We start from the raw sequence: 57,671 nt of genomic DNA, 5'->3' as shown, positions 1-57,671 counted from the left end.
GGCTAAATTGTAAGTAAAATCTCTTAATTGGGTAGTTGGAAAAAGGGATTATGATTTTTTTCTTCAGCAATTGTTGTCTCCCCCATATGACCTGGGAATACCCGTGTATTTTCGGGGAGGGCGAAGAGTTTTTGGATGATGCTTTTAAGAATAGTTGCTGTATCCCCACCGATTAAGTCTGTCCGACCAATAGAATGACGAAAGAGGGTATCTCCAGAGAAAAGGACGCCCTCTTCTTCAAAATAAAGGGAGACCCCGCCCGGCGTATGGCCTGGGGTATGGAAGACTTCAAAGCTAAAGTCCGCTAAATGGTAGGTCTTGCCTTCTTGATAAGTCTCTTCAGCTGGCCGGCAGGTCAGGACTTGGGAAGCAAAACCGAGACCTGATAAGTTCTTCTCAGGAGAAAGCAAGTAGTCCTGGTCAGCAGGATGGATATAGACAGACGCCTGGCTATAGTCTCTAATGGCCTCCAAAGCCCCAATATGGTCACAGTGGCCATGGGTGAGTAAGATGGCTTCTACTTCTAAGCCTTGATCTTCTAAATAAGCGATAATCCGATCAGGCTCAGCTCCCGGGTCTAATAAAAGGGCCTTGGTCGAGTCTTCCTGGTTGATGATATAACAATTTGCCTGGAGTGCCCCAACTGTTAACGTTTTGATTTGCATATGACAACCTCTTTTCTATCTTTTAGCTTATTCTAACACAGGAGAAATTTGACATAAAATTAACAAAGAGAGTGTGACAAAAGTCGATCAGGCCTGAACCAGCTAACGCATACTATATCTGTAACTCGCTGCGCTTCGAACAGCTATAGCAACTGTCCACAAACTATGGGAAATCGTTGGTAAACGATTGGACATAGTTCGTGAAGTGGATGTCATGCCTGACTTTTGGAACACGTTTTTGAAAAATGTTCGCTTTTTAAAAAGAGGCCGGAACTTTTGTCCCAGCCTCCAAGTCGACAAGACTTAGGCATCGTCATCCATATTGAGAATGGCAAGGAAGGCTTCTTGTGGCACTTCCACTGAACCAATGGCCTTCATGCGCTTCTTCCCTTCCTTTTGTTTTTCCAGCAGTTTGCGTTTCCGAGAAACATCCCCACCATAGCATTTCGAGAGCACGTTCTTGCGGAGGGCCTTGATATTGGTCCGCGAAATGATCTTGTTGCCAATGGCGGCTTGGATGGGAATTTCAAATTGTTGACGCGGAATAACTTCTTTCAACTTGCTGACGAGCTGGCGACCACGCTCATAGGCAAAGTCTTTGTGGACAATAATCGAAAGCGCATCGACCACTTCGCCGTTTAAGAGGACGTCTAATTTAACCAATTGACTTGGCCGGTAGCCTGTAATTTCATAGTCAAGGGAAGCATAGCCCTTGGTATTCGATTTTAATTTATCGAAGAAGTCATAGATGACTTCGGCTAGGGGCATGTCATAGATCACCGTAACCCGGATATCATCAAGATAGTTCATGGTCACAAATTCACCCCGCTTGCGCTGGCAGAGTTCCATGACTGCGCCAACGAAGGATTGAGGAACCATAATTTCAGCCCGGACATAGGGTTCTTCAACATGGTCCACTTCCGTATTATCTGGCATTTCCGATGGATTGGACACTTGAACGACCTCGCCATCCGTCTTATAGGCCTGGTAGATAACGGAGGGTGCCGTCATAATCAAGTCCAGGCCAAAGTCGCGTTCTAAACGCTCCTGGGTAACATCCATATGCAGGAGGCCGAGGAAGCCACACCGGTAACCAAAACCGAGCGCGGTCGAACTTTCTGCTTCAAACTCCAGGGAGGCGTCGTTTAAGTGAAGTTTCTCTAGTGCTTCCCGCAAGTCAACATATTCCGAAGAATCGACAGGATAGAGTCCACAATACACCATGGGTTGCATCTCCCGGTAGCCTGGTAAGGGTTCAGAAGCTGGATTAGAAGCCAAAGTAACTGTGTCCCCCACCTGGGTATCTTGGATGGTCTTGATGCTGGCGGCTAGGTAACCCACATCGCCGGCCATTAAATAATCTCTTGGAATCGGTTGAGGGGACATAATCCCTAGTTCCGTCACATCGAATTCTTTACCATTGCTCATCAGTTGGATGGTATCGCCCTTTTGGATAATCCCATTTTGGACGCGGATACTTAAAATAACGCCTTTATAGGCATCATAAACTGAGTCAAAGATTAAAGCTTGAACAGGTCCCTCCAAGTCGCCTTGCGGGGCTGGGATATCATGGACGATCTGTTCAAGAATTTCTGGAATCCCAATTCCTGCCTTGGCACTGGCCAAGACTGCTTCACTAGCATCCAGCCCGATCACATCTTCGATTTCTGTGCGGACCCGCTCTGGATCGGCAGCTGGTAGGTCAATTTTATTAATCACAGGCAATAATTCCAAGTCATTCTCTAAGGCCAGATAGACATTGGCCAAGGTCTGCGCCTCAATCCCTTGGGCTGCATCAACCACCAGGATAGCCCCTTCACAAGCTGCTAGACTCCGTGAAACCTCATAGGAGAAATCGACGTGTCCTGGCGTATCAATCAGGTGGAAGATATATGTCTCCCCATCATTGGCCTGGTATTCTAACTCCACCGCATTTAATTTAATGGTAATGCCCCGCTCCTGTTCTAGGTCCATGGAGTCGAGGAGCTGGTCGTGCATTTCACGGTCGGAAACAGTCCCCGTCTGCTGGAGAATACGGTCAGCCAAGGTCGACTTGCCGTGGTCAATATGGGCCACGATTGAGAAGTTTCGAATCCGCTCTTGCCTTTCTTTTAACTTTTGGATATCTAATTGATTTGACACCTAAATATTCACATCCTTATAAGCATTGTTCGTTAATGATCTATTCTCTATTTTAATGTAAAGAGATAGGATTAGGCAAGCTTTGTCTTTACTTCTTCGATGTTTTGTATAAAATAAGAAAGCTTCGGCCCGCTTAGAAATGGCTTAGCAAGTTTTTAACTCGTCCAAGCTTTTTGAGGGTCCGAAGCTAAAATATTTTTACTCTAGGCTTAACGCAGCTTAATTATGACCAACAAAGTCTTGAATGTCAAAGCCAACTGGTGCATAGAGTTGATTGTACAAGTCATCGGGATTTAAGGATTGGTCGACAATACCGAGTTCTTGGTAGTCCGCGACGATTTCTTTGACTGTATCAGACATTTGGTCTTGGGTCGGATGGTAATCTAGCGAATCGATAAAGTCATATGAAATTTCTTCATCACCTGTTAAGAGGTCTTCTTCAAAGAGATAGTTGATATAGGCATCTGAATCCTCTTCGGCCCAAGCATTAGCCTTGTATAAGGCACGGGCTAGACGCTTAGCAGTGATTGGATTTTCTCTAGCGAAGTCCTTATTAATATAATAGGCACAGCACACTTCATCTTTGAATTCGGGCGTGTCCGTCGTGGAATCGAGCTCTTTGAGTGTTCCGTTCTTAACAAAAGGATCCGCCACGTTCTCATCGAAGATGGCGCCATCTAATTCCCCATTGGCAATAGCTTGAGGGGAGGCACTGGAATCTGTACTGACCCAGTCGATAGAATCAGTATCTACACCAGAATTTAAGAAGAAACGCAAACCAACATTGTGGTCGGATTCGCCCAAACCACCGTGGATCCCTATCTTAGAATCCGCCAGGTCGGCAGAAGATTCCGCTTTAGAATCAGCAGCTACATAGAGGCCTTTACAGCCGGTATGCATGGGCCCTAAATATTGGGCATTCACGCCATTGATAATCGGAATTAAAGTTGGAGTAATTAAGCCGGCCCCAAGTGCCACCTGACCCGTGCCCACAGCATCGATCGTTGTTTGCTGGCTCTTCACCACTTCAACATCTAAGCCTTCTTCATCGAAATAGCCTTTCAATTCAGCCACATTAACGGGAGCCGTGCAACCTGTTGAGTTAATCACTTTGATGGTTTTCCCATAAGCTGGCTCTTGTTTCCAAGCCTCTTCATCATCGACATTAACCGGTTCGAGGGCGACAGCTTCCGTGCCGCCTCCAGCTTCAGCTCCTCCTGTTTGGACTTGTGAGTCAGCCGCCTGACTCTCCCCATTCGCCTCTTGACTGGCAGATTGGCTCTGGTTGACGGAGGTGTTACAGCCAGCTAAGGCCAGCCCACATAGGCCCAGTGTTAACCATTGTTTCATTGAACGTTTCATTGAAAACTCTTCCTTTCCATCTACTTAAAAATCTAAAGCTTGTAAGATATCATTGCGGTAATTAATAAAGGCTTGGCTAGTTCGGCGACGAGGGTAGTCGAGGTCAATATCCACAATCTGGCTGAAGCGTCCAGGATGAGGCTGCATAATAACCACACGTGTCGCCATATAAACTGCTTCTTCCACATCATGGGTCACCATGATCATTAAATTGTCACTGGACTGCCATAAGCTGATCAATTCATCCTGGAGACTAGCTCTAGTAAAGGCATCCAAAGCCCCCAGAGGCTCATCTAAGAGAAAGACTTCCGGCTGGTTGATCATGGTGCGCGCTAGACTAACTCTTTGGGCCATGCCCCCTGACAACTGGTGGGGATAATAGTGCTTGTAAGCCTCCAATCCGATCAAGTGAATGATACGGTCGATTTCCGTTTGGTCCACTTGTTTTTTCATGTCTTGAGAATATCTAATGCTTTCTTCGACGGTTCGCCAAGGAAATAAAGTGGGATTTTGAAAGACCATGCCCCGGTTAGGATCTGTATCTTCAACTACTTGGTCATTCAAGCTGATCCGTCCCTTAGTTGTAGGCGTTAAGCCCGCGATCATATTCAGTAAGGTTGACTTACCACAGCCTGAGGGGCCGACGATACAAACAAATTCCTGGTCGCTAGCTTCGAAATTAATATCTTCTAAGACGACTTGGATGCCTCCTTCCGTTTTAGGAAAGGCCTTGTAAACATGCTCTAAATTTAACTGTGTCATCTAATCCTCCTTCCATTTTAACGTGCGATCAGAAAGCCAATTGAGGATAAAATGAACCGCTAGGAATAAAAGACAGATGACAATAATACCCGCGTACATCTTATCGTATTCGGCCCAATTCTTCTGCCAGGTAATGTAGAAGCCCAAGCCAGACTCAACCCCCATCATCTCCGCGACAATCAGGGAGGTACAGGCCGTGGACATCCCTTGGACTAAACCAGAAAAAACGGTTGGCAACATAGCTGGGAGTGTAACTGAGCTAATCAGCTGCCTTTGACTCGCACCTAGCGTTTTAGCCACTGCATAGTAGGCCTTATCGATCTGATTTACCCCAGAGAAAGTGGCATTATGCAAGGCAAAGAAAACACCCAAAGCGATAATAAACATGGCCCCTTTTTGTAAGGAAGCGGCTAGGACCATGACAATAGGAATCCAGGTAGTCGTGGGAATCGATCCAATCACCGTCACAAAGGGAGAAATCCAATAATTAATTTTTTTGTTATAACCAGAGAAGATACCCGTCAGCACGCCTAAGACGGCCCCAATAATAAAACCTTGAAAGAGTAGGCTAATGGAGGCTAGGGCAGATTCAACTAAGAATGACGCATCCCCAATCATGGCATTAAAAATCTTATCAGCCCAGGGAAAATAAGGTAAGAGTAAAGTCGCGGTCTTCAAAGTTAAGATGTCGTAGACCATCAAAAGGATAAAAATTAAACTTTGGAAAGGCGCCCCCTTCCGCCATCTTCTGAATTGCTGGTCACTGATTTGTGCCCAAATGGCTCGCAATAAAAAATAGACCAGAAAAACCCCTAAAAAGCCGGCATAGAGATAGGTATTGGTGTTGCCGGGATGGTTAGACAGGTACAGGTACTCCAGTAAATGAAGCAAAGAAGCTAGGGCCGGAAAGAAACAGACTAGGCGGTTCCAATTTTTCTCTGCTTGACTCTTAGGCCTAGCCTCTAAATCTTTTAGGTCGTCCTCAGTCAATTGACTGAGGGATTCTTCGTTAATTTCTTCTGCCATCACTCGACCTCCTTTAAAATTTAATCATATGTAATTGACTCTATCATAATACAACCTTATTATCTTTTAAACTATTAATTTTCGTTAAGGCTTGATCGAAAAAGCTGAACCTATAGTTTGGAAATGAAAGCACAAAGAAAAACTACCCACCAGACTTAGCGATGGAGCTAAATCTAGCGAGTAGTTTCTTCCCTGCTTTAAAGTCTTAATCTTTAAAACGGTTTTTCAATTTTTCAAAGAAATTTTGTTCTTCTTCCGTCACATTATCACCTGAAGCCTCAGCAAATTGACGGAGTGCTTCTTTTTGTTTGTCGTTAAGATTTTTCGGTGTGACAACCTTGACTGTGACATGTTGGTCACCGGTTGAATTGGAATTAATCTTAGCGACCCCCTTGCCCCGCAAGCGGAAGTTATCCCCGGACTGAGTTCCTGCTGGGATCTTCATCTTCACCTTGCCGTGGACAGTTGGAATTTCTACCTCATCGCCGAGAGCAGCTTGAGCGAAATTAATGGGGTATTCAAAGTAAATATCAGCGCCCCGGCGGTCAAAGATATCACTCTCTTGAACCCTAAAGACAACATAAAGGTCGCCTTTAGGTCCTCGGTTATAACCAGCGTTCCCTTGGTCAGCTAGGCGCATGCTTTGGCCATCATCCACACCGGCAGGAATATTAACCTTAACGGTGTGGGTAACGGTTTCACGGCCAGAGCCATGGCAGTGATCACATTTGTGTTCAATAACTTCCCCTTCTCCATCACAGTTAGGGCAAGTCGTTTGGGTCTGCATCCTGCCGAATGGCGTGTCACGAGTTTGGTTGACAACCCCGCTCCCGTTACATTGCTGACAGCGTTTGGCTGCCGTACCAGGCTTAGCCCCCTTACCATTACAAACATGACACTCTTCCTCGCGCTTATACTTAATGGTCTTTTCAACCCCAAAGACGGCTTCCTTAAAGCTTAAGTCGATGGTGTACTGCAAGTCATCCCCTTGGCGAGGCGCATTCGGATTGCGAGCATGGCCAGATGAGAAACCACCGAAGCCGCCGAAGCTCGATCCTCCACCAAAGAATTGGGAGAAGATATCTTCAAAGTCGGAGCCCGTATAAGATTGATAGCTACCTTGGCCACCACCGAAGCCGCCAAAGCCACCTTGAGCCCCGGCATGGCCAAACTGATCATACTGAGACCGCTTCTGTTCATCACTCAAGACTTCATAAGCTTCCGTAATTTCTTTAAATTTTTCCTCAGCATCGGAGGCGTCGCTAATATCAGGGTGGTATTTTTTAGATAGCTTGCGGTAAGCTTTTTTTATTTCTGCTTGGCTAGCGTCCTTAGAAACGCCTAGAATATCATAATAATCACGTTGTGTTGCCACGCGCTTCCCTCCTATCTCATCTTCTTATCCGTTAACTTTCAAAAGAAAACCCCCTGCCCTTGGCGCAGAACAGGGGATAAACTCGAACTTAATTAGTCATTATCGACTTCTTCAAAGTCAGCGTCAACGGAGCCATCATCATTTTTGCCATCTTCTTCACCATTTTGAGCGTCAGCTTCTGCTTGAGCTTGTTGGTAAAGTTGGACCGTTAGATTTTGAAGGACTTCGTTCAATTCATCTTTCTTGGTACGCATGTCATCCAAGTTATTGGCTTCTTGGGCAGCCTTCAATTCATCTTTCAGGCTATTGGCCTTATCGATTTCAGCTTGGTCAACCTTACCTTCCACGTCTTTAGTGGTTTTTTCGGTTTGGAAGATCAATTGTTCCACTTCATTCTTCAAGTCAGCTTCTTCTTTACGTTTTTCGTCTTCAGCTGCGTTAGCTTCGGCGTCCTTCATCATCCGGTCGATTTCTTCTTCAGTTAAGCCGGAATTGGATTGGATAGTGATGGCTTGTTCTTTACCGGTACCTTTATCCTTAGCGCTAACATTAACGATCCCGTTCTTATCGATATCGAAAGTAACTTCGATTTGTGGAACACCACGAGGGGCTGGGTTGATATCAGTTAATTGGAAGCGTCCTAAAGTCTTGTTGTCTTCTGCCATTGGGCGTTCACCTTGGAGAACGTGAATGTCTACGGCTGGTTGGTTGTCAGCTGCAGTTGAGAAGACTTGAGATTTAGAAGTTGGAATGGTTGTATTCCGGTCGATTAACTTGGTGAAGACACCACCCATGGTTTCGATACCTAGTGATAATGGGGTAACGTCTAAGAGTACAACGTCCTTCACATCACCTGTAATTACCCCACCTTGGATAGCGGCACCCATGGCAACCACTTCGTCAGGGTTAACAGAACGGTTAGGATCTTTACCTGTTTGTGATTTTACAGCATCTACAACAGCCGGAATACGAGTAGAACCCCCAACTAAGATCACTTCATCGATATCTGAAGCTTTAAGGCCAGCATCAGCTAAGGCTTGTTGGACAGGTTTCTTGGTCCGTTCAACCAAGTCAGCCGTTAATTCATTGAACTTAGCCCGGCTTAAAGTAGTTTCTAAGTGTAGAGGACCGGATTCACCAGCTGAAATGAAAGGTAAGCTGATTTGGGTTGAAGTAACCCCTGACAAGTCTTTCTTAGCTTTTTCAGCAGCATCTTTTAGACGTTGCATGGCCATCTTGTCAGACGAGAGGTCAATCCCGTTTTCCTTCTTAAAGTCTTCAACTAAGAAGTCAACGATCTTGTTATCGAAGTCGTCCCCACCGAGTTCATTGTCACCAGCAGTGGATAGAACTTCAAAGACACCGTCGCCTAATTCAAGGATGGAGACGTCGAAGGTCCCACCACCCAAGTCAAAGACGAGGACTTGTTCTTCAGAATCGGTCTTGTCTAAGCCATAAGCTAGGGCAGCTGCCGTTGGTTCGTTAACAATCCGGTCAACCTTCAAACCAGCGATTTGACCAGCGTCTTTAGTTGCTTGACGTTGGGCATCGTTAAAGTAAGCAGGAACGGTAATCACGGCATTGCTTACCGTTTCGCCTAGATAGTCTTCCGCATATTTCTTCAGGTATTGAAGAATCATGGCAGAGATTTCTTCAGGGGTATAATCTTTATCATTTAAGTGAACCTTGTAACCTGATTCACCCATGTGACGTTTGATGGATGCAACCGAATTAGGGTTGGTAACCATTTGACGTTTGGCTACTTCACCGACTGATGATTCCCCATCTTTAAAGGATACAACAGATGGTGTCGTCCGGTTACCTTCTGGGTTTGGAATAATCTTAGGTTCGCCACCTTCAAGTACTGCGACAGCTGAGTTTGTAGTCCCTAAGTCAATACCAATAATTTTTGCCATAATTTAAAATCTCCTTTTCTTCGATTATTCGCTCTGTAGCGTGAACATTAGTCTTTTTTTATTGTGCAATGATAACCATTGCGGGTCTTAAGACGCGGTCCTTTAAGACATAACCTTTTTGGTAAACTTCAACAATTTCTTCTGCTTCCTGGCCTTCTTCAGCAGGCACAGAAGAAACGGATTGGTGGAAGTTCGGGTCAAAGGCTTCACCGACTGGATCGATTACCTCAACCCCTTCTGCCTTCAAGGCTTCAAGCAAGCTTTGGTGGACCATCTCAACCCCCTTCTTCAGATTATTGGACGCTTCGTCATCAGCTTCAATGGCTAAGGCGCGTTCCAAATTATCTAGGGAAGGAAGAATAGCTTGGGCCAAACTTTGTGACCGGTACTTGGCCGCATCTTGTCTTTCATTAGCATTTCGGCGCTGGATATTTTTAATTTCAGCAGATAAACGTAAGATTTGATCATCTTTTTGCGCGATCTTATCTTCCAATTCAGCCACCGGATCTGCTTGACTTTCTTCTTTTTCTATATTTTCTTCATTTGTTTCAGTTTGTTCGTCGACTTCTTCATTAGAAACTTTCTCTTTTTCTTCTTTTGTTTCGAAATCTTTTTCCTGATCTGACACTTGAGTAAAGCCTCCTTTTTAATTTTGTCTTAATTCATTGCTCTCGTCCAAATACCTGCGAATGGCAGATCGCATCCCATTAAAAAGCTGAGCAACCTGCAAATAAGACATGGTTTCTGGACCGAGAATCGCAAATGTAATCTGATTAGCAGGATCTTCTTCACCAATTGTTGAAGTCATTAAACTCATATGCTTGAGTCGCTTATCTTCTAATTCCTTGCCGATGCGAATCTGAATACCGGTTTGAGGTTCCTCGATTAACTGGGTAACCACATCTTGGTCGCTCAATAAGGCATTAAGATTTAAGATTTGATCAATCTCTTCTTTTTCCGATAATGTTTGATAAAACTTATCCGTGCCTTGTATATTGAGCCTCTCTTCATTTAATTTCATCAGCAGGCTTTGAATGAGTAGCTCTTTCTCAAGTAAATGTTGGACTGAACGATCCAAATAGTGGATATAGTCTTGGCGCAAACGCAGGACGACTTCATAGAGCGGCAGTCCCACTAGCTCTTCATTCACCAAATGAACAAGTTGGTCAAGCGCCCCTTCGTCCAATCCTTCAGGAATCGTGAAGACTTGATTTTCAACAGCTTCTTGGTCAGTAATGAGAATCGCCATTGCCTTGTGTGGTGTCATGCCAACAATCCGAAAGGCAGCTAAGCGATGGTGGGTCACTTGGGGGCCCAAAGCAATCGCAACGTAACTTGTCAGTTCAGCCATTGCCTCCGTTGACCGAGCAATGATGTCGGCCAACTGGGTATAGGGCGAAGCAAAAATCTCTTCAACCCGCTCAGCCTGGTCTCGACTTAGACCGCGATCAATTAGTCCCCCATAACGGGGCAAAATATAATTGATATAATAGCGGTAGCCTGACTCAGTCGGCACCCGCCCTGAAGACGAATGCATCTTCGTTAACAAGCCAAGTTTCTCCAAATAACTCATCTCATTACGGATAGTCGCTGAACTTGCATTAATGTGGGGATCACCGGCTAAGGCCTTGGACCCCACTGGCTCAGCAAGGGACGCGTGAGCATCGATCACTGCCTGCAAGATCAGCATTTGTCTTTCTGTTAACATGTTCTCACCTCTTTAGCACTTGGCGACTTCAACTGCTAACACATATAATATATCATGTTCAGAAATGAATGTCAACAATAGTCAAACATTTTTTTTGATCTTTTAACTAGAGAAATTATATGCGCACTGGGTCAAAGATCTAAAGTATTTGCTTAGGCTAAAGAGTCCTAGTTTCAAAGGTTAAGGGATGCCCATTTTAAATAAAAAAGCCATGAACAAATTGAACATGACTTTTGGTTAGTGCCTCTTACTTCTCGTATTGACTGGCTGCTTGAATTTCTTCCTGGTCTAATTTAACCGGCTGTTTAGTCCCTTTAAATTTTTCCTTAACAAAATTTTGAACATCCTCTGAATGGTAGAGGTCGAGAAGTTTTTTAAGGGCTTCTTTATTGGGATGGTCCTTGGCAACCGCAAGGATATTGACGCTGCCCAGAGTATCGTCATTGACACTTTCCTTATAGATCGTATCCTCTTCTAGGTCCAAGCCTGCTTCCATAGCAATCGTGTTCCCGATGCAGGCCGCATCTAGGTCAGTCAAGCTGCGTGGTAGGGTATTCTCATTCATCACGTCAAAATTTAATTGTTTGGGGTTGGCTTGGATATCATCCACACTGTAGAGGCTCTTCTCTTCATCTGTTAACTCAATTAAGCCCGCTGCTTGAAGCAAGAGCAAGGCCCGGGACTGGTCAGAAGGATAGTCAGCTAAGCCGATATGAGCCCCTTGGTCCAGGTCTTCCAACTTGTCCAATTTAGCGGAATACAAGCCCATGGGTTCAAAATATGTCGATCCCAGGGCTTCAAGGGAGTCGCCTTGTTCTTGGTTGAAGCTATTCATGTAGGCAAAATTCTGGAAGGCATTGACATCAACCTCTCCTTCAGCCGTCGCTGTATTGAGAACTGGACCTTCGACAAAATCTTTAACCTCAATCTCAAAACCAGCCTCCTTAGCTGCATCCGACTTAGCAATATAGCGCCAGATTTCAGCATCCGAAGCCTTAGAACCAATTAATACCTTCTGTTGCCCCTTCTGTCCCTGGCAGGCTCCTAATAAGAAGACCAAGGAGACCAGGAGGACCAATCGCCATCCTTTTCTTATCATCTAATCATTCCTTTCTAATAAAAACACTTTATTCTTATTATAATGACAAAATCAAAAATTGTAAGAGGCAATCTTAAGCCTCTAGTCGCTTTTGGGAGAATCTGTTAAACTTAGCAGTAGTTAAAGAAAAACGACCAATGTGTATATAACTGCTCAACCCAACTATTTTTTCATGAAGAGAGGCTCGTTAAATGCTTGAACTTTTTATGCTGTTGATGGAGCGGGCCGGCTTGATGGTTCTTCTCGCCTACGCCCTCCTCTATATTCCCCGCTTCAAGGAGGCCCTGGTCAACCGTCAATCAAAAAAAGACTACCTGGTCTTATTGGTTGTCTTTGCTGCCTTCACGGTCTTTGCCAATATTTCTGGGATTGAAATCCTCGCTTCAAGGGAGATTGTTCCCGTTCATACCTGGTCCATCCAGGCGGGCTCTGCTATTGCTAACTTCCGGGTGGTTATTATCGGTATCGCCGGTCTAGTTGGTGGCTTTGCCCTGAGCTTGCCCATTGCTGGTCTATCGGCTTTAATCCGCTGGCTCCAGGGTGGGGACACGGCATATATCTATGTGACGTCCTCCCTCTGTATCGGCTTAGCAGCAGCCTATCTCGGTCAGTTTTTCCCCAGTTCGCTCAAGGCTATCCAAGTCCGCCAGGCCGCTCTCTCGCTTATGGGCTTAGAGCTAATCCAATTGGCCCTGATTGCCCTCCTCTCTCCTTCTAGCCAGGAAGCCCATTCCCTCCTTCAAGTCATTGCCCTACCTATGCTAGTAACGGATGGTCTAGGAATCTGGCTTTTTTTTGAGCGTTATCCAACAAAGTTTGCGCGACTTAGAGTGGGCGAAGATTTCCCAGACCAAGAATATTTTCCTGGTGACCCAAAAGATTCTGCCCTACTTCTCCAGTCGAATGACCCAAGAGAGTGCAGAGATCATTTCACTTAAACTCTATGAGAGCTTCGACCTCCGAGCCATCGCCGTCTATAGCCCCAAGAGCCAGCTCTACGCCTATCCCAAGTCACTCGCCCTCAGTCATGACCAAATCAACTATTTTTGGCAAGCCTACCATGGTCAAGTCAAGCCAGGACAGCTCATCCAAGTTGGCGATTTCCTCTCCCTGCCCATCTTCGTCAAGGAAGACTTGCACAGCCTTTTTATCCTAGAATTCAATAGCCATGCGGAACCCAATCCCTTGATCGAAGAAATCCTCCTTGGGCTTTCCCAGATTCTCTCCATGCAATACGAATTAAAAATTGCTGACCAGAACACCCGGCTTTTGAAGGATGCTGAAATTAAGTCGCTCCAAGCCCAGGTCAACCCCCACTTCTTCTTCAATGCCATGAACACCATCAGTTCCTTAGTGCGTTTAGATCCCAACCGCGCCCGGCAACTCCTGATTGAATTGAGCCACTATTTCCGGGCCAATCTGAATGGGGCCCGCAATGAAAAAATTAGCATCAGCCAGGAATTGGAACATATCCAAGCCTATCTTTCCATTATCCAAGCGCGTTTCCCTGACCGCTATCATATTTCAAAGGAGATTGATCCCGCTAGCCTGGACCTCTTAATTCCTCCTTTTGTCCTCCAAATGTTAGTTGAGAATGCCATCCAGCATGCCTTTGAAAATAAGGCAAACAAGAGCGACCAGGCTCTGACCATCAGGGTACAGGTCCAAGACCAAGAACTGGCCTTAAGCGTCAGCGACAATGGCTCTGGCATAGGGGAGGATAAATTAGCGGCGATCTTTAATAATGAAAGTGTTCCAAGCAAGGGGAACGGAACGGCCCTCAACAATATCCGCCAGCGTCTAAAAACCCTCTACAATGACCAGGCTCAGTTCGACATCGAGACCTCCCAGGCAGGCGCCCGAGTGAGCTGCCTCATCCCAATTGAAAGGAAGAATGACTAATGCATCTTTTACTTGTTGATGATGAACCCCTAGCCCGTGACGAACTCCAATACCTCATCCATAACCAACGCAAAGATTGGCAAATCGAAGAGGCTGCTAGTGTTGAAGAGGCCCTAACAGTGCTCTTGAGTCAGAAGATTGACCTAGTCTTTTTAGATGTGCAGTTAGTAGGCGAGACAGGCCTTAAAATTGCCGATGTCATCCGGCAGATGCCCAACCCCCCTCTAGTGGTCTTTGCGACGGCCTACCAGGAATATGCCCTGGATGCCTTCAACTTGGATGCCGTGGACTATATCATGAAACCCTTCGAAGAAGACCGTATCGAGCAGTGTATCCAAAAGATTGATCAACTAGCCAAGCGGCCACAAGCTGGTTCAAAAGCCAGTCCCAAACGTTTTCCCATCCAGGAAGGAGAGGCCATTGTCCTGCTCGACCAAGCGGACATCCAAGCCATTGTAGCAGAAGCAGGCAATACCCTTCTTTATACAAGTAGTCAGTCTTATAATAGTTCAGAGACCCTCAAGAGCTTTGCAGAAAAGCTAGCTGATCAAGATTTTCTCCAAGTCCACCGCTCTTATATCGTCCGCCTATCTGCCATCAAACGGATCGAACCCTATTTCAACCAAACTTATATGCTCAGCCTAGACCAGCTCAAGGTTCCAGTCAGTCGGTCCTATACGAAAATTTTCCGCGATAAGCTGGGCTTTTAAGTCCTAAAAAAGCGATCACAGGCGCCCGCATTTCACTGGCGCATTTAGTTAATTCAAGCGTCCCCCTAGTCATTTCGCGGCAAAAAGATTAAAAAAACTTTAAAATATGCTATCCTAACAACATATAAAGCGATTACATAAGAAAGGAGCACTTTATATGTTTACATTTTTAGGCGGCATTGCCCTATTGATCCTTGGCTATTTTGTTTACGGGCGCTTTGTCGAGCGGAACTTCCAGATTGAACCCAACCGGACAACACCGGCTGAGGCCCTCCGCGATAACTTAGACTTTGTTCCCATGTCTAAACAGAAGAATGCCATTATTGAATTGCTCAATATTGCCGGAACGGGTCCAATTTTTGGCCCAATTATGGGTGCCCTCTACGGTCCTGTAGCCTATCTTTGGATTATCATTGGCTGCATCTTTGCGGGAGCTGTCCATGACTATATGATCGGGATGATTTCCCTGCGTAATAATGGGGCTCACCTCCCCGAATTGACAGGACGTTATCTCGGAAATATTGTCAAGCATGTGGTTAATATTTTTGCCATGCTCTTACTTCTCCTGGTCGGGACGGTCTTTGTCATGTCCCCTGCCAGCCTTATTAAATTAATCTTACCTGCTGGCGTCCCACTGATCGGTATTGTGATTGCCATCTTTATCTACTACCTTATTTCAACGATCCTGCCGATTGATAAGGCCTTGGGTAAGGTCTATCCCTGGTTTGGTGCTATCCTAATCATTTCGACAGCAGCAATCGGCCTGCGCTTAATCATGGTCGACCATGCCTCTATGCCTGAATTAAGCCTGGCTACTTTGCAGAACTTCCACCCAGATAAATTAGCTATCTTCCCGGGTATGTTCTTCACCATCTCCTGTGGGGCCCTATCCGGCTTCCACGCCACCCAGGCACCCATGGTTTCTCGGACGATGACCAATGAACGCGAAGGCCGGTATACCTTCTATGGGATGATGATCGCTGAAGGGGTCATCGCCATGATTTGGCTAGCGGCTTCCCTCACCTTATTCGACGGTAAGACCCTAAGTGAAATGATTGCATCAGGTACACCATCTGTTGTCGTCAATGAGGTTTCTTACCTCCTGCTCGGTAGTATCTTCGGGACCCTAGCCATCATGGGAGTCATCGTCCTCCCGCTTTCGTCAGGACTTTCGGCCTTCCGCAGTCTGCGTGCTATCCTAGCTGACTACCTGAACATTAAACAAGATACGATGAAAAAGATCCTTGCGATCACCTTACCCCTCTATGCCATTTCCTTTGTCCTCACCTTCGTGGACTTTCAAGTGCTTTGGCGCTACTTTAACTGGGCCAACCAAGTGACCGCTGTGATTTCACTTCTTGTGTCTACCCGCTACCTCTATCTCAAGAGTCGCAATTACTTAATCACCCTGATTCCAAGCCTCTTCATGTTACTAGCAGTAGTGGTTTATATCTTGAGCGAACCAATCGGCTTTAGAATGTCCCTATCAACAACAACTTATATTGTAGGTTTCATTATCACAGCCCTTATCTTCGCCCTCTACTGGATCTCTGGCAAGCGCCAAAAAGCCGCACTCAGCCCCGATGATCCCCTCTTAAACGACCAACGTCCGATTAATGTCCAAGCTAGTAAACAAGAAATTTAATCAATAGCAAAAGCATCCCAGACCTCTGTCAAAGAGAATCTGGGATGCTTTTTCATTTTGATTGGCCCTAGTCGGTCTCGTCGGAGAGAAGAAAGGCTTGGAAGACCTCGTTACCGAGGAAAAGGCCATGGTGGCTTAAGGCAATATGGTCCTCATCGAAGACTATCAAGCCCTGGTCTAGGAGCTGGTCGATGGCATCCTGGTATAAGTCGTAGAGGTCGATGCCAAAGTCCGCCTTAAAGCGGGCCCGAGAAACTCCACCAGCTTCTCTTAAGCCCAGGAACATCTCTTCTTCTATGCGCTGTTCTAAGGATAATTCTTGCTTTCTAAGGATGGCATGGCCTTGGTCAGCCACAGCTTCGAGATAGTGCTGGATAGGGCCATGATTTTGATAACGCCAACCCTTCAAATAGCCATGAGCCCCTGCCCCAAAACCAAAATACTCGGCATTGTCCCAATAGGCCAAGTTATGCCGGGATTCATAGCCGGGCAGCCCATAATTAGAAACTTCATAATGGCGGCGGCCTGCTCCCTCCATAGCGTCAATAGCTACTTGGAACATCTCAGCTTCCAAATCCTGGCTAGGCAAGGGAAGTTTGCCCTGGCGCATCAAGTTATAGAAGACCGTCTTCTTCTCTAAGATCAAAGAATAAATGGAATAATGGGGCAGGTCTAGCTCTAAAGCCTGGTGTAAAGAATCTTCAAAATCAGCCAATGTTTGCTTCGGCAAGGCAAAAATTAAATCCATGGAAAGGTTGTCAAAGCCCATATCTTGGGCCAAACGGATACCGGCAACAGCTTCTTCAGCCGAGTGTTTACGGCCAATTTTTCGTAAGAGTTCATTATTAAAGGTCTGAACCCCGATACTCAGGCGGTTAACCCCTTGTGCTTTAAGCGTAGCTAACTTGTCAGCCGTGATGTCATTGGGATTGATTTCAAAAGAAATTTCCGCTTCTGGACTCAAGTCAATCAAAGGATAGAGAGACTGAAAGACCGCTTCAATCTGGGCTTCATTAAGGCTGGAAGGGGTCCCACCTCCCACATAAATGGTTTCAATTTTTTCCTGACCTAATTCTTGGGCAAAGGCCCGGTACTCGCATCCCAAAGCAGAGATGTAGTCATCCACTGGCTGGTTTTCGATAAAGACCTTGTTAAAGTCGCAATAGTAGCAGATATGATTACAGAAAGGAATGTGGATATAAATCGATTGTGCCAAGCTTATCCCTCATTCATTTCTTCTAAAGCCTGTTGGTCGAAATAAGTCGCTGTATCCAGGGCATCCTGGTGGAGCTGGGCCACTAAGGCTTCTGCCGAATCAAATTTTAATTCAGGCCTTAAATAAGCATGCCAGAAGACGGTCATGGTTTCCCCATAGATCTCTTCTTCAAAATCTAGCAAGTTAATTTCCACCGTCTGTTCGCGGTTGTCACCGAAAGTCACATTGTAACCAATCGATGCCATTCCCCGGTAGAGATGGTGGTTGAGCTCACATTCCACAGCGTAGACCCCAACGGCAGGGACTAAAACTTCCTCGCTAAAGCTTAAATTCGCCGTGGGATAGCCCAGGGTCCGTCCCCGCTTCTCGCCATGGATTACTGTGCCCTTGAAGAAGTAAGGGTGGCCCAGAGCCTGGTTGGCCGCTCCAAGTTGGCCTTCTTCAAGAAGGGTTTTGATCCGCCTACTACCAATCTTTTTGTTTTGGAAGGCGAGTTCAGGCACTTCAACGATCTCAAAGCGGCCCTTGGCATAGTCCGGCAGTGTCTGCATATTGGCAATATCCTTCTTACCATAAGTATAGTCAAAACCCGCCACCACAACAGCGGCATTCAAGCCAGCCATGTAGTGGTCAACAAATTCTTGGGGCGTTTGGTAGGCAAATTGACTAGTGTACTGGACGAGGTAGAGATAGTCCACACCATGGTGGGCCATTAGCCGCTCCTTAGCCTCAACTGTGGTTAAGTATTTCACCTCAGTTGGCTTGAGTTCTTGATACATGATGCTCGGCGCCATGTCAAAAGTCATAGCAACTAGGGGTAGGCGGCGCTTACTAGCCTCACGCCGAGCGGCCGCTAAGACCCGCTGATGGCCCCGGTGGACCCCATCAAAGAAACCTAGTGCTAGCACAATAGGCCCTTTTAGAACTTGGTCATTAGAGAATGGATGGTGTAATTTAATTGTCTGCATAGAATCCCTCACTAAAACATTTTTAATGGTTTCATTTGTTCCGATAAGTCTGGATGCTGGCCGTAGAGTGCCTTGAGCTGACCGTCGATATAAGCGCGCACGGGTAACTTGTCAGCCAATTCAGTAGGTAAATTTTCTTGATTCAGAACGGCCCCATTGGCCACCAATTTCTTTAAATGATCAGGAACTTGCCAGATCGGATATTGGGCCAAGAGCTCATCAAGGGGATGGAGGAAGGACTGGTCGTCGCCAGCTTCCATCATCGCTTTAATCTCTTCTAGACGGTAACAATCACTGGCTTTAAAGGGGGTCGAGGCTATCCGAGTCAGTTGGGTCATCGTCGCTTCTTGGCCGAAATAAGCGCCGAGGTCCGTCGCTAGGGTCCGAATATAGGTCCCCTTGCCGCACTTGACTTCAAATGGAAAGGTCAAACGTCCTTTATCTTTATTGTAAGTCATGGGGCCTGTCTGCGCAAAATAATCGACCCGGGCCTTGCGCTTGGGACGCTCAACTGTCTCCCCTGCACGGGCATAGTCATAGAGGCGGCGTCCCTTCACCTTGACCGCTGAGTACATCGGTGGCACCTGGTCAATCCAACCTTCTAGTGAGCTCAAACCTTCAGCTAAATCCTCATCGGTAAGTGGCATATCCAGAAAACTCTCAGCTACCACTTGGCCATCCAAGTCCTGGGTATCCGTAGCGAAACCTAGGCAAATTTCACCGCGATAGACCTTATCCTTATCCACCATAAAATCAACCAGCTTAGTCGCCTTACCAACACAAATAGGCAAGACCCCATCGACATTGGGGTCGAGAGTTCCTGTGTGTCCCACTTTTTTAGTCTTCAGTATTTTTCTAAGTTTAAAGACGCAGTCATGACTGGTCATGCCTTTTTCTTTCCATAAAGCAATAATCCCATCCATAAACAATCCTCCTTCTCCGTATCTCAGTCATTATAACAAATTCCCCTGGAAAGCTGAAGGTATCTGCTAAGGAATCTGGAATTTTTGCTTTCCTTCAAATAAGCTGATAGAATCTAATAAAAAGTAAGGAGGCCTTTACATGAAATTATCTGCTCTCGATCTCATTAGCCGGCCCAAGGATAAAAACTTAAGCCAGGCCTATGCCGACAGTATCCAACTCGCCCAGTACCTCGACCAAATCGGCTACCAGCGGATCTGGTATGCGGAACACCATGGCTCAGGAACGCACGGTTCTTCCGCTCCAGAAATCCTTGCTGCCTATGTGGCTGCTGCTAGCCAACAAATTCGTGTGGGGACGGGAGGGACCATGATCATGCACTATTCCCCTCTGAAGATTGCTGAAGTCTTCAAATCATTAGCCACGCTAGCTCCTGACCGGGTGGACCTCGGTATTGGACGGGCACCAGGCGGAGGACGTCAGGCAATCTATGCCCTGGGCCAAGGCGACCCCAACTGGCCGGATGATCTCTACCAAAAAACAGCGACCATTCTCCAATTCATCAGTGAAGAAGACCGGACAGACCCTCTCTATCAAGGGATTGAAGCCTCGCCCCAGGGACTTGAAAGCCTGCCCCAAGCTTGGATGCTAGGCTCGAGCGGTGACTCAGCGGGCCACAGTGGTCGTTTAGGAATGGGCTATAGCTTTGCCAAGTTCTTTGGGGTTAAAGCGCCGGTTGATATCTTCAACCACTACCGGCAAAGCTTCCGCCCAAGCGCCTTCCACCAAGAACCACAAACCATGTCGACCTATATGGTGGTCGCAGCAGACAGCCATGAAGAAGCAGACTACCAAGCTAAGTCCTTGGAAATCGCCCGCTTCGAACAGGCTCAAAACCGCTTTAACCCCATCTTATCTGCCGAAGAAGCTGCAGCTATCAACTTATCCCCTCAGGCCGAACACTTTATTCAAGAACAAGAAAAACGACGGATCTTCGTCAAAGGAACGGCCGAAGAAGTGCGCGATATTCTGCTGGAAGAAAAAGATCGCTATCAATTTGATGAAATCATGATCTACACGCCTCTAGCAGACCAAGATGCCCGGCGCCGGTCCTATCAATTAATCTACGACCAGCTCGCCCAAGCTTAAACCTTAAAAAGCAAGCCAGGAACTGGATGGATCCAGTCCTGGCTTGCTTTTTTGTCATTTAAAGAATAAAATCTTTTTCTATTTGTCTTCAGCTTTAATCTTATTCAACAAGGCATCGATATGCTCACCGTATTCGAGCGAACTATCGCGCTTAAAGCTTAATTCAGGTGTTTTATAAATTTGCAGGCGCTTACCAACTTCACTTCGGATAAGGCCAGATGCCTTGTCTAAGCCTTTTTGCACTTCTTCTCGCTTACTTTCGGACTTATCTAGAGTCGAATAGTAAACCGTGGCTTGTTGGAGGTCGCCAGTTACATCAACATCAGTGATGGTGACGTTTTCGACCCGGGGATCTTTGACCCGTTTTTGCAGGATGTCATTGACTTCCCGGAGGATTTCCTGGGCAACGCGTTCCACACGGTACTTAGCCATAATTTTTCACCTCTTATTTACGTTTAATTTCAACCATTTCGTAAGGTTCAATAATATCATCAACCTTGATATCGTTATAGTTTTCGATCATTAAGCCGCATTCAAAGCCCTTGCTGACTTCTTTCACATCGTCTTTGAAACGACGCAGAGAAGCCAATTCACCATCGTAGATAACAATATTATCGCGGATCACGCGGACCTTGCTAGAGCGACGAATCACACCGTTAGTGACATAGGCCCCACCGATGGTTCCGACTTTAGATACCTTGTAGGTTTCACGGATAACCACTTCACCTGTCACTTGTTCTTCGTATTCAGGATCAAGGAGGCCGGTCATGGCGTCTTCAATCTCTTGGATGGCATTATAGATGACATTGTGGAGACGGATTTCAACATCTTCAGCTTGGGCTTGGGCCTTAGCTTGAGGGGTTGGGCGTACGTTGAAGCCAATAATGATAGCGTTGGAAGCGGAAGCAAGGGTCACGTCACTTTCGTTTACCGCACCGACAGCACTGTGGACAATATCAACGCGAACATCTTCCACATCGATCTTCTTCAAGCTACCTGCTAGGGCTTCAGCTGAACCTTGGACGTCGGCCTTGATAATCACATTAACGGTCTTCATTTGACCTTCCTTAATGGTATCAAAGAGATTATCCAAGGTAACCTTGGTATGGGCTTGGCGACGTTCTTCTTGAGCCCGAGAAGCGCGTTCTTCACCTACCGTACGCGCTGTCTTCTCATCTTCAAAGACAACGAAGCGGTCCCCAGCTGAAGGCGCATTTTGCAGACCAGTGATTTCGACTGGAGTAGATGGGCTGGCGTCATGGATGCGGCGGCCCTGGTCATTGACCATGGTCCGAACCCGGCCATAGGTATCCCCAACAACAATAGCATCTCCAGTATGGAGGGTCCCATTTTGAACTAAGACCGTAGCAATGGCCCCACGATGGGCATCCAAGCGGGCTTCAATTACAGAGCCGATAGCATAGGTATCTGGGTTGGCCTTATATTCTTCCACTTCAGAGATCAGTAGAATCATTTCTAATAGTTCATCGATATTTTCCCCAAACTTAGCAGAAATATTGACAAAGATGGTGTCCCCGCCCCATTCTTCAGGGACTAGGCCGTATTCCATTAACTCATTTTTCACCCGGTCAGGATTGGCAGTTGGCTTATCGATCTTGTTGACAGCAACAATGATTGGCACATCAGCTGCTTTGGCATGGTTGATCGCTTCAACAGTCTGTGGCATTACGCCATCATCTGCCGCAACAACAATGATAACAATATCGGTAACGTCTGCCCCACGAGCCCGCATGGTAGTGAAGGCCGCGTGTCCTGGGGTATCGAGGAAGGTAATCAATTCATCATTGGCCTTGACCTGGTAGGCCCCGATGTGCTGGGTAATGCCCCCGGCTTCACCTTCAACCACATTGGCTTGACGCAAGTAATCCAATAAGGTGGTTTTCCCGTGGTCAACGTGACCCATAATCGTCACAACAGCGGGACGGCTCTTCAGCTTGTCTTCCTCTTCATTGGCTGCTTCTTCGAAGTAGTGGTCAAAGTCAGACCGGTCAACAATTACTTTTTCTTCGGCTTCAATGCCGTAATCATCGAGGATTAATTCAATGGCATCACGCTCTAGGGATTCGTTTTGAGTGGCCATGATCCCCATCATGAAGAGCTTCTTAATGATATCAGCTGGTGAGCGTTTAATTTTCTTAGCCAGCTCAGCCACTGTCATCCCGTCGGTAAAGACAACTTTTTCTGGAAGTTCCTTAGGCTTATTGTTCTTAGGTTGGTCATGGTGGATTTTCTTCCGTTTGTTGTAGTTTGGATGCTTGTGGTTGTTTTTATTCTGGTTACGCTGCCGTTTATTTTGATTTTTCTTCTTATTTTTGTTTTTGCTCATATTTCCTTTTGCCTGATCTTTCTTTGTTTTGCCCTTCTTGTCTTGGTCATTTGCTTTCGCTTTATTCGTGTTATTTTTCTTGGCCTTTTGCGTATTCTGGGCAGGCTTGTCCTGGTCCTTCTTCTTCGCTAGGGCTTGGTCAAGCTGTTTAATTTGATCATCAGACATTGAAGACATATGGCTCTTGAATTCTAGGCCGGCTTCTTTGGCTTTCTTCAATACTTCCTTACTGGATAAGTTCTTTTCTTTTGCGTACTCATAGACACGTTTTTTTGACATGTCATCACCTTCCCTTTATCTATGCACTCATATTTTTCTCTCCTATACTTACTTTAATTAGGCTTAGTCCAAAAACGCCTTGGCAAAACCAGAATCAGTTAGGGCACAAGTCGAACGTTTCTTGCCCAGTGCCTGGCTGATAGCTAGCGTATCATGGTCTAAGTTAATAGGTATCTTATAATATGAACATTTATCTTTAAATTTTTTTTGTGTCCGCGGGCTGGCATCATTGGCTACAAAAACCAACTTAGCTTGGCCTGAACGAATTGCCTTAAGCACTTGGTCTTCGCCACTCTCCAATTTACCCGCCACTTGGGCTAGGCCCAGGCGGTTTAACTTAGAATTCTTCATTTTCAAATAATTCCTTACGCGCCTTTTGGTGGGCAACGTAGGCTTTCAATTCTTCGTAGAATTCATCTGAAATATCGACATTGAGATGACGGTCCAGGAGATGTTTGTCCCAGGCTTTTTGGACGAGGTCTGAGTCCAAGCTCACATAAGCACCGCGGCCATTCATTTTACCGCTGGGGTCAATGGCGACTTCCTTTTCAGGTGTTCGGACCACACGCACTAAGTCCTTCTTAGGGACCTGTTCATTGGAGACCACACATTTCCGCATGGGAATTTTTTTCTTTTTCAAGGCTGTCCCTCCTTCAAGTCACTGGCTCGACCTAAATTTCAAAGTCCTCTTGTAAGTCGTCATAAGAGGTCTCGCTATCATTTTCGATATCGGCTACCGCATCTTCCATCTGGTCAGGGCCAAGATTGCCTTCTTCGATATCGTCAGCACGGAGACCTTGGTCATCTAGGTCCTCAGCAGCTACTTCTTCTTCAATAGCTTCCACTTCATCCGCAACCGCTAAAAGCTCATCATCTTCTGCTGGTTCAGCAGGCGCAGTGCCTTCCTCAGCCAGCACTTCTTCCTCAACCATCTCGGGATGGAAGAGCGCTTCATACTCTTCTGAAGCTTGGAAGGCATCGAATTCTTCTTCTGACTTAATATCAATCTTATAGTTGGTCAGTTTAGCCGCCAAGCGGGCATTTTGCCCCCGTTTCCCAATCGCTAGGGAAAGGTGGTGGTTAGGCACAACGACCACACAAGAGCGTTCATTAGGAACGAAGTGAACTTCTAGAACCTCTGCTGGATTCAGGGCATTCTTGATCAATTGGGCTGGATCTTCTGTCCATTCCACAATGTCCATATTCTCACCGTGAAGTTCATCCACAATGGTCTGTACACGCGAACCCCGTGGGCCAACGCAGGTTCCGACTGCGTCCACATTAGGGTCATGAGAGTAAACAGCCATCTTGGACCGGTCTCCAGCTTCACGGGCAATGGCCTTGATTTCAACCGTCCCATCATAAATCTCCGGTACTTCTTGTTCAAAAAGTCGCTTCAACATATTAGGATGGCTGCGACTGACATAAATTTGAGGGCCCTTAGTCGTATTTTCGACCCTTTCCACATAAACTTGGACACGATCGTGGGATTCAAAGTGTTCACCTGGAATTTGACCTTCTGGTGTTAAGGCCGCTTCGATCTTCCCTAGATTAATATAAACATAGCGACGGTCTTGACGCTCAACAGTCCCTGTCAATAGATCATCTTCATAATCGATAAATTCATTATAGATGATATTGCGTTCCGCCTCACGGATCCGTTGGGTAACCACTTGTTTAGCAGTTTGGGCAGCAATCCGGCCGAAGTCTTTAGGGGTGACCTCGAAGCGAATCTTATCCCCCACCTCATAAGCGGTATTCCGTTCGTGGGCCTCTTCCAAGGAAACTTCCAGGGTTGAGTCCATCACGAGGTCGACGACTTCTTTAACCGCATAGACCTTGATTTCACCCTTCTTCTCATCGAAGTGGACTTCCACGTTCTGTGCTTGTTTGTAATTACGCTTGTAAGCAGAAACAAGGGCTGCTTCCAAGGCTTCAATAATAACTTCCTTTGAAATTCCTTTTTCGTTTTCCAATGTTTCAAAGGCTTGAATTAATTCTTTTCCCATTCTAATCCCCTTTAACTCAATTAAAATTCAATGGCCAAACGAATTAAGGCCACAAGCTGACGCGGAATCGTCTTTTCAATCCGCCGCGTCTTATCTTTAACTTCTATGGTAAAAGCTTCTTCATCTGCTTGGAGGAGGCGTCCTTCCCATTCCTTAGCCCCTTCAAAGGCTTGATAGAGCTTGAGGTGGACCCATTTGCCAATGGAAGCTTGGATATCCGCCTCATTCTTCAGTGGACGCTCGGCACCGGGCGATGAAACTTCCAGATAATAAGCGCCAGGGATTGGATCAGGATCTGCTTGGTCTAAAATTTCTGATAAAACTTCTGAAACAGTCACACAGTCTTCAATGGTGACCCCTCCAAGCTTATCGATATAGATACGCAGATACCAATTCTTTCCTTCTTTTGTATATTCCATGTCGAACAAGTCATAAGCGAGTTCCTCTAACTTCGGCTCGATTAACGTTCTGACTTCATCAATGACTCTTGCCACACAATCCCCCACTTTCTATTTCATGAAAAAGAGTGAGCGTTCCCGCTCACTCCTCACTGGTCCCTTAATTACATTTATAGTTTAACATGATGCGCGCCAAATAGCAATGTTTTTAGACTAAAGCTCACTTGACACTTCGTCTGCTGGCTTGGGTGGAACGAGTCCACGTTTGGAATTCACGGGCACAGTGAACAAAATCCCGCGCCCTGGTTTGCATAAGTCTGTTTCAGTAATAATTTTATCTGAAATTTCTTGAACGAGAGCGCTTGGGATCACCATAACCACGATCTCTTTTTCAAGTTCAATCGGGAAGTTAAAGACCTTGCCCGTCTCATGCACACCTGTTCCACGCCCGTGCAGGATCGTTGCACCTCGGGCACCAGCTTCACGGGAAACTTCTACCACTTGGTCGCCCATCTGCCGGTCAACAATAACCGTCATCAGCTGGCTATCGGAAGCTTCTACCTGGCTTTCATCAAATGGGCTGTTAATCTGCTTACTGCCCTGGAAGCTAGAAATATCAAAGGAGAAGAGGACCCCCTTACCTTTGCGATCGAGCTTCAATTTGTCATTCAATTCTTGGTGGAGGCGTCCTTCTAGGGACTTATCCACTGCAATCAAAACGACTTCACGTTTGGAATCGTGAAAGCCGAGGGCATGGGCCAGACGACTGCTGATTGTACCTTCCGCACGAATCACTGTGCCTCCTGGCGCCCCAACTGCTTTAGCCGCTTTAATCAATTGGCTCGCGGTCCCAGCCTTGACGACTGCTAAGAATAATACGGTTTCCATTAGGCTAGTTGACAACCCCTTTCTATTCTTCAATTCCTGTCTTCTTGGTTTGAATCTTAAAGACTAAGCCGAGTAATTCTACCATAACCACGGGTACCATAGCAACAAAAGCTATGACGCCGAAAGCATCCAGGGCATCGGCATTGGGTAAGAAGTCCGCTGCACCCTGGGCAAAGGCCAAGATAAAGGTAGCGGTCATCGGGCCCGAAGCTACCCCACCCGCATCAAAGGCAATCCCGGTAAAGAGATTCGGTACCATAAAGGATAAGAGGATAGCTAGCCCAAAGCCTGGCAATAAGAAGTGCCAGATGGCTAAATTACTATTTAAAATTCTCACCATAGAAAGTCCTACAGCTAGGGCAACCCCGATAGACAAGGCCCCCATCAGAACCTTGTTGTGGATATGGCCCCCAGTGATGTCTTCCACCTGCTCACCCAGAACGTGGACAGCAGGTTCAGCTAGAACAACCACCATACCTAGGGTAAAGCCAGCAATAATCAGCCACCAATCACCCATTTCGGCAATGGCTTGGCCTAAGAAGTGGCCCATATCCATAAAACCTTGGTTAACGCCAACTAAGAAAATAGTCAAACCAACAACTGTATAGATAATCCCTTTAAAGATATCGCCGAGTTCTTGGCCCTTCAACTTAAAGTAGCGCCAATTCATGAAGATAAAGAATAAAACAATTGGAACCAAGGCAATCAAGGACTCTTTCAAAGTCGGCCAGATTGCAGCAAGGATGGGGCCGATTACACTGTTCGAATATTCCACCGTTGATTCAGCTGCCTGCAAGTCCGTTTGGGAAAAGAGGATTAAGAAAAGCACCGCCAGAATAGGGCCAGTTGACATCGCCCCAACTAGACCGAAGGAGTTTTCTTCTGCTTGTTTGCCCCCAGCTTTAGCTGCTAGAGCTCCCGATAAGGCCAAAATAAAGGGCGTCGTTAAAGCTCCTGTTGTTGCACCTGAGGCATCAAAGCCCATAGCAATCGCCGAATTATCGGAAAAAATAGCCAAGATAAGAATCAAAGCATAAACAATGGCGAAGAAATATTTCAAGGGAAAGTTCTTCAACAATCTGAAGACCCCAAAGGCAATCATAACACCAACTCCGACAGAGACAGCCACTACAGTCACTGTACCGGGCAAGACACCCGAAGTTGCATTTTCAATTTGCTGGCCGAGAATTAGTAAGTCTGGTTCCGCTATCGTTACCGCAAAACCAATAATAAAACTCAAAACAGCAATGGCAATTCGCGAGGGATTTCCTGCCACATGGTCCCCCAGATGGTTCCCAATCGGCGTCATCCCGATTTCAATGCCAAAGAGGAAGATGGTCAATCCCACTAAAATCAATACTGCCCCAATGACGAAACTCATCATCATGGTAGAGGGTACGTTAACAGCAAACATTGATATTAATAAAACAATAACAACTAGCGGAATGACAGAAAAAGCTACCTCTTTGAACTTATCGATTAAAACATCCATAAAGTCCTCCTTTTTCTCTCATGTTTTTTCTTTCAAATTTATCCTTCATATAATCCAGTCGTTTCATTGATCGGTAGGCTAAAAAGGATCCCAGTCCCTGGTTGGTTAAAGTCCAAGGCTTCAGCTATGGCTTGGCTGATACTATCTACTTGGTCAGCTTCGACTGCCATCATAACCAATTCTTTTTGTGGTTCGACATGGATATGGAAGGCCGATAGCTTGTCCTCATGCCCCGTGCCGCGGCCATGAAGCACAGTCGCTCCCTGGGCGCCGGCTTGCCGGGCTACCTCGATCACTTCATCACTGGTATCACGGTCTACAATGACCATAAGCATTTCTTTTCCTGTATTCACTGTCACAACTCCTTTCCTTAACGTTTCTTATTCTAGCCCAATAATTGGCTTTTTCATTTATTAATAGACCTACGTTACTATCATAGCATAATCATTTGAAAGAAAGCGAACAATCCGCTTGCTTGAACCCTAGAAGAGAGAAAGTTGGTTCTCTTCTGGCAAGCCGTTTAAGATGCCCTGCTCAGACATAAAGTCGATCGTCGACTGGGAGACCTTGCCCCGCTTCTTAAGGTCTTCCTTGGACAAGAATTCGGACTCTTGGCGAGCCTTAACAATTTGTTTGGCCACATTGAGTCCTAAGCCCGGAATGGCTCTAAAGGGGGCAATCAAGGTATCTTCCCCTTCAATCACAAAGTCTTGGGCATCGGACTTATAAAGATCGACCATCTTAAAGTTAAAGCCCCGCTCCCACATCTCATTGACAATTTCTAAGACGACTTGAACGGCATGGTCTTTGACCGCCGCATCATTACCTTTACTGTAGATCGCCTTGAGAGCTGTCTTCGTTGACTGGAGGCCATTCGCCATGGCGACGAGGTCAAAGTCATTGGCCCGGACACTAAGATAAGCACAGTAATACCAAATGGGATGGTGGACCTTGAACCAGGCCACCCGAATAGCATTGATTACATAGGCTGCTGCGTGAGCTTTAGGGAACATGTATTTAATTTTTTCACAGGACGCCATATACCATTGGGGGACTTGGTGCTCATTCATAATGGCCTTGTGTTCATCCGAGAGCCCCTTGCCCTTACGCACCTTTTCCATAATTTGGAAAGAATCACGTTCAGGAACCCCCTGGTGGATGAGGTAGACCATGATATCGTCCCGACAACCAATCACTTCAGACAGGGGCATGCCCTTCTCTCTAACCAGGACTTCCGCATTGCCTAGCCAAACATCCGTCCCGTGGGAGAGCCCCGAAATTTGGAGGAGTTCCGCAAAGGTCGAGGGATGGGTAGCTTCTAGCATTGACCGGGTAAAGGAGGTCCCAAATTCTGGAATCCCAAGGGTCCCCGTCTTGGAAAAGATATCTTCTGAACTAACGCCTAGGATCTCCGTCCCATTGAAGAGCTTGTAGACATCGGGATCATCCATGGGAATATCTTTTGGATCGATGCCGGATAAGTCTTGCAGCTTCCGAATAACCGTCGGATCATCGTGGCCTAGAATATCGAGTTTCAAGACATTATCGTGGATGGAGTGGAAGTCAAAGTGGGTGGTCTTCCATTCTGAATCCAAGTCATCGGCGGGGTATTGGACGGGCGTAAAGTCATAGACATCCATGTATTCCGGAATAACAATAATCCCCCCTGGGTGCTGGCCAGTGGTCCGTTTGACCCCTGTTGTGTGCTTAGCGAGAAAATCTTTTTCCGTTTTTCTAAGGTTCAAGTTATGGTCCTGGTTATAGCCTAGGACATAACCATAAGCCGTTTTATCAGCCACTGTAGAAATGGTTCCTGCTCGGTAGACATGGTCTTCCCCGAACATGACCTTGGTGAAGTTATGGGCCTGGGGCTGGTATTCACCCGAGAAGTTTAAGTCGATATCTGGTACCTTATCCCCCGCAAAGCCTAGGAAGGTTTCAAATGGAATATCGTGACCATCTTTATTCAGGGCGTGCCCACACTCTGGACAATCCTTATCTGGCAAGTCAAAACCAGAGCCGACACTCCCGTCCGTAAAGAAGTGGCTGTAAAAACAATTCGGACAAACATAGTGGGGGGCCAAGGGGTTAACCTCAGTAATTCCCAACATGGTAGCGACAAAGGAAGAGCCCACTGACCCCCGACTCCCTACAATGTAGCCGTCTGAATTGGATTTTTTTACTAATTTTTCAGAAATCAAGTAGACAACTGAGAAACCATTACCAATGATCGAGGTCAATTCTTTTTCTAGGCGCTTCTCGATAATTTCAGGCAAGTCCTCTCCATAAAGGGCATGAGCCTCGCGGTAGGAAGTTTCCCGGATTTCATCCTCGGCCCCATCAATATTTGGGGTATAGAGCTTATCTTTAAGGGGTTCCACAAATTCAATCTGGTCAAAAATTTTGTGGGTATTCTCTACCACAATTTCGTAGGCCTTATTTTCCCCTAAGAAGGCAAAGTCGTGGAGCATTTCGTCTGTCGTCCGGAAGTGAGCTTCGGGGAAAAACTTGGTACGGTTAGATTTAATCGAATTAATTAAAATTTCCCGGTAGAGCTTGTCTTGAGGATTTAGGTAGTGGACATCCCCCGTTGCTACTACTGGCTTATCGAGCTCTTCGCCGATTTCAATAATGGTTTTCATGATTTCTTCAAGCTCTGCCTCATCGTGGATTAAATTATCTTCAATCAGAGGCTTGTAGACCCCCTTAGGCATAATTTCCAGGTAATCATAGAATTCTGCCACCCGCTTGGCTTCTTCCTTGCCCTTCTGCATCACGGCTTCGAAGAATTCGCCCGAAGAACAGGCCGAACCCAGCAAGAGATTCTCCCGGTGGTCAGCTAAGAGTGACCGGGGCAGACGGGGCACCCGGTAGAAATAATCCACATTGGAAGCAGAGACGAGTTTGAAGAGGTCTTTGAGCCCTGCTTGGTTCTTAGTCAAGATGGTTACATGGAAAGGACGGCCGTGCTTATAGGCATCCCCTTTGCCGACATCCTGGTTAAGATCCTTATGGGAGTGGATATCGTGATTTTTGGCCGCTTCTTTGATAAAGATCCAAGCCAAGGCTCCTGTTGTTTCCGAGTCATAGATCGCCCGGTGGTGTTGCTCCAAGGAAACATTATAATGCTTGGCTAAGGTATTCAGTCGGTGGGACTTCATATTAGGATGGAGGAAGCGTGAGAGTTCCAGAGTATCAATGACAGGATTATCCGCCTCAGGCATGCCATGGCGGCTGTAGGCCTTGTTGATAAAGCCCATATCGAAAGAAGCATTATGGGCGACTAGGATGCAGCCTTCACAGAATCTTTGAAAGTCTGTCATTACATCTTCTTCCGATCTTGCCCCCTGTAGCATGGCGTCAGTAATCTTAGTTAGTTCAATAATATGGGCAGGCAAGGGGTAGCCTGGATTAATAAATTCCTCAAAGGTCTCTTCGACATTGCCCTTGTACATCTTGACTGCCGCTAATTCAATAATATGATTATAGGCAGCAGACAAGCCCGTCGTTTCCACGTCAAAAACTACATAATGGGCCTCGCTCAGGTCCACATCTTGAGGGTTGTAGGCAATCGGTACCCCGTCATCCACAACATTAGCTTCTAAGCCGTAGATCATGGCAATATCATTGGCCTTGGCAGCCTGGCTGGCCTCAGGGAAAGCTTGGACATTGCCGTGGTCCGTAACAGCAATGGCGGGCTGTCCCCAGGCCTTAGCTTGGGCGGCAAAGTCTGAAATGGTATTGGTCGCGTCTAAGGCCGACATATTGGAGTGGAGGTGGAGCTCAATCCGCTTCTTGCCTTCCTCCGCTTGGTCCTTGCGCCCCTCCTTAGTGATGACTTCGAGGTCACGACCCATTAGCACATAGTCGCGGGCAAACCGGTCGTCCATCCGGATTTCCCCTTGGACGCGAACCCACATCCCTTCTTCTAGACCTTCAAAGACGGCAATATCCTCATCATTGCGTGAGAACATAGTGACCAGATAAGCCGAGGTATAGTCAGAGAACTTCAGATTCAAAATCCGCCGGCCCGTTTTCAATTCTCGGACTTCTTTCTCGAAAATAACCCCTTCCATGGCAGCCCCATATTGTTCCTCTACATATGAGCGCATGGGTTGGAGCTTATCTACGGGCACAGATCGTCCAATCGCTAATTTACTAGGGCGGGGTTTGTCCTTAGCTTCCTTGGCCTGGCGGACACTGGCCTGCTTAGCCAGCTCCTGCTGTTCGCGTTCCAATTGTTCCTGGCGAGCTTCAAACTGGGCTTGGCGGTCATTAGCTGTCGCTTCATCCACAATCACTTGAAAGCGCACGTTAGAAAAACCGAGGACAAAGTAATTCTGTTTGATGACCTCTAAATAATTAGTCTCTAAAAAGGCTTGAATTTGCGGGTTGTCCACCCTTAAGATAAACTTTCCCCCCTCCCAAGTCGGCAATTGCTGGGTGAGAATCTGTTGGGCGAGACCATTAGAGATATGACTGCGTTCAACTACTACGGGCCAATAAGCCAGAACCTCCTCTGCCTCCCAGTCCTCTGCCCTAGAGCAGGTCAAGCCTAGGTCAACCTTAGCAATCGACTGGAAGCCAACTTGCAAAGCTTCTTCCAGGGCCTTAAATTGACTAGCCTTTAATTGCTTGGGAAAAGCTAGGGTAAATTGATAAAGGCGAGACTTGGTATGGACGGTCACATGGTCAATCCAACCCGCCTGAAAATTTGAATCGGAATCAGAAAAATTAATTTGCTTAAGCAAACGGTTAAAAGCTTCTTTCTTCTCTTCCAAAAGGACGCTCCTTTCTTAAAATAAAGAAGGGTAGGCGCTTGGTCCTAGGATAAGCTACACTCATCAACTACTTCCATCTCCTACCCTCGAATCGAGTCAGGGCAAGTCAGCCAATTTTATCGGCTGCTCACTCCATCTTATATAAACATTTAAAATAGACGTTGAATATCATTCCAAGTCACGGCAATCATTAATATAAATAATAAAGCTGCTCCGGCCAGGTTAATAATGCCTTCGACTTTTTGGTCAACAGGGCGACCTAGGACCGCTTCAATAATATTGAAGAGGATCTTCCCCCCATCCAAGGCGGGGACAGGCAAGAGGTTCACCACCCCTAAATTGAGGCTTAACATAGCGGTCCAAGACATAATAGCAATCCAGCCCTGGTTGACCACTTCACCAGTCGCTTGGTACATAAAGACCGGCCCACCAAATTGGTTGATGTTAAAGCCATTCTTAAACATTCCTACTAGGGTAGTTAGAATCCCTGTAATCATGGCCCAGCTCGCCTTAAAGCCGTAAGTTAGTTTAGCCAAGAAACGGCTATCTTTAAAACGGCCAACGCCGATTTGGTAGATTTTTTGTCCCTTATAGTCCACTTCTTTGGGTTGGAGCTGGGTCGTCATTTCTTGACCCTGGCGTTCATAGGTCACTTCTAAGGGCTTACCTTCAGAACTCGAAACCTTGGCCTGCATGTCCGCAAAGGAAGCGACTTCCTGGCCATTAATGGTCTGAATCTGATCACCTGTTTGTAAATGTGACGCTTGGGCCGGTGAACCGTCGACAACTTCACCTACAATAGCCTCAGAGGAGGGCACGCCCCCTTGGACAAAGGCTAAAACAGTAAAGGCAAGGATTCCCAAAATGAAATTATTCATGGGGCCTGCGAAATTTGTCATTAAGCGTTGGGGAATAGAAGCAGACTGGAATTGCCGGTCATAAGGGGCAATCTTTAGCCGGGTCCCATCCGCTTCCACAAAGTCTGCTTGCCGGTCAATCACATAAGTCTGAGCTTCTCTTTCCCCATAAGGAATAGCTTGAAGACTTAGGTCGCGGTCTAAATCAGCAGTGACCACTTCAACCGGCAAGGCCTCAGCGGCAAGATCTTCTTCAGCTAGCGAAAGTTCCGATACTTTACCCGCCTCATTAAAGGTCAGAGAAAGCTGCATGCCCGCTTCCACACTGTCCGCCATCTCCTCAAGTCCTGCCATACGAACATAGCCCCCAATGGGTAAGAGGCGGATCGTATAGGTGGTTTCCTCGCCCTGGTACTGGTAGAGCTTAGGCCCCATCCCTATCGCAAATTCACGCACGAGAATCCCCGCCCGTTTAGCAAAAAAGAAGTGACCAAATTCGTGGAAGATGACAATAACTGAAAATATGAGTAAGAAAGTAATGATGGTTTTCATAAAAAACTCCCTTCGCTTAGTCTACTTAAAAGAAGGCCATCAAAAAGTAAAAAATGGGTAGGACAAATAAGATATTATCAAAACGGTCCAAAAAGCCCCCGTGCCCCGGCAATAGCTTGCCTGAATCTTTGACATGGTACTGTCTTTTGATCGATGACTCGACCAAGTCTCCCATTTGCCCAGCCAAGCAGAGAAGGATGACCAAGATTAAATTCCCCAAGAAACTGAGCTGGTAAATATTAAAGAAATAGTCAAAGATTAAAGAAACCAAGAAGGCCCCAACAATGCCCCCGATCGAGCCTTCAATCGTTTTATTGGGTGAAATGGCGGGTGCCAAGGGACGACGGCCAATGGCACGACCCGTTAAATAGGCAAAAGTATCATTGGACCAGATGATTACCAAAACAAAAAGAATCGCTAAAAGACCCATTTCTCGACCTAGAATTAAAAAATGATAGCCCCGGCCCACGTAGAGAGCAGCCAAAGTTATCTTAGCAATCAGGCTAAAATCTAAGCGCTCTGGTCGGTGGACCATTAGGGAAAGAAAGATAACAACCCCAGTATAAAAAAGGGTCATCTGGTCCAATTGCTCAGGTAAGAAATCCAGGTAGTGCTGGGGAAGCAAGGCCAGATACATCAACAAATAAGCAAAAAAACTTTCTAAAGTAAAAAAATTGACAGCCAATAAGCTGAGTAATTCAAAGAGGGTGATACCCGCTATGGCTATCACCAACAATTCAAAAGCACTGCCTCCCATAACCAGTAAGGGGATAAAAATAGCCAGCGCCACCAGAGCTGTCAGAGTTCTTAATCGCATAAGCCTCTCCTATTCTCTTAAACTTTGCCGAAACGACGCTGACGGTGTTGGAATTCAGCTAGGCAAGCATAGAAAACATCTTCATCAAAGTCTGGCCATTTGGTATCTGTAAAAACAAATTCACTATAGGCCAGTTGCCAGAGTAAGTAATTGCTTAAGCGGATTTCCCCGCTCGAGCGGATTAATAGGTCGGGATCTTGCAAGTCACCCAAGAAAGCCGTTTGCAGGTGCTGGCTGAAGCTTTCTTCATCAATGTCTACTGGATCAAGCTGGCCTTCTGCCGCCTCTTTAGCCAAGCTCTGACAGGCTTTAACAATCTCCAAGCGCGAGCCATAATTAAAGGCGATGTTTAAGATCAAGCCATCATTATCCGCTGTTTTCTTAACAGCTGATTCAATATAAGACCAAGTTTTGTCGGGGACATGTTCACGATTTCCCGTTAGGCAGACCCGGACATTATTCTTCATTAATTCCGGCATCACCTTCTGATTGAGCAAATGAGGAAGCGACATCAGGTACTGAACTTCTCTTTTAGGCCTGGCCCAGTTTTCCGTTGAAAAGGCATAAACTGTTAGCACTTTGATTTTTAACTTAGCAGCCGCAACAATGGTCCGCTTGAGCGCATTGAGTCCTTCTTTATGACCCTCTGTCCGTTTCAGCCCCCGCTCTTCTGCCCAGCGTCCATTACCGTCCATAATAATGGCAACGTGTTGGGGAAGCGGGAGTTCCGGGTTTAATGCTTTCGCCAGTGTCATTCATCATCCATCCTTTGCTAAAAAATATTAAAAGCTGCTCGCTTATATCTTGTCTATCTTACCATAGATTCACAGCAAAAAAAATTATTCTTGGATTTTTAAGTGAAATTTACTTAAAAGAGTCCAAAAAGAAAAAGCCTGGACGGGTCCAGACTCTTTCCAGAGGCTAACTAGCCATTAAGAATTTCTTCTTCTTTTTCTTTAGCGATATCTTCTAAACGAGCAATACTTTGGTCAGTGACCTTTTGCACGTCCTCTTCCATCCGACGTTGGTCATCCTCCGTAATTTCGCTATCTTTTTCCGCTTTTTTGATGGTGTCGATAGCATCACGACGGATATGACGGACAGCCACCTTGGCATCTTCTAAGTCCTTACCTACTAATTTAGAAAGCTCTTGGCGGCGTTCTGTGGTCAAGGCAGGGATAACAAGGCGGATCTTATCCCCATCATTTGTTGGCGCAATACCAATATCTGAAGCATTGATGGCGTGTTCGATATTTTCCAAAGCGGATTTGTCGTAAGGTGTTACCACTAACATCCGAGCTTCTGGGATGGTAATTGAAGCAATGGATTGGAGCGGTGTTGGCGCCCCATAGTAGTCCACTTCAATGCCTGAGAGTAAGCTAGCATTGGCTACTCCAGCTCGGATCCGAGCCAGTTCGCCTCGCAAGGATTCTTCAGACTTCTTCATACGGTTTTCAGTATCTTTAATTAATGTATTGATTGCCATAATTTCTACCCCTTTACAGTTGTACCAATCGGTTCGCCCATCACAACGCGGCGAATATTTCCTGGTTCATTTAAGTTAAAGACGACGAGTGGAATGTCATTATCCATACTCAAGGTTGAGGCCGTGGAATCCATTACACGCAGATTCTTATTGATCACATCTAAGTAGGTTAAGTCGGTGTACTTGATAGCATCAGTATCGACTTGAGGGTCAGCAGAATAGACCCCATCCACACCGTTTTTAGCCATCAAGATCACATCGGCTTCAATCTCAGCTGCTCTCAGAGCCGAAGCGGTATCTGTTGAGAAGAAAGGATTCCCTGTCCCCCCTGCAAAGATGACCACACGCCCCTTCTCTAAGTGACGAATCGCACGTAGGCGGATATAAGGTTCAGCAACTTCCCGCATTTCAATAGAAGTTTGAACCCGGGAAGGAACGCCCACATTCTGTAAACAGTCTTGGAGTCCTAGAGCATTCATAATCGTTGCCAGCATTCCCATATGGTCGGCTTGGGCCCGGTCCATACCCATTTGTTCACCGGTTACTCCACGCCAGATATTGCCACCGCCGACAACGATAGCGATTTCAACCCCTAGCTCATGGACGCTTTTAATTTCACTAGCAATTTTTTTCATCACGGCAGGATTGATGCCAAAGCCATCGTCTCCCGCCAAAGCTTCACCACTTAACTTTAATACCACGCGCTTGTACATTGGTTCTGCCATTTTATTTTCAATCTCCTTATGAAAAAGGTTGGGAAAAGAAATCCCAACCCATCTGCTACCGTTAAAACGGCGAATTACATCTAATTATTTACCCATTTGACTTTGAACTTCAGCAGCAAAGTCTTCTTCTTGTTTTTCAATGCCTTCGCCAACTTCATAGCGACGGAAGTCAACAACTGAAGCACCCTTAGAGCTGAGGTATTGACCCACTGTTTGGTCACCATCTAATAGGTAGTCTTGGTCCACTAAGCAGATTTCTGAGAAGAATTTACGGAGACGTCCTTCAACCATCTTGTGAACAATTTTTTCTGGTTTGCCTTCGTTAAGTGATTGTTCAGTAAGAACTTCACGTTCGTGTTCAACCACTTCTTCAGGGACAGAATTTTCATCGATGTATTGTGGGTTGATCCCGCCGATGTGCATCGCAACATTGCTTGCAACTTCTTCATCGCCACCGTCAACAGTAACTAAAACAGCAATCTTACCCCCTAAGTGAGAGTATTGACCGAAATGTTGACCATCTGTTTTAGAGAAAATAGTGAAACGACGTAGGTTTAAGTTTTCACCAATAACGGAAATCATTTGGCTCATGTATTCATCAAGTTGGGTGCCGTCAACTTGTACGCTAGTCATTGCATCTTCTAATGAGCTAGGTTTTGCTTCTAATAGGGCTTCAGCAATTGCATTCAACATGTTTTGGAATTTTTCGTTCTTAGCAACGAAGTCAGTTTCAGCGTTTAATTCAACGATCACTGCGTCATTGCCCTTAACCAGAACTTTAGCTAAACCTTCAGCAGCAATACGGCCTGCCTTTTTCGCAGCTTTAGCTTGGCCTGTTTCACGCAAGTAGTCGATAGCCTTATCCATATCGCCATCTACTTCTTGGAGGGCCTTCTTAGCGTCCATCATCCCAACGCCTGTTCGATCACGTAATTCTTTAACTTGTTTTGCAGTAATTGCCATCTATAAATCCTCCTCGATTGATTGTCATCTTTTTAAAAAGAGCTATCTCATAAGTACAGCCTACTCACAGCTTGATCGTCCTTACAAGATAGCTCTATACTCCAAACTAATTTTACTCTATTTTGCTAAAGACTGCAAGATTTACAGTCCAAAGTCGAGACTGAATTAGTCTTGGTCAGCTTCTTCTTCACCTTGCATCTTAGCTGCAACAGCTTCAAGGTCTTCGTTTGATACAGCTGCTTCTTCAGCGGCTTCTTCTTCGTCAAGGCCTTGACGTCCTTCAATAACAGCTTCCGCAATCGTTTGGCTAATTAATTTAACCGCACGGATAGCGTCATCATTTGAAGGAATCACATAGTCTACTTCATCTGGGTCGCAGTTGGTATCAACCATAGCGATCACAGGAATATTTAACTTGTGTGCTTCCTTGATTGCAATGTGTTCTTTACGAGGGTCTACCACAAACATCACGTCTGGAATACGTGGCATGTCAGCGATACCGCCCAAGTTATTTTGTAATTTTTCACGTTCTTTTTCGAGTTCAAGAACTTCTTTCTTAGGTAACACATCGAAAGTGCCGTCTTCTTCCATACGGTCAATATCTTTCATGCGGCGTACACGTTTTTGGATGGTTTCCCAGTTAGTCAAAGTCCCACCTAACCAACGATGGTTAACATAGTATTGACCGCAACGAATTGCTTCATCTTCAATTGATTGTTGGGCTTGTTTCTTAGTCCCTACGAAGAGAACTACCCCATCATTTGCTGCAAGATCGCGTACATAGTTGTAGGCTTCATCGATTAATTTTACTGTTTGTTGTAAATCGATGATGTAGATACCATTACGTTCTGTAAAGATGTAACGGTCCATTTTTGGGTTCCAGCGACGTGTTTGGTGTCCGAAGTGAACCCCTGCTTCTAATAATTGTTTCATACTTACAACTGCCATTAAAAATTCCTCCTATTTGGTTTTATTCCGCCCCTACTTCAATTGAACGCAACTCTCAATGAGCACCATGCGTTCCAATCCATAGGGTGTGACATTTCATGCCCTAAAGGCACTAGAAGATTATAGCACATGAGGAACTTTAGGGCAAGTCCCTTTTCTATTTCTCTTCATAGTCTAAAATATACTTCAAGTCTTCCATAGAAAGGCGGTCGGAATCTTTGGCTTCTTCATCGAAGAGCTGTTCAAAGAGATTGCGTTTTTCTTCTTGAAGTTCAGCAATCCGCTGTTCAATCGTTCCCTCAGTGATCATCCGGTAGACTTGAACATTCTTCTTCTGACCAATCCGGTGGGCCCGACCAATGGCTTGTTCCTCAATCGAGGGGTTCCACCAGAGGTCATAGAGGAAGACCGTATCCGCACCCGTCAGGTTAATCCCAACGCCCCCTGCCCGTAAGGAAATGAGGAAGACTGAGCCCTCACCCTGGTTGAAGGCGTCAACTTGACTTTGCCGGTCCCCCTTCTTGGTTTGACCGTCAATGCGGAAATAGGTCACTCCTTCAGCCTTTAAATCTTCTTCCAAAATATCCAGCATGGAGGTGAATTGGGAGAAGACTAAAACGCGCTTGTCATCTTGGAGGACCCGATCTAATAAGTTGCGGTAGTAGTCAAACTTCCCGGACCCTGCTTCAGAATCAGGGTCGATTAAGCGGGGATGGCAACAAATTTGCCGCAAGCGTGTAATCGCCGCCAACATTTCCATCCGTGTCCGCCCACTGTCGAAATTTCCTTCCGCCAACTGTTCTTGGATGTCCTTAAGATAAGCCAGGTAAATATTTTTCTGTTCGGGTGTCATCCCAGCATAGCGGTCGGAACTCCGTTTTTCTGGTAATTCTAGGGAAACATCCGCCTTGGTCCGTCTGAGAACGAAGGGTTGGACCCGCTTACGGATCTGGTCAACCGATAATTGCTGGTAATCGCGACGACCAGGCAGGAGGCCGGGCAAAATAATTTGCATGAGGGACCAGAATTCTTGCAAGTTATTTTCAAGCGGTGTCCCCGACAAGGCAATCCGTAAGCCAGACTTTTGCTGCATAAAGGATTGGTAAAGAACGGTTCGATTGTTCTTCAGGGCTTGGGCTTCATCCAGGATTAAAACATCGAAGAAGTAGTCCTGGTAGGCTACTTGGTCATTGCGGTAGGAAGAATAAGATGAGATCCAAATCTTCCCATGCCCTTCCTCGCGCATTTGTTCCCTTTCCTCAGCAGAACCATCGATCACTACAGCTTCCAAGCTTGGGGCAAAGCGGTCAAGTTCATGGTACCAGTTATAGAGTACCGAAGCTGGCGCAACAATGAGGACCTGGCCCGAAGGATGTTCTTCCAAGTAATCCAATAAGAAAGCGATGGTTTGAACGGTCTTGCCTAAGCCCATTTCATCAGCAAGCAGACCACCTAATTGATACTTGGCTAAAACCTTGAACCACTGAACCGCATATTGTTGGTAATCGGAAAGCTCGGTCTTCAGTCGTGGATTAGGTCGGTAGTCCTCCTGGTCTGGGTGCATGATATCCTCATAGAAGGCTTCAAAATCCGCCTGACTGTTCAAGAGGTCCGCAAAGAGCAAGCTCTGGTAGATCGGGATCGGGTCCCCATTCTTCCACTGCTTATTCTGCTGCTTCAATTGTTTGAGCATGCGGTTCTGGTCTTCCGTAAAGACCTGGTTCACATTAATAATCCGGCCATCCTCTAATTGCATGAAGCGTTCATTGGCTTGGAGTCGTTCAATAATCCGGTCAATCTCATGCTCATTGATATCATCCGTTTCAAAATCAATGGTCAGGAAGCGGTGTTGCTTATTCTGCTCAGTTACCACTTCAACCTCAATATCATTGGACTGCCAGCTCTCTAAGTTCTTGGTATAGCTAATCTTCCAATCTTCGGGCAGATATTGTTCAAAACGCTGCAAGTCCCTCATCATCTGGTCGATCGACCCGTAGTCTTTACAGTAATAATAATTTTCCTTTGTAAAACCATAAGCGCGTAGGAAGGCTTCAGCGTCTAATTCATCCGCTAGCTGGCGTAAAAGGATCCTATCTTCAGGTAGGTCCGTTTCAATCGGATCATCGGAGAGCATGTAGTCGCCATAGTGGAAGGTCAGGGCCAGTTCTAGCCGTCCCTGGCTGGCCCCAATCTCAAGCTGGCAGTCTAGATCTAGAAGAGGAGCGAAGTCCAGCACAGTGACATTCTTTACCAGACTGTGTTCCAGCAATAGGCGACCAAAGAGGGAAAAGAAATTCTTCATTTCTTCCGGCTTAAAGTCTAATTTAAAACGATTTAAGACAAAGTTATCCTGGATGATCGACATGGCATCGAAATACTTATCATCCGCTTCAATATGGTAAAAATCATTCCCGTTAAAAATTAAACCGTAATACCGATACCACTTAGCCTCTTGAACCTGGCTTAAGCGATAAATTTCGCCATCATAGGCAATATTATAGAGGATGGGCCGGTCATTTTCGATCAAGCTAAAATTCTCAAGCTCCTGGTCAGCAATAAAGACATGTTTAATCAGATCAGTCTTGAGTAAGGCAATTAACTCCTCCTCATTGAGATAGAGCCGCTGCTGGTTCTTCTTAGTTGAAGGAACATGGGCGATCGTATTCTCCCAGTGCTTATGCCGTAAAAAATCCTCAGCTAGACTATTCAAGAAGGCGTACATATCTGGATCAAAGCATTCCTGGCGCAAGCAGACCTGGTCATTATTATGGTTCTGCAAATTGAAGCTTCCCCCACTGAGCAAGGCTTGGAAGAAAGCCTCCAGGTCGTTCACATAATAGCTCGTATCAATCCCTAGCCGCAGTCGCAAGTAAAAGAGGCTATCATTATCCTGGCTAAAGGGTATGTTTTGTTCATCATAAAGTTCGATTTCAACCAATAGAGGGCCAAAATAATCAGCCGTCTCTTCTTCAATAAAATGTTGGTAAAATTCCTGATAGACTTGCTCACAAGTCTCGCTCTCGTCGTAAAGGTCTGCTGGATAGTAGAACAAGGGACGCTGGCTAAATTTCATGGCCCGGACTACTGAATGGTCTTGCAAGAAGAGCTCAACGGCTACAGTGTGGACACAAAAATGCTTCTTGAACCATTCATCACACTGGCAAATGTCTTCTTCTTTACCCGAACCATCGAGGATGACATAATATTTCTGGTCATCAATCACTTCTGCGCGCCAAACATTCTCTGCTTCTACCGGATAGACCTTAGTCACCCGTCCCTCATCTGAGAGTTTACGTCCTTCTGCTATGGTTTTTGTCGGAATACTCCACTTCATGCTCATTCCCCCAAATTCTATTCCTATTAATACATTATAACACAAATAGAATTTCATGGCGCTATCCTGAGAATAGCAGGATAAAGTAAAAGAGACCGGAAACTAAGTCCCAGCCTCTTACTCTTATTTATTCTTCTGCTTATGCTTGGCCTTGGCCGCCTCGATGTCATAGTGATAGGTCGGATCAAGGGCGGCGTCTGTGGCTTCAAAGGCAAGCGCAATGGCCTTATCCAAGGCCTCTAGATCTTCATCCTTTAAACGTTTCTTATCGGGCAAGTCGATAGGGGCGCCGACCCGAACCTTCACCCGATGTTCTGCTTTCCGGCTAAAGAGCCCCTTGACCTCTAGAGGCCCCTGGTAAACGACCGGCAAGAGTCGTTTCTTACTCATGCCAGCCAGCATGGAGGCCCCGGGCTTGATTTTTGCAGAATAACGGGAGCCGGTGGGAAAGATCCCAATATTATGGCCTGCCTTCAATTCTTTTAAGCATTCTTTCATCGCAGCCCGACCTGGCTTGGACCGGTCGATCGGAATCATGCCCGCCTTGCGGATCAACCAACCAAAAACCGGAATATCGAAGAGTTCCTTTTTCGCTAAAAAGAAAACCGTATCCGGATACAGGGCCGCTGCAATCACCGGTGGATCCAGTAAAGAACGGTGTGGGCTCACCACAACATAGGTTTCATCGGCCGAATAGTCGGGATGGAATTCATAGTGCGGCTTACCATTCACTACACGCAACAGCCAACGAATCAAAATCACAAAAAAACGGTACATCAGTGACCGGCCCCCTTTAATTAAAAAACACCCACTTGTCAGCTAAGATGCTCTTAATAGAAGCAGAAGCTGGCAAGCGGACTATGCTTATTTTTTATGGCTTGTTTTCATTTAGTTCATAATTTGGCGTACACGTTTTTCAGAAGGCTTTTGTCCCATGGATGCCATCATTTGACGGATCATATCTTCTGAGATAGGTGAATTCTTCTCAAAATAGCTGTCCATCGTACGACGTGCAATATAAATACCGATAGCAATCCCAGCAACTAAGGCTAAAATTACAATTAAAATCCAAATTCCTGTTGTCATCTTGCTTCTCTCCTCTCTGCAAAACTTATACTCAATCATTCTACTAAAGATCCCGGCACTTGTAAAATGAATTTAGTGCTTAAATAGCTCCTAAAATCTTTTGGAAGTGGTCGGGCAAATCGGCTTCAAAGCACATTTCTTCCCCCGTCACAGGGTGCTTGAGGGTCAAGCGGCGGGCGTGGAGGAGCTGGCCTTTATCATCGAAAAAGTCTTGCTGGTGGTCCTTGGCATATAAGGGGTCGTCTACGACGGGATGACCAATAAAGTCTAAATGAACGCGGATTTGATGGGTGCGTCCCGTTTCCAAAACCAAGGCCAGGAGACTATATCTACTATACTGGTGTAAAAGCCGAAAATGGGTCCGGGCCGGCCGTCCCTCTTCTGAAACTTCAAAGCGGGTGCGGTGGACGGGATGGCGGCGGATCCCAGCGTCAATTGTTCCAGATTGTTCAAAGATTTGCCCGTAAACGAGGGCCAGGTACTCCCGCTTCAGTGTCTTATCTTGAATTTGCCGGGTCAGTGCTTGGTGGGCCTGGTTGGTCTTAGCGACCACTAAGAGCCCGCTCGTGTCCTTATCAATACGGTGGACAATCCCGGGGCGGAAACTTTCCCCGCAGTCCGATAAGTGGTCGCAATGGTAGACCAAGGCGTTGACCAAGGTGCCTCCTTCATGGCCAGGTGAAGGATGGACAACCTGTCCCTGGGCCTTATTGACCACCAAGAAGGCATCATCTTCATAAATAATATCCAAATCGATGGCTTCCGCTTCTATATGGAGTACCTGGTCTTCCTGGTCCAGGTCTACACTAATGACATCCCCAGCTTCAAGCTTATAGGAAGCCTTAACGACTCCTTGGTTCACCTTGACTTCATCCTGTTGAATCCAAGTCTTAATTTCACTGCGGCTATGTTGGGGGTAAATTTCAGCCAGGTAGCGGTCCAAGCGCCCCTGGTCTTGGTCCACCGTCCACTTATCATGAATGCTTAGCATGGTCATCCCCCTCAAAAAATAATAAATAAATTACGCATAGAAAGACGCCTAGGGTCAAACAAATATCCGCTACATTGAAAATAGGAAAATCAATAAAGTCTAAACGGAACATATCCACCACATAACCGAGTCTCATCCGGTCGATAAAATTGCCCAAGGCTCCCCCGATCATTAGGCTGAGAGCTAGGCGCAGCAAAAAGGCCTGCTTTCTTTCTTTATAGAGGGTATAGGCTAGGACAGCCACGACCACAAGGGTGATTATAAAGAAGAAGCCCATCTGCCCTTCTAACATCCCCCAAGCTGCACCGCGATTTTGGATGTACTGGAGCGATAGCACCTGAGGAATTAAGGGCTGACTCTCAAATAGGGCCAAGTGACTCACGGTCCACCCCTTAACGACTTGGTCAAGGACTAGGCTCAAGACAATAATTAAGCAAGCAATCCACATCTTTAAGCTCCTTTCAATCTTCTTGGACCGTTTGGCTACCCGCTTTAGCCAGCTGGTCTGCCCATTCATTATAGCGGTTGCCAGTGTGGGCAGCAACTTTATGGAAGTGAATCTGAACCTGCTTGCCCTTCTCTTGCATAAAGTCACGATAGGCTTGGGTATAGGCATTCTTAGCTTGCCAGTCGCCAGTCGCCCACTTTTCAATTCCTGCATAGTCATAGTAGATAGCTAAGTGAGCCACCCCTTGGTCGAGGGCATAGACGACCGCCTTCATTGCGGCAATCATTTCCCCTGAAACATTCCGCATCTTAAGGAGTTCTGCTTTTTTGCCTCCACCCTGGTAGGTCAATTCCTGGCCCTGGTAGAGGATCACGCCACCGTAGCCATAAGTCTTGGTCCTCGGCTGGTAAGAGCCATCGACATAGGCTTCCATCTCAGCTCTAGGTGACTGATGACTTGAACTCTTCCCTAAGAAAGCCTCGGCTTCAGCCTTGTCTTTAAAGGATTTGAATTCAGCATTCGGGTAGCCTGAAACTTGGTCCTGACACTCTGCCCAAGACCGATAAATGCCAGTCTTTCGACCCTTACGCACTGCATAATATTTCATCAAAAGCCTCCTTTTATGAAAAAAAGTGAGGAAAGCTTCCTCACTTGAACTGGTCTTATTAAGCGGGTGACGAGAATCGAACTCGCGACGATAGCTTGGGAAGCTACTGTTTTACCACTAAACTACACCCGCATGTGCTATAAATAACAACAAGAATATTATAGCACATAATCTTTCATGAAGACAAGTCTATTTTAAAGAAAATGTCTTTAAATTTTCTAAAGCAATGATCCATTTGTCTTGGACAGGCTTCTGGTAGATATTCTCGAGGGCCCTTGCATAGATATCCATTTGCACCTGATAGCGTTCCGCAAAGCGTTCTGCTTGCTGGTCCATGGAAAGATAGGCCAAGCGGTCCGTCTTAAAATCATAGAGCACAATTGAATCCTCTAAAACGACGAAGGCATCGATGGTCCCATGTATGAGCAGCTTGTCCGAAGCTTCCAGGTCGTAGAAGATTTCCTTAGCTGGCATCAGGAGAGAGAAGCTCTTTTCACGGTATAATTGGTCTTTTTTGCTGAGCAGCCAGCGGCCGGTATCTGTTTCATAGAAAGCAGCTAAGCGGTCAAAGTCAAGCTCTGCCTTAAGGGAAGCTTCTAGGGCCCCCTGGTCTACCAAACGGTCAAAGAGTGCTTCAAAAGCCTGGGCGCTGGGCGACTGGTCAAGGGGTAACCACTGCATAAGCAAGTGGGCCGCTGACCCAATCGCACGGGGATCAGCCTGCTCTTCCCTTTGGATAAAATGAGGGCGCTCCCAGTCCGGATTCACATATCGGCGGGCAGGCTTACGAGGACGGACTTGGCCATCTTCCCAAACCGCTAATTCATGGTCGAGTGGTTCCTGCAAAAGACGTTTGAGCTCACTCACCGATTGGTAGCTAGCAGTTTGTGTGGCCAGATGATAGGGGTAGTGGTAGTCTGCCTCAGGAACTAATAAGACCTGGTTGGCCCTAGCCTGTTCATCTGAAACTCTCTCTTTTTCACGCCCCCCATGGAGAAAGTGGTCGCGATCTCTCACTAAATCTTCGCCATTCACAAAAGCTAGCTTGATATGGAAAGGATCTTTAGGCGCTAATGACTCGGCGCCCTCTAGACTTCCCTTAAAATCCTTCTGCACATCCGGATGACGGACAATAGCCGGGCCAATCCAATCCAAGGGGCTCCTGGCCCCTAAGCGATAGCTCTTGGCCAGGCGTTCTTCACCCACTGCCGCATGGGACCAGCTGGCCAAGGCCTTCTCACCATCATCTACACTCGCCACTAAGATTAATTTTTGTTCAGCCCGGGTAAAGGCCACATACAATTTCCGCATTTCTTCTGCTAAGCTCTCTTCCTTGGCTTCAAGGCCAGCCATTTTATGCAAGGCACTGGTATAGGAGATTTGCTCTTGACGGTCATTAACCTTGAGGCCTAGGCCCACTTTATCATTGACAATGACATTGGCTTGAAAATCCTGACGGTTAAAACCCTTGGATAAGTTCAAATAGAAGACGACTGGGAATTCCAAACCCTTACTGGCATGGACGGTCATCAATTGGACCACATTCTGTTCTGGATCGACCAACTGAGGGCTTTCCAAGTCATTGTCCCGCTCATAGATCATCTCGATAAAGCGGATAAATTGGAAGAGCCCCCTAAATTGCTTGGCTTCAAACTGTTCGGCTTGCTTGTAAAAGCCGTGCAGGTTGCTCTGCCGCTGGATACCATTGGGCATGGCAGCCACATAAGACAGGAAGGCCGTATCCTGGTAGATCCGCCAAATTAAAGCAGCGATCGCTTGCTGGCGAGAATATTCCCGCCAAGCTTCCAAGGAGACCATAAAATGCTGGACCTTCTTAAACAAACTTGTCCGGCGGTCGGCGGTCTCCATATAAGCTAAAAGAGCCTCATAGTAATGGACGGACTTATCGACGAGGCGGATCTTAGCCAGATCGACTTCATCCAAGCCCACAATAGCTGAACGGAGAACTGAAACTAAGGGAATATCTTGGTAGGGATTGTCAATAATCTTAAGCAGGTTGACCATAATCATAATCTCTGTCCGCTTAAAGTAATTGGTCAACTTATCCAGAGCTAGAGGGATTTGATAGCGTTTAAAGACCTCCTCTACCTGTAAGTGATGCTTGCGCGTTGGGCTGAGGATGACGATATCATCATAGCGGATGGGACGCTCTTCCCCTAAGGCCTTGTCATAGATGGGAAAGCCCGATTCAATCATGGTTTGGATGCGTTGGGCGATTAATTCCGCCTGGCCAGCATCACTATCCTCTAATTCATCTTCGACCTGGTCCAAGTCTTGGCTATCAAAAATTAATAATTCAGGAATCATCTGAGCCTGGTCTGGATAAGCCGTATAGCCCGTAATCAGTTGGGCCTGGTCATCATAAAGGACCTGACCAATATCATCCGCCATCAACTGCCTGAAGATATAATTTGTTAAGTGCAACACATCATGGCGGCTGCGGAAATTCTTCAACAGATCAATCCGCTGACCGCCTTCACCCTCCGCATAAGCCTTGTACTTCCCGACAAAAAGCCCGGGTTCGGCGAAGCGGAAGCGGTAGATACTCTGCTTGACATCGCCCACCATGAACATATTATTATCATAGCCCTGGCGGGACATAGTGGTCAAGATCGCATCCTGGAGTTCGTTCACATCTTGGTACTCATCGACCATAATTTCAGAAAAGCGTTCTTGGTAGTAGGCGCGCGCCTCATTCTCAGCCCCATTAGAAGTCAGAATTGCATAAGCGCGCAGTTCGATTTCCGCAAAGTCTAAGACATTTTCCTGGTCACGGTAGGCTGCCATGGCATCGATGAAGGCAATGACGGTCTCAACCAAAGCCTGAGCCAAGTTTCCAGACTGGTCGAGCATCCATTTTTGACTCTGGTCGGAAAAAGCTAACCAGTCGGCCTGCAACTTCTCATAATCCGCTTTAACCTGGTCGACCCGCACTTTGTAGCTGGCGCTCAAAGCATAGATCTCATCATCATCTTCAAAATCTTTCTTGCTTCGTCGAGGCAGGCTGGGCCAAGGACGAGATTGGAAGCTTTCAAATAGGTCTTGGTAGGTCATCTGCTCCAGGCCCTCGACTAGACTAGACACTTGTTTAATTTGTAATTGCAGGCCAGCTTCCGACATTTTTTCAAAACCAGGCGCTAGTTGACGGGGCAGGTCATTATCAATACGGATCAAACGCGCCTTGATGTCAGCTAATTGCCGGCGGATCTCGGGTTTCACAGCTTCCTGGAAGAGGGGCGACTGGTCATAGGAATCAGCCGTTTGGTAATAAGCCAGCAATGACTCCAGCCAAGCCTTAGGATCCGCGTGGGACCGCGCCTTGTCATAGAGGTCAAAGATCAACTGGTCAATGCCGTCATCGCTTCGGCCATCACTGAAGTTCTCGGCAACTAAGAGATAAGCCTCATCATTGCTCGCTAAGCGCTCCTCCTTCAGCCGCTGCCAAACTTCATCTTTAATCAAAAAATTCTCCGTCACATCCGTCACCAGACGGTAGTTAGGATCCATCTCGATTAAATAATAGAAGCGTTGGATAACTTGCCGGCAGAAAGCATCGATAGTGGAAATATGAGCCTGACTGACCTGGCCTAATTGTACAGTTAAGTGACGGCGCAAGTCTTCATCCGTGGCTTGGTTAATAGCCATTTTGACTTCTGCTTCAATCCGGTCCTTCATTTCGCTGGCTGCTAATTCTGTAAAGGTTACCACGAGGAAGTCGAGCAGCTGATAGCCACGTTTTAATTTTTGGAGGATGCGCTCCACTAAAACCCGGGTCTTCCCTGACCCGGCAGAAGCTGCAACCAGTAGATTATCCCCTTCCTGGTAGGTAGCCTGCCATTGTTCGGGCGTCTGCCGGTCCCCTTCGCTCTGCAAGGGCAGCTCAGTCAGACGCTTAGGATCTTTCATCATCTAAAGCTCCTTTCTCTTCAAGTGCTTGCTGGATTTCTTGGAAGAAGGTCTGACGGTCATTAGCCATCAGCCGCCAATCCCGGTAGCGATTACCCCCATCAACTGGGTCAAAGCAGGCAATCGCATTCAGCGGGTACTGGAGGGACGGAATATAGAGACTTTCCTTATCCTGGCGTAAGGGAGCCAGTGCAATCTCACCTTCTAGGATAGCTTGAGCGGTCTGACGGATCTTGTCATCAACAAAGTCCAAGAGCCAGGCCCATTCCTGGCGGTTTAAGCCATAAGCATCTTTTTTTAGGACAAAATTTTTATTCCATTTATAAGGATAGCTTAGCGAGCTCTCTTTTTCATCAGTTGTCGGATCAATCGCTTGAAGCAGGTCCGGATCGGCCAAATAATAGCCCGTTAACTGATAATTTTTAGGCATGGTTGCTAAGGCCGTCCCTTGAAAATCAGCTTCTTTTTTGATCGGACGGACTTGGTCAGACACAAGCTGGTGGAAGGTGCCAAAAACTTCTGCCCCCTCTCCCCCTTGGTCAGCACTTAAAGCCACTTGGGCATAAGCAAAGAGTTGGAGGGAGAGGCCTTCATAGATATGCCGGAATTGGTAAGATTGCTTAGACGATTTATAGTCCACCACTTGCAAGTAGTCGATTCCTTCATACTGCCAAGTATCTAAGCGGTCGATCCGCCCCCGCAAGAAGACCGACTGTCCCTCAGCTAGGCTTAGCTCATAAGCCGGTAGGTCCTTCTGGGAATTTCCCGCTAAACCAAAAGATAATTCATTTGCCCGAATCCGTGGCTTAGTTACCCGCTGTTGGCGAATGATTTGTTGGATCACCTGGTAGAGCGTCCGGTTGAGCGCATGGTTCATCCAGCTAAAACGTGCACTGGTTGTAAAAATGGTATTGGCCTCATCTTCGAGGGCTTGGGCCACCAAATTTTTTAACATGCTGTAAACTCGGTCAGCAGTTAAATCTTCTATCGCGATTTGGTCCTTTAGCGCACGGTCAAAGAAAGCCTGGAGGAGGCCATGGTAGTAGTTCCCAGTCTGAATGGGATCGAGCTGCATCCGCTCCCTTTCTCTTAGCCGTAAGCCATAGACCAGGTAATAAGAGAAGGGATCCTTATTAAAGAGTTCCAACTGCGAAACAGAAGTAAACAAGGGTTGACCATAGAGGGCTTGGGCTAAGTCGGCAGGCAAGTTTTTGACCTGGTTACTGTAATTAAGACCTGCTAAGACCTTCTTAATCTCTGGATGGGTCTGGCGGAGGGCCTTAACTTGTTGGTAGAGGGAGGCGTAGCTAGCTGGCAATTGTTCACGGCGCATCTTAGCCAGGGAGAGCTTGCTGGCCAAGTGGTGGACTTGGCTGCGCCAATTGCCCAGGTGAACCTCTTCATGGGTCTGGAGCACTAAGTTTTGTGAACTATGGAGCTTCTCTTCAAAGCCATAAGCCTGGCGCACTTGGTCTAAGAAAGGCGAAATATTCGAAGTCTTCTCCCCTAATTCATTATAAGGATAGCTGATGTAGAGCTTGTTATAGGCCGATAAAAAAGCCTTGTAAGCAATAAAAGCTTCATTCACCGTCTTTTGCTGGGTCGAGGCGGCCAAGGATTGCAGATCCGTTAAGCCCTGGCTAATCAAATCGCGGTCTTCATCGCTGAAGAGGCTGTGGTTCTCATATTGGCGAGGCAAACTTTGCCGGGTTAGACCCAGGACAAAAGTTACCGGCTTAGCACTCGACCGCTGGCTATCCAAGCCTGAAATGCTCACACTATCTAGGCTGGGCGGCACAATGCTGTACTTCGCCTCGCGGAAAGCTACCTGGATGAGGTCGAAGAAGAGCTCCACCGAAAAATCTTCCTCAGCAAAAAGTAAGACATATTCATCCAAAATCTGGACAAACTCTTGCCAGGCTTGCTCATGATGGCGGGCCAGTTCTAAGTCACCCGTATCAATTAGATCATCACGCCAATTGAGGATTTGTTGAGGAATCCCCAATTCTTCCAAAGTGCGGTAGAAAGTCGTCAGGACCTCCTTTGTTTTTAAGGAAGACTCCCACGTCTTAAAAAGCGGATCCAGACTGTTAAAGAGGAAATTTTTCAAGCGATTGGCCTCTTCTTCAATCACTTGATCAGCCTCTCGGGCAATCTTTTGCCCTTGAGCATCCAGTTCTAAATAAGACCACTCATAGTCGGACTGCCAAAAGCGCCGGCCCTCATAGCCATTCTTGAGAACCACATTCTCAGTCTGGTCTACCACCCGGCGAAAAGCCTTTTGACCGCTTTGCCGGTCCTCAGCCTCCAAGTAAGCGAGTGGCATTAAAAGCTCACTGCGCAAGAGGTTAAAGATATCCTGGTAGCGCCAATTATAACGCCAAATCCGGTACAAGCTATCCAAGAAACGCGACAAGGGATGCCGCTGCATACTTTCGGCATTGTCAATAAAATAAGGAATTTCATTCTGTTCTAAATAGGGCAGAATTTGATAGCGATACTTGTCCACATCGCGCGTCAGAATTTGGATATCCTTGTAGCGGTATTGGCCACTAGCTACCAGTTGATAAATCTTATTGGCCACCTGCTCGCTCTCTACATAAGGCGACTCACACTTCCAGATTTCTAGATGATTCCCTAAGTCAGCTGCCCCCTCAGTCTCATTTGACTGAGCCTGGCGGTTACGTTGACGCAGGTATTCATCGAGCCCAGCAAAAGCTGGCGCATAAGCCGTATTAGGGCCCGCAAACTTGTCATCTGCCACGGGAATACCATGGCTCTTGGCTAAAGCGTAGACTTGGTGGTAAGCCTCCCCTGTAATGGTAAAAAGATCATCCCAGGCTGGCCCCGACTGGCGGTAGGCCCGGTCCGCCGTCAGAATGACTTCAAGCTTGGGGACCTTAAGGAGGAAGGCCTCAATAACCTGCAGCTGCCGCGCTGTAAAGCGGTAAAAGCCATCGATAACCACCCTCACCTGGCTCATGTCTTCTGAACGGATATAGTCATCGAGAGCTTGGTAAACGGCATGGCTAGCCAAAGTAAAGCGCCCCTGCTCAGCTTCATAGGCGCGGTAGATCATAGCTAATTCCTTTAGCTTATCCACTTGGCGAGCTTTTAATGAGGAGGCCTGGGGATCTTCCTGGGCCAAGATTTCATCTAAAGAATCGGGATCGATATTCCCCATCTCTAATTCATGGAAAAGATCAGCCAGTTCGGATAAGAAACCAATTTTATTGAATTCGCCCCGGTAAAGTTTGAGCTCATCGAATAAATCATGGAGGACCTTCCGCAAGAGCATCATGGTCCCCACAGAGGACAGGGCTTGCTTGTCATGGGGCCAGTCTTCCTTGAGCAAGAGCCAGGCTAGACGTTCGAAGCTCATCACCTGGAGCCGCATCATCCCGCTCGCCCCATCGCTCACTTCTTCCGCCTTAGCCAGACCTTGAATAGCTTCCAAGACCTGGACTTCCATATCGAACTTCATATGGTCAGGCACCAGGTAGAAGATTTGACGGTCGGGATGGTTCCTTAAGTCAGCCACAATATCCGCATAGACCGCTGACTTATCAGAATAAGTATCGGTCATACGCAGGAAATGCAAGGTCATGCTAAACCTCCTTACTTAATTGGTCATAGTCTTTAGCTAAAGAAACAATAGCTAAGATCACTTGAATGGCTTTCTCCATGGTTTGCACCGACACATATTCATAGCGCCCATGCATATTCTCTCCGCCAGCAAAAATATTGGGCGTAGGCAGGCCGCAATAAGTCAGGATAGAGCCATCTGTTCCCCCACGGACCGCTTCAATCTCCGCTTCGATTCCCACAGCCTCAAAGGCCTTCTCTGCGAGATGGACAGGCCGCATATCTTCAGCCAGGATGCTGCCCATATTATAGTATTGGTCCGCCAGGTCGACCTTAACGACTTCTTGGTCAAAATGGTTGTTGAAATCTTTTTCCAGGGACAAGATTTTATCTTTCTTAGCTTCAAAAGCCTCACGGTCATGGTCGCGGATAATATAAGCGGCTTCAGCTTCTTCGACCGTTCCCGACAAGGATAAGAGGTGGTAAAAGCCTTCCCGACCTTCTGTTTTTTCTGGGCGAGCCTCTTCAGGTAAGGCCGCGTGGAAGTCCATCGCAACTTGTAGGGCATTAATCATCTGGTCCTTGGCTGTTCCAGGATGGACATTTTTACCAGAGAAGTGCAATTGAGCGCTAGCCCCATTAAAGGTTTCATATTGTAATTCGCCTAGAGGTCCCCCATCCATGGTATAGGCGAAGTCAGCAGCCAAGCGTTCCACATTAAAGCGGGTGGCTCCCATGCCGATCTCTTCGTCCGGTCCAAAGGCTAATTTGATATCGCCGTGCTTAATTTCTGGATGCGCCATCAAATAGAGGGCTGCTTCAATAATTTCCACAAGTCCTGCCTTGTCATCAGCCCCCAAAAGAGTGGTCCCATCGGTAGTGATCAAGGTCTGGCCAAGGTAGTTCTTTAAGCTAGGAAAAACTTCCGGATCCAGGCTATAAGAGCTATTGCCTAGAGGAATGACACCCCCATCATAATCTTTAACCACTTGTGGTTGGATATTCTCGGCATTGAAGTCAGCCGTATCCACATGGGCAAAGAAGGCAATCACAGGGTAAGTATGGTCAGGATCATTGCTAGGTAGTAAGGCCGTCACATAGCTATCATCGCTATGATAAGCCACATCGGATAGGCCGAGCCCCTTCAATTCTTCCGCTAAGTCTTTGAGAAAAACGACCTGTCTTTCCGTAGAAGGGATTTGGTCCGCACAACTTTCATCTGAACGGGTATTAATCTTGGCATAACGAACAAAACGATCGATAATATTTTGGTAAGAGATTTCTTCAGTCATTTGACTTCCTCCTTAATAAACAAAAGTAAAAGGATCCGTATTTAATTGGCTACTAGCATAAGCAAGGGGCCAATCTTCTTCTTCGATCCAAGTCACCAGGACCTGGGCCAACTTATCCTTGCAGATAGACTCCATGTGGTGGCCAGGATCAATCACATTCAAGCGGTTGGCTATCATGTCATGCCCCGTATGGTAGGAAACATCTGCGGTAATATAAACATCCGCGTCCTTGGCTATGGCATAGGGATACTCGTCAGCCCCAGAGCCACCGAGCACCGCCACTCGTTCCACTTCTTGGTCCCAATTCCAGACCACAGCCCGCAAAGCATCGACTCCTGTCCGCTCCTTCACTAAGTGCACATAATCTCTAAAGGGCATAGGCGTCTTCAATTGACCAACCCGGCCGATGCCTAGGACCTGTCCCTTATTAGCCAAGGAAACCACATCAATCACCGCTTCTTCATAAGGATGGAGGTCTCGCGCCAGGTCTAAAGCAGCTGACAGCTCAGATTGGCTAACCAGGAAAGAGAAGACGACTTCGTCGACAGCGGTCTCTTCCTGAACTGAACCAATAGAAGGGTTGGCCTGGTCCAAGGGTCGGAAATGCCCCTGCCCCTTAGAAGTAAAGGAAACCTGGTCATAGTTGCCGACCTGGGCGTAGCCAGCCCCAAAGATAGCTGCCTGGTAGTCCGCTAAGTTTTCTTTCGGCAAGTAAACCTTGATGCGGTAATTTTTATCTTCCTGGTAGCTGTATAAAACCTCGGTATCTACAATATCGTAAGCCTCTGCCAACCAGTCGTTCATGCCTCCCCAGGCCGCATCGAGGTTGGTATGGGCTGCATAAACCGCAATGCCGTGCCGAATCAGCTCAGCATACATGGCTTGCTGGGGATCATCTTCAGTTAGCCGTTTAGGCGCCTTAAAGATGGGCGGATGGTGGGCGAGAATCATATCGCAATCCTTTGCAATGGCCTCCTGAACCACCTCTGGACGCACATCCAGGGTCAAGAGCACTTTATGGATTTCCTGATCCAAGAAACCAAAATGCAAGCCCACTGGATCTTTCCCCAAAGCTAGCGACTCAGGGGCAAAACTTTGAAACTTTCGAACGATATCTCTAACAGTTACTTTAGTCATCCTTTGTCTCCTCCTCCATCATGCGGATCTGCTCTTCAATTAAGTCTTGGTAGTGTTTAAAGCTCGCCTGCTTCTCCTGGTTTGTCGATTGCCTTAAGGATTGGTTAATGCCTTGCACATGCTTCAGGCGGCGGTAGAGTTTTTTATGGAAAACTTCTGGATTAGAAGCCTTGGTAAAGGGACCAAAAACGAGTGCCTCTTCGCTCAAAGAAGGAACACTTTCGCTATAATCAGCCACAATAATTTCATAAATTTTTTGATTTTCTTCTAAAATATACTCTTCCGTAATCTGATAGTGGTTATCTCCCAACCAGCGTCGCAATTCCGCCTCTCCCACATTAGGCTGGAGAACAAGACGTGGATGCTGGTCTAATTTTCCTTGAGCCTGGCCAGCTGCCAGTATGTCCACAATCAATGAGCCGCCCATCCCTGCAATGACAATGCAGCTTATCCAATCGCTTGCTTGAATAGCAGCTAAACCATCGGCTAAGCGAACTTGGATACAATCGGTTAAGCCATGCGCCTGAACGGTTGCCAAGCTCGACTGGTAAGGCCCCTCGGCAACCTCCCCACAGACTGCAGCCTCTACACGGCCAGCTGCCACTAAATAGCTAGCAAGGTAGGCATGGTCTGACCCAATATCAGCCAATCGTGCTCCCTGAGGAACATAGTCCGCAACCTTAGCTAGACGCTTCGATAAATGTTCACTTGTCATATAGTCTCTCCCTATCGCAAAAAGATTTACTTTCATTATACCATTAATTTAGTTGCCATAAATCTTTAGGAATCCGTCATTTTCTCAAATAAAAGAATCTAATAAAAATTTATTTACAACTCTTTGTATTTTTAAGTCAACAAGGCCTTATTCAACTGTCTTTACTCTAAATTTAAAAAAACATTTTACAAAGTCCCGTAAAAGGTCTATAATAGGAATATCGTTTCGCTGGATTAGCTCAGTTGGTAGAGCATCGCATTCGTAATGCGGGGGTCACAGGTTCGAATCCTGCATCCAGCATTTTGTGAAATCTAGTAAGGTCTACTAAGTACCAATGTTGATTTGTCGGGCTTTATCGAACTTACTAAAGACTAGTAAAGTCTAATAAATGCTAGTTTTTACTCGAATTTCTATAACATTTCTATAACTTTTTGGACCGTTAACCAGTGGTATGATAAGGTTTGATAGAAAATTATCTATAACTTTTCTACTTTCACAAAGTTGGGAAGTTATTTTTTAATATAAAGCACAAAAAAGAGGAGACCAATACGGCCTCCTCTTTTTTGTATATATGTATATTAATAAAATACACGTAATCATAGACTGAGGCCTTGAGAAAGTTTGCGCTTAAATTTCTTCACATGCTATGATTACGTGCAAACTGAGTGTAACATATTTAGTTGATAACTAGCAATCCTAAAGGCCAAAACGATGCGTTCATATTGAAATAAAATATACTAAAACAAACGTCAACCTATATTTATTTTAAGTTGACATTCCTTGTTCTTTTAATTATACTTTAAACATCAATAAATATGAGGTGTCAATGAATGAATAACAAAAGAAGTAAAGACCTGACAAGCATTGCCATTATGATTGCTATTATCATTGTTTTAGGGCTCTTTCCCCCTATCCCTCTTGGTTTCTTACCAGTACCGATTGTCCTACAGAACTTAGGTATCATGCTCTCTGGAGCCCTACTCGGGGCGAAAAAAGGCAGTGCAGCGGTGGCAGGTTTTCTGATCCTAGCAGCCATTGGTTTTCCAGTTTTAACTGGTGGCAATGGTGGTCTTCAAGCTTTCTATGGACCATCTTCTACCTATCTCTTCGCTTATCTCATGACAGCCTTCCTCATCGGCCTTGCCCGAGACCATCAACTCCTTAGTCAGGATCGTCCTCTCTTTGTCCAATACTTGGCTATTTGGATTCCTGGCGTCTTGCTCACTAATCTCGTTGGTGCGATTGGAATGAGTCACTTCGGCAATATGCCCTATCTAACTGCCGCTGCCAGTACACTCGTTTTCTATATTGGGGACTCGATCAAAGCTTTCTTAGTTCTCATCTTAGTCAAAAGGCTCAATAAACTTGCCATTTTTAAATAGCCCTAGCCTTTGTAAAAGGTCAACTGAGGCTGGGACAAAAGTTCCGGCCTCTTTTAAAA

Annotated in this window: 47 protein-coding genes and 2 tRNA genes; 7 read left to right on the top strand and 42 right to left on the bottom strand. The window is 46.4% G+C overall.

The genetic code is table 11. From position 1 onward, the window contains the following. Window positions 1-23 precede the first annotated feature (23 nt). From HMPREF3090_RS02545 to HMPREF3090_RS02500, 10 genes are all read right to left on the bottom strand, one after another. Window positions 24-665, bottom strand: coding sequence for an MBL fold metallo-hydrolase (locus HMPREF3090_RS02545; RefSeq protein ID WP_067976141.1), 642 nt, complete (start codon window positions 663-665; stop codon window positions 24-26). A gap of 303 nt (window positions 666-968) precedes the next feature. Next, window positions 969-2,807, bottom strand: a complete 1,839-nt coding sequence (gene lepA / locus HMPREF3090_RS02540; RefSeq protein ID WP_067976139.1) for a translation elongation factor 4 — start codon at window positions 2,805-2,807, stop codon at window positions 969-971. Between the two features lie 219 nt (window positions 2,808-3,026). Next, window positions 3,027-4,169: an ABC transporter substrate-binding protein gene (locus HMPREF3090_RS02535; protein ID WP_067976137.1), complete on the bottom strand. Its 1,143-nt coding sequence runs from the start codon at window positions 4,167-4,169 to the stop codon at window positions 3,027-3,029. Between the two features lie 24 nt (window positions 4,170-4,193). Next, window positions 4,194-4,931 carry an ABC transporter ATP-binding protein gene (locus HMPREF3090_RS02530; protein WP_070485849.1) on the bottom strand — a complete coding sequence of 246 codons (738 nt, stop codon included), beginning with the start codon at window positions 4,929-4,931 and terminating at the stop codon, window positions 4,194-4,196. Then, complete coding sequence (locus HMPREF3090_RS02525; protein WP_070485847.1) at window positions 4,932-5,957, bottom strand: ABC transporter permease; 1,026 nt, start codon at window positions 5,955-5,957, stop codon at window positions 4,932-4,934. It abuts the gene before it with no gap. 205 nt (window positions 5,958-6,162) lie between these two features. Then, window positions 6,163-7,332, bottom strand: a complete 1,170-nt coding sequence (dnaJ, locus tag HMPREF3090_RS02520) for a molecular chaperone DnaJ (RefSeq protein ID WP_067976130.1) — start codon at window positions 7,330-7,332, stop codon at window positions 6,163-6,165. A 92-nt stretch (window positions 7,333-7,424) separates the two neighbouring features. Further along, window positions 7,425-9,248, bottom strand: a complete 1,824-nt coding sequence (gene dnaK / locus HMPREF3090_RS02515) for a molecular chaperone DnaK (RefSeq protein WP_067976127.1) — start codon at window positions 9,246-9,248, stop codon at window positions 7,425-7,427. A 58-nt stretch (window positions 9,249-9,306) separates the two neighbouring features. Continuing rightward, window positions 9,307-9,876 carry a nucleotide exchange factor GrpE gene (gene grpE, locus HMPREF3090_RS02510; RefSeq protein WP_067976124.1) on the bottom strand — a complete coding sequence of 190 codons (570 nt, stop codon included), beginning with the start codon at window positions 9,874-9,876 and terminating at the stop codon, window positions 9,307-9,309. Between the two features lie 18 nt (window positions 9,877-9,894). Continuing rightward, window positions 9,895-10,956, bottom strand: a complete 1,062-nt coding sequence (gene hrcA, locus HMPREF3090_RS02505) for a heat-inducible transcriptional repressor HrcA (protein WP_067976120.1) — start codon at window positions 10,954-10,956, stop codon at window positions 9,895-9,897. Between the two features lie 247 nt (window positions 10,957-11,203). Then, entirely contained in the window at window positions 11,204-12,055 is an 852-nt protein-coding gene (locus HMPREF3090_RS02500; protein WP_070485844.1) for a MetQ/NlpA family ABC transporter substrate-binding protein, read from the bottom strand. A gap of 191 nt (window positions 12,056-12,246) precedes the next feature. Here HMPREF3090_RS02500 and HMPREF3090_RS02495 point away from each other — a divergent pair, with 191 nt between their 5' ends. The 4 genes from HMPREF3090_RS02495 to HMPREF3090_RS02480 all read left to right on the top strand — a co-directional run bounded on the left by HMPREF3090_RS02495 (window position 12,247) and on the right by HMPREF3090_RS02480 (window position 16,312). Next, window positions 12,247-12,993 (top strand): LytS/YhcK type 5TM receptor domain-containing protein, encoded by a 747-nt coding sequence (locus HMPREF3090_RS02495; RefSeq protein ID WP_070485842.1) that lies wholly within the window; start codon window positions 12,247-12,249, stop codon window positions 12,991-12,993. Next, window positions 12,923-13,957, top strand: a complete 1,035-nt coding sequence (locus HMPREF3090_RS02490) for a sensor histidine kinase (protein ID WP_148130126.1) — start codon at window positions 12,923-12,925, stop codon at window positions 13,955-13,957. The genes HMPREF3090_RS02495 and HMPREF3090_RS02490 overlap by 71 nt, the downstream gene beginning before the upstream one ends. Further along, window positions 13,957-14,667 (top strand): LytR/AlgR family response regulator transcription factor, encoded by a 711-nt coding sequence (locus HMPREF3090_RS02485; RefSeq protein WP_070485839.1) that lies wholly within the window; start codon window positions 13,957-13,959, stop codon window positions 14,665-14,667. Before HMPREF3090_RS02490 ends, HMPREF3090_RS02485 begins: the two co-directional genes overlap by 1 nt. Before the next feature lie 157 nt (window positions 14,668-14,824). Further along, on the top strand, window positions 14,825-16,312 hold the full coding sequence (locus tag HMPREF3090_RS02480; protein ID WP_067976110.1) for a carbon starvation CstA family protein: 1,488 nt from the start codon (window positions 14,825-14,827) through the stop codon (window positions 16,310-16,312). Window positions 16,313-16,379: 67 nt separating this feature from the next. Here HMPREF3090_RS02480 and hemW read toward each other — a convergent pair whose 3' ends face one another. The 3 genes from hemW to truB are packed head-to-tail and all read right to left on the bottom strand — an operon-like array spanning window position 16,380 to window position 19,419. Next, window positions 16,380-17,534 (bottom strand): radical SAM family heme chaperone HemW, encoded by a 1,155-nt coding sequence (hemW, locus tag HMPREF3090_RS02475; RefSeq protein ID WP_067976108.1) that lies wholly within the window; start codon window positions 17,532-17,534, stop codon window positions 16,380-16,382. Next, window positions 17,531-18,496 (bottom strand): riboflavin biosynthesis protein RibF, encoded by a 966-nt coding sequence (ribF, locus tag HMPREF3090_RS02470; protein WP_070485837.1) that lies wholly within the window; start codon window positions 18,494-18,496, stop codon window positions 17,531-17,533. The genes hemW and ribF overlap by 4 nt, the downstream gene beginning before the upstream one ends. A gap of 11 nt (window positions 18,497-18,507) precedes the next feature. Further along, complete coding sequence (gene truB / locus HMPREF3090_RS02465) at window positions 18,508-19,419, bottom strand: tRNA pseudouridine(55) synthase TruB (RefSeq protein WP_067976104.1); 912 nt, start codon at window positions 19,417-19,419, stop codon at window positions 18,508-18,510. A gap of 139 nt (window positions 19,420-19,558) precedes the next feature. On the opposite strand from truB, the gene HMPREF3090_RS02460 reads away from it, so the two are divergent. Next, window positions 19,559-20,566, top strand: a complete 1,008-nt coding sequence (locus HMPREF3090_RS02460) for an MsnO8 family LLM class oxidoreductase (protein ID WP_067976101.1) — start codon at window positions 19,559-19,561, stop codon at window positions 20,564-20,566. A gap of 78 nt (window positions 20,567-20,644) precedes the next feature. Here the strand turns inward: HMPREF3090_RS02460 and rbfA are convergent, their stop codons facing one another. From rbfA to HMPREF3090_RS02315, 29 genes are all read right to left on the bottom strand, one after another. Next, on the bottom strand, window positions 20,645-20,998 hold the full coding sequence (gene rbfA / locus HMPREF3090_RS02455; protein WP_067976099.1) for a 30S ribosome-binding factor RbfA: 354 nt from the start codon (window positions 20,996-20,998) through the stop codon (window positions 20,645-20,647). Between the two features lie 13 nt (window positions 20,999-21,011). Next, entirely contained in the window at window positions 21,012-23,192 is a 2,181-nt protein-coding gene (gene infB / locus HMPREF3090_RS02450; RefSeq protein WP_067976096.1) for a translation initiation factor IF-2, read from the bottom strand. 63 nt (window positions 23,193-23,255) lie between these two features. Next, entirely contained in the window at window positions 23,256-23,543 is a 288-nt protein-coding gene (locus HMPREF3090_RS02445) for a L7Ae/L30e/S12e/Gadd45 family ribosomal protein (protein WP_067976093.1), read from the bottom strand. Continuing rightward, window positions 23,530-23,832 (bottom strand): RNase P modulator RnpM, encoded by a 303-nt coding sequence (rnpM, locus tag HMPREF3090_RS02440; protein ID WP_067976090.1) that lies wholly within the window; start codon window positions 23,830-23,832, stop codon window positions 23,530-23,532. Before rnpM ends, HMPREF3090_RS02445 begins: the two co-directional genes overlap by 14 nt. Window positions 23,833-23,863: 31 nt before the next feature. Then, window positions 23,864-25,201 (bottom strand): transcription termination factor NusA, encoded by a 1,338-nt coding sequence (gene nusA, locus HMPREF3090_RS02435; RefSeq protein WP_067976086.1) that lies wholly within the window; start codon window positions 25,199-25,201, stop codon window positions 23,864-23,866. A gap of 20 nt (window positions 25,202-25,221) precedes the next feature. Next, entirely contained in the window at window positions 25,222-25,695 is a 474-nt protein-coding gene (rimP, locus tag HMPREF3090_RS02430; RefSeq protein ID WP_067976083.1) for a ribosome maturation factor RimP, read from the bottom strand. A 117-nt stretch (window positions 25,696-25,812) separates the two neighbouring features. Further along, window positions 25,813-26,487 carry a P-II family nitrogen regulator gene (locus HMPREF3090_RS02425; protein ID WP_067976079.1) on the bottom strand — a complete coding sequence of 225 codons (675 nt, stop codon included), beginning with the start codon at window positions 26,485-26,487 and terminating at the stop codon, window positions 25,813-25,815. A gap of 22 nt (window positions 26,488-26,509) precedes the next feature. Next, window positions 26,510-27,979 carry a DUF1538 domain-containing protein gene (locus HMPREF3090_RS02420; protein ID WP_067976076.1) on the bottom strand — a complete coding sequence of 490 codons (1,470 nt, stop codon included), beginning with the start codon at window positions 27,977-27,979 and terminating at the stop codon, window positions 26,510-26,512. A gap of 38 nt (window positions 27,980-28,017) precedes the next feature. After that, window positions 28,018-28,332, bottom strand: coding sequence for a P-II family nitrogen regulator (locus HMPREF3090_RS02415; protein ID WP_067976073.1), 315 nt, complete (start codon window positions 28,330-28,332; stop codon window positions 28,018-28,020). Window positions 28,333-28,461: 129 nt separating this feature from the next. After that, window positions 28,462-32,760: a PolC-type DNA polymerase III gene (locus HMPREF3090_RS02410; RefSeq protein WP_070485835.1), complete on the bottom strand. Its 4,299-nt coding sequence runs from the start codon at window positions 32,758-32,760 to the stop codon at window positions 28,462-28,464. Between the two features lie 149 nt (window positions 32,761-32,909). Beyond that, on the bottom strand, window positions 32,910-34,169 hold the full coding sequence (rseP, locus tag HMPREF3090_RS02405; RefSeq protein ID WP_067976067.1) for an RIP metalloprotease RseP: 1,260 nt from the start codon (window positions 34,167-34,169) through the stop codon (window positions 32,910-32,912). Window positions 34,170-34,194: 25 nt separating this feature from the next. Next, window positions 34,195-34,986, bottom strand: coding sequence for a phosphatidate cytidylyltransferase (locus HMPREF3090_RS02400; RefSeq protein WP_067976064.1), 792 nt, complete (start codon window positions 34,984-34,986; stop codon window positions 34,195-34,197). 17 nt (window positions 34,987-35,003) lie between these two features. Continuing rightward, window positions 35,004-35,741, bottom strand: a complete 738-nt coding sequence (locus HMPREF3090_RS02395; protein WP_070485833.1) for an isoprenyl transferase — start codon at window positions 35,739-35,741, stop codon at window positions 35,004-35,006. A gap of 170 nt (window positions 35,742-35,911) precedes the next feature. Beyond that, complete coding sequence (frr, locus tag HMPREF3090_RS02390) at window positions 35,912-36,472, bottom strand: ribosome recycling factor (RefSeq protein ID WP_067976061.1); 561 nt, start codon at window positions 36,470-36,472, stop codon at window positions 35,912-35,914. A gap of 5 nt (window positions 36,473-36,477) precedes the next feature. Then, entirely contained in the window at window positions 36,478-37,197 is a 720-nt protein-coding gene (gene pyrH / locus HMPREF3090_RS02385; RefSeq protein ID WP_067976054.1) for a UMP kinase, read from the bottom strand. An 84-nt stretch (window positions 37,198-37,281) separates the two neighbouring features. Beyond that, window positions 37,282-38,160 carry a translation elongation factor Ts gene (tsf, locus tag HMPREF3090_RS02380; protein ID WP_067976049.1) on the bottom strand — a complete coding sequence of 293 codons (879 nt, stop codon included), beginning with the start codon at window positions 38,158-38,160 and terminating at the stop codon, window positions 37,282-37,284. A gap of 165 nt (window positions 38,161-38,325) precedes the next feature. Continuing rightward, window positions 38,326-39,108: a 30S ribosomal protein S2 gene (gene rpsB, locus HMPREF3090_RS02375; RefSeq protein ID WP_067976048.1), complete on the bottom strand. Its 783-nt coding sequence runs from the start codon at window positions 39,106-39,108 to the stop codon at window positions 38,326-38,328. A gap of 157 nt (window positions 39,109-39,265) precedes the next feature. Next, entirely contained in the window at window positions 39,266-42,442 is a 3,177-nt protein-coding gene (locus HMPREF3090_RS02370; protein ID WP_067976043.1) for a DEAD/DEAH box helicase, read from the bottom strand. Between the two features lie 123 nt (window positions 42,443-42,565). Next, window positions 42,566-43,219 carry a lysophospholipid acyltransferase family protein gene (locus HMPREF3090_RS02365; protein ID WP_067976040.1) on the bottom strand — a complete coding sequence of 218 codons (654 nt, stop codon included), beginning with the start codon at window positions 43,217-43,219 and terminating at the stop codon, window positions 42,566-42,568. 111 nt (window positions 43,220-43,330) lie between these two features. Further along, window positions 43,331-43,528 carry a YneF family protein gene (locus HMPREF3090_RS02360; RefSeq protein WP_070485831.1) on the bottom strand — a complete coding sequence of 66 codons (198 nt, stop codon included), beginning with the start codon at window positions 43,526-43,528 and terminating at the stop codon, window positions 43,331-43,333. Between the two features lie 79 nt (window positions 43,529-43,607). Beyond that, entirely contained in the window at window positions 43,608-44,519 is a 912-nt protein-coding gene (locus HMPREF3090_RS02355; protein WP_306345443.1) for an RluA family pseudouridine synthase, read from the bottom strand. Then, window positions 44,503-44,967 (bottom strand): signal peptidase II, encoded by a 465-nt coding sequence (gene lspA, locus HMPREF3090_RS02350; RefSeq protein ID WP_067976035.1) that lies wholly within the window; start codon window positions 44,965-44,967, stop codon window positions 44,503-44,505. Before lspA ends, HMPREF3090_RS02355 begins: the two co-directional genes overlap by 17 nt. A gap of 13 nt (window positions 44,968-44,980) precedes the next feature. Further along, entirely contained in the window at window positions 44,981-45,574 is a 594-nt protein-coding gene (locus HMPREF3090_RS02345; protein WP_067976032.1) for a ribonuclease H1 domain-containing protein, read from the bottom strand. 61 nt (window positions 45,575-45,635) lie between these two features. Continuing rightward, window positions 45,636-45,706, bottom strand: a tRNA-Gly gene (locus HMPREF3090_RS02340). Window positions 45,707-45,763: 57 nt separating this feature from the next. After that, window positions 45,764-49,501 (bottom strand): helicase-exonuclease AddAB subunit AddA, encoded by a 3,738-nt coding sequence (gene addA, locus HMPREF3090_RS02335; RefSeq protein WP_168140249.1) that lies wholly within the window; start codon window positions 49,499-49,501, stop codon window positions 45,764-45,766. Next, window positions 49,488-53,108 (bottom strand): PD-(D/E)XK nuclease family protein, encoded by a 3,621-nt coding sequence (locus tag HMPREF3090_RS02330; protein WP_070485826.1) that lies wholly within the window; start codon window positions 53,106-53,108, stop codon window positions 49,488-49,490. The genes addA and HMPREF3090_RS02330 overlap by 14 nt, the downstream gene beginning before the upstream one ends. 1 nt (window position 53,109) lies before the next feature. Beyond that, window positions 53,110-54,378 (bottom strand): peptidase T, encoded by a 1,269-nt coding sequence (gene pepT, locus HMPREF3090_RS02325; protein WP_148130125.1) that lies wholly within the window; start codon window positions 54,376-54,378, stop codon window positions 53,110-53,112. A 12-nt stretch (window positions 54,379-54,390) separates the two neighbouring features. Then, window positions 54,391-55,515 (bottom strand): Nif3-like dinuclear metal center hexameric protein, encoded by a 1,125-nt coding sequence (locus tag HMPREF3090_RS02320; protein WP_067976020.1) that lies wholly within the window; start codon window positions 55,513-55,515, stop codon window positions 54,391-54,393. After that, window positions 55,508-56,230 (bottom strand): tRNA (adenine(22)-N(1))-methyltransferase, encoded by a 723-nt coding sequence (locus HMPREF3090_RS02315; protein WP_067976017.1) that lies wholly within the window; start codon window positions 56,228-56,230, stop codon window positions 55,508-55,510. Before HMPREF3090_RS02315 ends, HMPREF3090_RS02320 begins: the two co-directional genes overlap by 8 nt. A gap of 227 nt (window positions 56,231-56,457) precedes the next feature. Between HMPREF3090_RS02315 and HMPREF3090_RS02310 the strand changes: the two genes are divergently transcribed. After that, window positions 56,458-56,530, top strand: a tRNA-Thr gene (locus HMPREF3090_RS02310). 530 nt (window positions 56,531-57,060) lie between these two features. Next, on the top strand, window positions 57,061-57,612 hold the full coding sequence (locus HMPREF3090_RS02305) for a biotin transporter BioY (RefSeq protein ID WP_067976014.1): 552 nt from the start codon (window positions 57,061-57,063) through the stop codon (window positions 57,610-57,612). The last annotated feature ends 59 nt before the right edge of the window (window positions 57,613-57,671 follow it).

This window comes from Aerococcus sp. HMSC23C02 (assembly GCF_001806805.1).
Taxonomy (GTDB): domain Bacteria; phylum Bacillota; class Bacilli; order Lactobacillales; family Aerococcaceae; genus Aerococcus; species Aerococcus sanguinicola.
The sequence above is the reverse complement of the archived record's forward strand: the minus strand, read 5'-3'. Positions and strand labels throughout refer to the sequence as shown.

Excerpts from the sequence above, each read along its gene's own strand:
- HMPREF3090_RS02545 (WP_067976141.1), bottom strand. The coding sequence starts at position 665 with ATGCAAATCAAAACGTTAACAGTTGGGGCACTCCAGGCAAATTGTTAT.
- HMPREF3090_RS02535 (WP_067976137.1), bottom strand. The coding sequence starts at position 4,169 with ATGAAACGTTCAATGAAACAATGGTTAACACTGGGCCTATGTGGGCTG.
- HMPREF3090_RS02530 (WP_070485849.1), bottom strand. The coding sequence starts at position 4,931 with ATGACACAGTTAAATTTAGAGCATGTTTACAAGGCCTTTCCTAAAACG.
- HMPREF3090_RS02525 (WP_070485847.1), bottom strand. The coding sequence starts at position 5,957 with ATGGCAGAAGAAATTAACGAAGAATCCCTCAGTCAATTGACTGAGGAC.
- dnaK (WP_067976127.1), bottom strand. The coding sequence starts at position 9,248 with ATGGCAAAAATTATTGGTATTGACTTAGGGACTACAAACTCAGCTGTC.
- hrcA (WP_067976120.1), bottom strand. The coding sequence starts at position 10,956 with ATGTTAACAGAAAGACAAATGCTGATCTTGCAGGCAGTGATCGATGCT.
- HMPREF3090_RS02500 (WP_070485844.1), bottom strand. The coding sequence starts at position 12,055 with ATGATAAGAAAAGGATGGCGATTGGTCCTCCTGGTCTCCTTGGTCTTC.
- HMPREF3090_RS02495 (WP_070485842.1), top strand. The coding sequence starts at position 12,247 with ATGCTTGAACTTTTTATGCTGTTGATGGAGCGGGCCGGCTTGATGGTT.
- HMPREF3090_RS02485 (WP_070485839.1), top strand. The coding sequence starts at position 13,957 with ATGCATCTTTTACTTGTTGATGATGAACCCCTAGCCCGTGACGAACTC.
- HMPREF3090_RS02480 (WP_067976110.1), top strand. The coding sequence starts at position 14,825 with ATGTTTACATTTTTAGGCGGCATTGCCCTATTGATCCTTGGCTATTTT.
- ribF (WP_070485837.1), bottom strand. The coding sequence starts at position 18,496 with ATGCAGACAATTAAATTACACCATCCATTCTCTAATGACCAAGTTCTA.
- truB (WP_067976104.1), bottom strand. The coding sequence starts at position 19,419 with ATGGATGGGATTATTGCTTTATGGAAAGAAAAAGGCATGACCAGTCAT.
- HMPREF3090_RS02460 (WP_067976101.1), top strand. The coding sequence starts at position 19,559 with ATGAAATTATCTGCTCTCGATCTCATTAGCCGGCCCAAGGATAAAAAC.
- rbfA (WP_067976099.1), bottom strand. The coding sequence starts at position 20,998 with ATGGCTAAGTACCGTGTGGAACGCGTTGCCCAGGAAATCCTCCGGGAA.
- infB (WP_067976096.1), bottom strand. The coding sequence starts at position 23,192 with ATGTCAAAAAAACGTGTCTATGAGTACGCAAAAGAAAAGAACTTATCC.
- HMPREF3090_RS02445 (WP_067976093.1), bottom strand. The coding sequence starts at position 23,543 with ATGAAGAATTCTAAGTTAAACCGCCTGGGCCTAGCCCAAGTGGCGGGT.
- nusA (WP_067976086.1), bottom strand. The coding sequence starts at position 25,201 with ATGGGAAAAGAATTAATTCAAGCCTTTGAAACATTGGAAAACGAAAAA.
- HMPREF3090_RS02425 (WP_067976079.1), bottom strand. The coding sequence starts at position 26,487 with ATGGAAACCGTATTATTCTTAGCAGTCGTCAAGGCTGGGACCGCGAGC.
- HMPREF3090_RS02420 (WP_067976076.1), bottom strand. The coding sequence starts at position 27,979 with ATGGATGTTTTAATCGATAAGTTCAAAGAGGTAGCTTTTTCTGTCATT.
- rseP (WP_067976067.1), bottom strand. The coding sequence starts at position 34,169 with ATGAAAACCATCATTACTTTCTTACTCATATTTTCAGTTATTGTCATC.
- HMPREF3090_RS02400 (WP_067976064.1), bottom strand. The coding sequence starts at position 34,986 with ATGCGATTAAGAACTCTGACAGCTCTGGTGGCGCTGGCTATTTTTATC.
- HMPREF3090_RS02395 (WP_070485833.1), bottom strand. The coding sequence starts at position 35,741 with ATGACACTGGCGAAAGCATTAAACCCGGAACTCCCGCTTCCCCAACAC.
- frr (WP_067976061.1), bottom strand. The coding sequence starts at position 36,472 with ATGGCAATCAATACATTAATTAAAGATACTGAAAACCGTATGAAGAAG.
- pyrH (WP_067976054.1), bottom strand. The coding sequence starts at position 37,197 with ATGGCAGAACCAATGTACAAGCGCGTGGTATTAAAGTTAAGTGGTGAA.
- tsf (WP_067976049.1), bottom strand. The coding sequence starts at position 38,160 with ATGGCAATTACTGCAAAACAAGTTAAAGAATTACGTGATCGAACAGGC.
- rpsB (WP_067976048.1), bottom strand. The coding sequence starts at position 39,108 with ATGGCAGTTGTAAGTATGAAACAATTATTAGAAGCAGGGGTTCACTTC.
- HMPREF3090_RS02370 (WP_067976043.1), bottom strand. The coding sequence starts at position 42,442 with ATGAAGTGGAGTATTCCGACAAAAACCATAGCAGAAGGACGTAAACTC.
- HMPREF3090_RS02365 (WP_067976040.1), bottom strand. The coding sequence starts at position 43,219 with ATGTACCGTTTTTTTGTGATTTTGATTCGTTGGCTGTTGCGTGTAGTG.
- HMPREF3090_RS02360 (WP_070485831.1), bottom strand. The coding sequence starts at position 43,528 with ATGACAACAGGAATTTGGATTTTAATTGTAATTTTAGCCTTAGTTGCT.
- HMPREF3090_RS02355 (WP_306345443.1), bottom strand. The coding sequence starts at position 44,519 with ATGCTAAGCATTCATGATAAGTGGACGGTGGACCAAGACCAGGGGCGC.
- lspA (WP_067976035.1), bottom strand. The coding sequence starts at position 44,967 with ATGTGGATTGCTTGCTTAATTATTGTCTTGAGCCTAGTCCTTGACCAA.
- HMPREF3090_RS02345 (WP_067976032.1), bottom strand. The coding sequence starts at position 45,574 with ATGAAATATTATGCAGTGCGTAAGGGTCGAAAGACTGGCATTTATCGG.
- addA (WP_168140249.1), bottom strand. The coding sequence starts at position 49,501 with ATGAAAGATCCTAAGCGTCTGACTGAGCTGCCCTTGCAGAGCGAAGGG.
- HMPREF3090_RS02330 (WP_070485826.1), bottom strand. The coding sequence starts at position 53,108 with ATGACCTTGCATTTCCTGCGTATGACCGATACTTATTCTGATAAGTCA.
- pepT (WP_148130125.1), bottom strand. The coding sequence starts at position 54,378 with ATGACTGAAGAAATCTCTTACCAAAATATTATCGATCGTTTTGTTCGT.
- HMPREF3090_RS02320 (WP_067976020.1), bottom strand. The coding sequence starts at position 55,515 with ATGACTAAAGTAACTGTTAGAGATATCGTTCGAAAGTTTCAAAGTTTT.
- HMPREF3090_RS02315 (WP_067976017.1), bottom strand. The coding sequence starts at position 56,230 with ATGACAAGTGAACATTTATCGAAGCGTCTAGCTAAGGTTGCGGACTAT.
- HMPREF3090_RS02305 (WP_067976014.1), top strand. The coding sequence starts at position 57,061 with ATGAATAACAAAAGAAGTAAAGACCTGACAAGCATTGCCATTATGATT.